A 57,671-nucleotide genomic window follows, 5' to 3' on the forward strand; every position below is an offset into this window, starting at 1 on the left:
TTTTAATCGCGCTACCCAATCATCCAAACGAGTGTAATCACTTTCGTGATTAGCCCCTACATAGCGCACAAAAGCTCTCGAATTAGTGAGTCGCATATGCATAATGTCGCGTCGCCCGGCACTATCCACAATAATGTTAGCGATATTATTGTTTTCTAAAAGTTGATATAAATCTTCTGCAACTGCTTTATCATTATACCAATCCGTGTGCCTAAGTTCAACCGCCAATGGGATTTCCTTGGGCCAGCCCTCAATAAAATTGGTCACACGATTAAAGTCCTTTGGAGCAAAATTATTGTGCATCTGTAAGAACAAACATCCGAGTTTTTCCTTAAGATTAACAACACTATAAAGATAATTATCAACGATAGGAGCAACATCATCATTCAATCGTTTCCAATGACTGATCTCTTGGTTCAATTTTGGAAAGAACTTAAAGTCAGCAGGTGTTTTGTCATACCATTTTACAAATTGTTCAGGTGGAAAAATTCTATAAAATGTCGCATTGAGTTCAATAGAATTAAACTGACGTGAATAGTATTCCAATTCGTCCTTGGTACCTCTTGGATAAAACCCTTTAAGATCGGCCCTATTCCATTTAGCGCAGCCCACGAATATATTTGTTATATCAGAAGGGTTCTTACGCAATGCTTTTATTGTATCAGGATGGTCTGGTGGTAAGGTAAAATCAATATTTTCTGGGTTGTCAACACTTCCAAATTTCATAATCAACTGTTATTTTTTCAAAATTACAGTTTCATTTGCTAAACTTGAATATAAAAAATAAAGAATTCTTGTAACAAATCATTAACTTACTAGTCCAATTGATATCAAAACACTAAAATCATTATGAAAACTTCACAAAAACTAATTGTTGCCCTTATTTTTTGTTTTACCATTAACCTCACGCAAGCACAGACCGCTGAAGAGATTGTTACCAATTATATAGAAAATATTGGAGGTCAAGACGCTTGGAGTTCAGTCGAAAACATGAAAGTTACTGGTACTGCAAATCAGCAAGGGGTGGACTATCCATTTGTAGCAACTTACATGAAAGATGGTCGCTATGTCGTTGATGTAGATTTACAAGGGAATTCATTCATTGTAGAAGCTTTTGATGGTGAAAACTCATGGCGCATGAACTTTCAAACTCAAAAAGCTGAAGCTGCTGATAGCGAAACGTCATCAAATACTAAAAATGGATGTAAAGATCAAATAGTCAGTCCTTTCTTTAATTATGCTGATAAAGGCTATAAAATAGAGTTTTTAGGTAAAGATACCTGGGAAGGTTCTGAAGTCTATAAGGTGAAGATTACCATGACTCCAGATTTAGTAGATGGAAAGGAAGAGGAAAATACGGAACTATATTATTTCGACATAGATAACTATGTGCCTATTGCCTCTGAATCAAAAGTTACTTCAGGACAAGCCAAAGGGGCCACTGCTCAGACCTTATATAGTGATTACCAAGAAGTGGATGGGAAATATATTTCATATACACAAACCAATAAGTTTAATGGTAATGTAGCTTTAGTGATGAATGTTCAATCCGTAGAATTTAATGCTGAAGTTGATGAAAGCATTTTCAAAATGCCTGAAGATTAATTTGGCTTAAATCAAAAATATAAAAGATTAATAAAGCCATTCATGCTCACTACGTATAGATAGATTTGAAGGTGGTGGTTTTAAATTCTGTAGAGAAAAGAAACGTTTCTAGGGGAATCCTGCAATTAGTGGAACGATGTATTGCAGATTCCTTGCAAATAGAATAGCAGGTGAAACCTGTCTTTAAACATGGATACAATGAGACAACTTATGAGACATTGTCTAATAATCTTTATAGCGATTGCATGGTTTATGGTGAACTATAAATATCGATTTTAATTTAAAATTAGACCTCATGATATTTGTTCATGAGGTTTTTTTCATCTAATCAACTAATATCAAAAAACAGTAAAAAATGAAAAAGCTATTTAACGCCTTAGTGTTGTTCTGGTGTGTTATACCAGTAATGTCAGCACAAGATAATACGATTAAAGCCGAAAGTTATTTTGGGGATTTAAGAGCGAGACATATAGGTCCTGCTCTAATGAGTGGTCGTATTAATGATATGGAAGCCCATCCTACAAATCCTAGGATAATTTACGCAGGTACTGCTGGTGGTGGTGTTTGGAAATCAAACGACGCTGGGACGACCTTTAACCCTATTTTTGATGAGTACTGTCAATCCATTGGAGCAGTTGAAATAGATCCTAATGACCCAGACAATACTATATATGTTGGTACAGGTGAAACCTGGCCAAGAAATAGCGTCTCAATTGGTGATGGTTTATATAAATCTACTGATGGCGGAACGACTTGGAACAAAATGGGGTTTGAGAAATCTGAGCGTATCGCCAACATTATTGTCAACCCTAAAAACTCTAAAGAGATTTACGTAGGTGTTTTAGGGGCACTTTGGTCAGATTCTGAAGAACGTGGCGTATATAAAACCACTGATGGTGGCGAGACTTGGAATAAGATACTTTATGTAGATGCCATGACTGGTTGTGCCGATATGACCATGGACCCTACTAACCCTAATATACTTTACGTATCGATGTGGGAATTTAGACGTACAGGATGGTCTTTTAATTCGGGCGGTGATAAAAGCGCTCTGTATAAGTCTACAGATGGTGGTACTACATGGAATAAAATACATAATGGTTTTCCAGATGGGAAATTAGGACGATTGGCTATAGCCATTGCGTCTTCAGATTCTAATATTCTGTATACGGTTATTGAGGCTGAAGAAGATAGTAAAAAAGGGCTATACAGAAGTGATGATGCTGGAGGCTCATGGAAGCAACTTAATAATGATTTTGGTATTACTGTACGCCCATTCTACTTTTCAAGAATTACTGTAGACCCTAGAAATCCTGATGTTGTAGTCAAAGGAGGTTTGTCTGGTTCTATCTCCCGTGATGGAGGTAAAACCTTTAAAAGCCTTGGGAATATGCATAGTGATATTCACGATGTAATTTTCGACATTAATAATTCTGATATCATGTATTCGGGTACAGATGGTGGAGTTTACAGAAGTTGGAATGGTGGTACTACTTTTGAAATTGTTGAAAACCTTCCCCTATCCCAGTTTTATTATATTAGTGTAGATGATGCAGAACCATATAATGTATATGGTGGTCTACAAGATAATGGGTCTTGGTATGGGCCGTCACAAGCAGGTGGTGGCGTAAAAGCTAAGGATTGGAATTCTATTGGTGGCGGTGATGGATTTAGAGTTTTAAAACATCCTACTAAGAATATCATTTATTCGGAAATGCAAGGTGCTGAAAACGTTTGGCGTTATGATGCTGATAAGAAACTTGTAAAAACCGTTCAACCATTACCTAGTGAAGATTATCCAAAACTCCGTTTTAATTGGAATGCTCCCATGGCCGTGAGTAAGCATCAGCCAGACCGTTTTTATATGGGAAGTCAATTCCTTCATAGGTCTGAGGACATGGGTAATACTTGGAAGGTTATTTCCCCTGATTTAACCACAAATGATCCTGCAAAACAAAATCAGGAAGATTCTGGCGGATTATCTATGGATAATTCGGGCGCTGAAAACCACACTACTATTTTTACAATAACTGAGTCACCTTTAGATGAAAACATCATTTGGGTAGGTACAGATGATGGTAATGTTCAAGTAACTACTGATGCTGGGAAGACCTGGGCCAATACAACACCTAATATCGAAGGTTTACCTGCTAATACTTGGGTATACCATATCGAAGCTAGTGTTCATGGTAAAGGAACTGCATATGCCGTTTTTGATGGTCATACAAAAGGCGACATGAAGCCATACGCCTACAAGACAACCGATTATGGTAAAACCTGGACTAATATTATTACTGATGATGTTGAAATTTTCGCAAGAAACATTCAGGAAGACTACGAAAATGAAAATTTATTATACCTAGGCACTGAGTTTGGCCTTTACATTACATTAGATGGTGGAAAAAGCTGGAGTAAATTCAAAAATAATATGCCTTCTGTGGCCATTCACTTTATAGACCTCCAGGCGCAAACCAATGATCTTGTCCTTGGAACACATGGTCGTGGAGTTATTATAATAGACGACATTTCTCCGCTTCGTGAAATCAATGCGGATGTCTTAAAGAAAAAACTACATTTCTTTGAAAGCGAGCCCTTCTCTATGAATGATAAAAGTGGTGCTTTTGGAAACGGATTTGGTGCAGAAACCCAATTTGTAGGTTCCAACGGGCCCTCGGGTGCATTGATAAAATATTTACTTCCTAAGCGTCACACCTTTGGTAAAATGACTATGGAAATTCAAGATATGGATGGTAATAAAATTGTGTCCTTGACACCAGGGAAAGCAAAAGGTATAAATATTGTTAATTGGAACTACACCATAAAAAACCCTAAAGTAGCAAAAGGAAAAACCTTTAGCTTTGGTGGGTTTACCTCACCAAGAGTGCCAGCCGGACAGTACAAAGCAGTTATAAAAAAGGGGAAAGATACGTTTGAACATGTGTTCGTAGTTCAAAATGATAAAGGTACTGGTTTGAGTGAGACCGATATTGCCTTGAAACATAAAACCACTATGAAAATGTATGATATGACGCAGGAGTTAGCGTATATGGTTTATGAATTAGATGCACTTTATGAAGTGACAAAAGATAAAAAGAAGAAGGTTGCGACTGCATTGGATAACCTTAAGAAAACATTGGTGATTACCACTGGTGATAATTATGTTGGTTCAGCAGAACCACAACTACGAGAGAAAATGGCAGACCTCTATTCAAAAATTGCAGGAAGTTATGATAAGCCATCAAATGCCGAATTGGAAACTCTTAAGGTTATAAGTAAACGATTTGAAAAAGCTAAAGCTGATTTTGCAAAATTGAAGAAGAAAGCTAAAGCTGATAATCTTGAGCTAAAGACCTTTGAAGAATTTATCAGTAAATAAGCATTTTCACAACAAGTTAAATATAAGCCAGCTTATAAAAGCTGGCTTTTTTGTTAATAACACCGTTAACAACATAATTTGGGGCTTAGCTTATACTTTAGGTTAATGATTACATTTAATTCCAAATTAATCCTAAATACTTAACCATGGCAACCCGTTCTGAGCATCTACTGGCTATTAGACCTATTATTACTTCTGCAAAAATTTATGATTCCATGAGTTCTGATGAATTGTTTCAGAACAAAACCCTTCGCCCTATCATAAAAATGCAACATGATTTATTAATTGCAGTTTTTAAAAACTACATCAAAAAACACAAGAATGTTTTTTATGAATTGAGTTTGTCTAAGCAATTGGCATATATAGATAATGCTATTCATAAAGATATGAAGTTTAGAAACTCAGTTAAAGGGATGATTATTGGCCAATTCACAATGGAAGAATATACAACGTATATTCAGAATTCATCAGCATTAAACAAGCGTATGATGAATATTGTAAAAGAACGCTTAATTGATAGTATTCAAGTGTTTACGAATCAAAATATTTTAGCAGCTATTTGATTGAAAAATTATTTTATGAAAATTTTAAGATTTTGAATAGAATTTTATTCTAATTTTGAAACGTTCATTTCAAATAAAATGCCAAGAGTAGAAATCTTTAATCGTGATGAAGTTCTTGAAAAGGTGGTGCAGCTTTTTCATAGTAAGGGCTATAATGCCACATCAATGCAGGATTTAGTCGATGCAACTGGATTAAATAGATCTAGCATTTACAATTCTTTTGGTAGTAAGATGGAACTTTATCAAGAAAGTTTACGAGTATATAAAAAACAAGCTAGTAAATATGTACAAAAGATTCTGGTTCACAATTCTGAACCCATAGAAACCATACGTAAAATTTTTGCAACATCACCAGAGGATAAAACTAACGGATGTTTTTTAGGAAATTGTACCGCTGAAATGGCCAATCAGGATCGCGAAATCAAAAATTTTCTACAAAACAATTTAAATGCGATGCAAGATCTTTTTGAAGAACTGGTATCAAAAGGACAGTCAACTGGGTCGATTAACAGCAACAAAAGTGCAAAAGCCTATGCTGCATACTTATTTACTGCTTTACAAGGATTACGTATCACTGGGATTTTATTGACTGAACAACAAGAATATGAAAGTATTGTGAATACAATACTCTCTGTATTAGATTAATATTTTTTTAACCAAATTTGGAACGAACGTTTCAAATAAAACAAAAACAAATGAGTAAATTAGAAAACAAAGTCGCTGTTATTACAGGAGCAAACAGCGGCATCGGATTAGCAACGGCTAAGCTATACCTTAAAGAAGGTGCTAAAGTAGTTTTATCAGGTCGTAGAAAAGAAGCTTTAGATGAAGTGGCTAAAGATTTAGATGGGGATTTTATCACTGTAGTAGCAGATGTATCTAAAGACGAAGACAATAAGAATCTTATTGAACAAGCTACAAATCATTATGGAAAGATAGATGTCCTATTCCTCAATGCCGGAATAGCACCTCCTACTCCAACGACTGATGTTACTGCAGAGCACTACAATGAAGTTTTTGACATCAATGTAAAAGGACCAATTTTGGCAACAAAAGAAGCATTACCTCATATTAATGATGGTGGCACTATTTTATTTACCAATTCTGTTGTACATCAAAAAGGTTTTGATGGTTTAGGGGTTTATTCTGCTAGTAAAGGTGCCTTACGAGCCTATGCAAGAGTATTGACTTCTGAATTGAAATCTAGAGGTATTAGAGTTAACTCTATAGCACCAGGTCCGATTGATACACCAATCTACGGTAAAATGGGTTTACCTCAAGAAGTTGTGGAGGAAATGGGTAAAGGTTTTGCCGCATCAGTACCTTTAGGGAGATTCGGCACATCGGAAGAAATTGCCAATGCGGCTTTATTCTTAGCTTCGGATGATGCTTCTTATATTAACGGTATAGAATTAGAGGTAGATGGTGGATTAAGTCAAATTTAATTTTCTACTATATCAAGATAAAAAAGCCGGACTATATGTTCGGTTTTTTAATTTTAAAGTAATGACTCACCATTAAGATTTGTTGTTAGGACATCGCTCATATAATCAAAATAAGGCCGTATGTTCTTAAAGGCATCATTGACATTATCAAGAAAATCATCTGCTAAAACTTCATCATCACTATATTTTTTAATAAAGATGTATTGTTTCTTGCGAATTAAATCTATAGCAGGATGTTCTTTATCAAAGCCTTTAGGAGCGGTCTTTAACTCATCACCTACAAAGTCGCCCCAAGTATCCTTAAAGGTTTTATCATTTAGTATGGCTCTCATTTCGCTATCATCCATTTCAAACTCTTTTCTTATGCGAAATAAATCTTCCTTATTGGGCTCCCAAAAACCGGTAGCAATAAACGATTCATTGTTAGGTTGAATATGCAAATAATACCCACCTCTTAACTCAGGCTTTTTCCTTGCATATGATCCGCCAAAATGTGTTTTGTAAGGCAGTTTGTTTTTTGAAAAGCGGACATCTCTGTAGATTCTAAAAATCTTTATTTTTTCAATTTGGTCATGAGCATCCATAAGCTCTCCTAAGTAATTATATGCACTTTTAACTTTAGTTTCTATAGCTTTAAACTCGGGTTTATGTTCATTAAACCAATCTCTATTATTATTTTTTGCTAGCTTTTTAAAAAAAGTAAGGGTTTCTTTTGGGATGGTATAACTCATGAGTAAATTATTTAATATAAATGTATTAAAATCATTTGCTTTTTTTGTTAAAATATGTTAATCCTAGGATTGTTAAAAATTCTGTTTAGAATAGTTACAAATAAACTTGTGTTTTGACGGAATTTTCAGTATAATGCGATACTTTTAAAACACACACTAATTTTATGGGTAGACCAGCAACAAGACCAACAAAGCTTAAAGATGGTTTCTATATTGAAATCAGAAACAAAGGTTCAAAATCAGGTGTTAAACTTTATAGTGGCACTAAACTACAGATGCATCGCGCTATTAAGATGTACGAGCGTTCTAAAGAAGTTCTAATCTTAGGTGAATCTGTTAATGGAAAGTTTGTTGATAAAGAACCTAAGCTACACGTTGTAGAATAACTATAGTACATAGTATATAAAAAGGGTGAAAATTTAGATTTTCACCCTTTTTTATTTGTCATGAACATTTCAAAAATTAACACTCTATAAAATTTTTTATAAATTGTTGTTATAAATCAACGGTTTATCGTTGTTAAAAACTAACTGAAATTAAATCAATTTTATTATGACAACACCAATTAACAAACCACCAATTTGGTTCTGGATTGTGAGTTTTATTGCACTTATCTGGAATAGTATGGGTATTCACGGCTACTTAAGCCAAGCTTACAAAACAAGCGCATATACAGATGCCTATACTACAGAACAAATCGACGTTATGAATAGCTTACCGGGTTGGTATACTGCTTTGTTCGCCATTGCTGTTTTTTCTGGAGTATTAGGAAGTTTGCTATTGCTGCTCAGAAAAAAGTTTGCAAAATTCCTTTTAATTTTGTCCTTTTTGGCTGCGACTATTCAAATGGTCTATTTTTTATTTGTTGCTGATTTAAAAGGTGTGGATTTTAGTGATAACAAAATAATGGCTTACATCATAATTGTATTTGCAGCATTTTTAGTTTGGTTTTCTAGGAAAGCTCACTCCAAAGGCTGGATCAGTTAAAAGCAAGTCAACCAATCATGAGAAAGGAATTAGTCAACTGCTAGTTCCTTTTTTTATTCAAAATCAAGGCGATGTAAAATTAAACCTGAAGCTGGAGCAATATAATCCATCACTTCTTTGTTGTCCGCCTTAAGGCTCCCTTCAATGTAGCCTAATGTTACCTCTCCTCTACCAAGTTTAATTAAACAACCAAACATTAAGCGTATTTGATTTCGCATAAAGCCTTTACCTTTAATCTTAAAAACATAGGATTGCTGAGGAAAGAAATTGGCTTGGTAGATTGTATTTTCAACTATTTCGCATGATTCAATCGTTCTCACATATTCACCATTGTCTGTAGCTCTATAACAATACGCCTTAAAATTATGAGTGCCTTCAAACAATTTTGCCCCTTGCTTCATAAGCCCGACATCTAAAGGCACAAGAATGGTAGCAAGGATAGATGCACAAAACGGATGATTCTTTTGCCCTTCAGAAAAGACATAGTGATATTCCTTTAACTTTGAATCCTGAATGACATTGAAGTCTTTGCTGACTTCCTTTATGGATAATGCTCTAATATCTTGTGGTAGGTTATAATTGAATAAATCTAAAAACTCATTAAAGTTGTCTATTGGTTCATTATAAACGAATAACTCAAAAGCGGCTTCATTAGCTGAAACCATAGCGTCTGTCCGACCTGCTCCTAAAGTTTTGAATTTTACGTCGCCTAGGATATACTTTAACGTTCTGTCAATCATTAAGTGAATCGTTTTTACATCGGGTTGCTTCTGCCAACCATGAAAACGATACCCTAAATATTGAATTTTTATGAGATAATAAAAGCGTTTTTCAAACATAAATTAATGGCGATTTTCTAAAACGTCAACAATATCTATAAGTTTGTAGCCTTTAGCTTGTAAAAGCATTAAATAATGAAATAATAAATCAGCACTTTCATTTAAAAATAGCTCATCGTTGTTATCCTTAGCCTCTATAACAACTTCGACCGCTTCTTCTCCTACTTTTTGAGCTAGTTTATTGATACCTTTAGCAAATAGCGAAGCAATATAAGACTTATCAGTATCTGCATTTTCAATTCTTGATGTTATGATATCTTCCAATTTGGTTAAAAAGCCAAAAGATTGGGTATTTTCTTCGTGCCAACAGGTATCTGTTCCTGTATGACAAGTTGGCCCATGAGGGTTAACATGTATCAGCAATGTATCTTTATCGCAATCATTTTTGATGCTGACCAATTCTAAATAGTTACCACTTGTTTCACCCTTTGTCCATAAGCGTTGTTTAGATCGGCTAAAAAATGTGACCTTTTGCGTTTCTAAAGTTTTTTGATACGCTTCTTCATTCATGTAACCAAGCATCAATACATTTTTAGTAGTTGCATCTTGGATAACGGCTGGCACTAAGCCATCGTTGTTTTTGTTGAAATCTATCTTCATTTCAAACTTTTTTGTCATTCCGCACTTGATGCGGAATCTTGTTAATCTATCTTTATAAATGAGATTCCTGCCTTACACCACCGCTAGAGCTATTGGCGGCACACGGTCGCAGGAATGACAACTAAATTCTAACAGGAATCCTCTGTTGTTTCAATTCTTGTTTTAAATCCATAATGGGTATTTCCCCAAAATGAAATACACTAGCCGCTAAGGCTGCATCTGCTTTTCCGTCCTTGAAAGTATCCACAAAGTGTTGTACAGTTCCCGCTCCACCTGATGCTATAATTGGTATATTTACCAATTCTGACAACCTTGCTAAAGCTTCATTGGCAAAACCTGATTTGGTACCATCATGATTCATAGAGGTGAATAATATTTCTCCCGCTCCACGTTCTTCAACTTCTCTTGCCCAATCAAATAGCTTCACATCTGTAGGAATGGTTCCTCCTGCTAAATGCACATACCATTCCCCTTCTATTTGCTTGGCATCTATGGCCACGACAATGCATTGACTTCCAAACTTATAGACTAACTCATTAATCAATTGTGGTCGTTTAACAGCTGATGAGTTAATTGAGACTTTATCAGCACCGCAATGCAATAAATCATCCACATCTTCTACAGTAGAAATGCCACCGCCAACCGTAAATGGGATATTGACCTGTTCTGCCACTTTCAAGACCATATCATGCATGGTACGCCTTTTTTCTTGTGTGGCACTAATATCGAGAAATACCAATTCGTCTGCGCCTAAATCCGCATATTGCTTGGCTAAAGCTACAGGATCGCCAGCGTCTCGTAAATCCACGAAGTTGACGCCTTTGACTGTACGACCGTCTTTAATATCCAAACAAGGTATAATTCGTTTTGTTAGCATGATTCGTAGTTTTCATTGCGAACAACGTGAAGCAATCTCAATTTTTTAATAGATTGCCGCGCTGTGCTTGCAATGACGGTTAATTATTCAATATAAAGTTCTCTATTTGTTTTAAACTTATCTTATTCTCATAAATAGCCTTACCAATGATAACACCTTCACATCCTAGGTCCTTTAATTGTGGTAATTCATCATACTTTGAAATACCACCTGAGGCTATCAACTTTATTCCCTTTATAGAATGAGATTTCTCGTCACTTCGTTCTGTCGAAATGACATTGCATTCTTTTAATATTTTCTGGTATAAACCAAAAGAAGGGCCTTGCAACATACCATCTTTTGAAATATCCGTACAAATCACATATTCAACACCCTTGCTTTGATATTGCTTTATAAAAGGAATCACTTCTAAATCACTTTCTTCTTGCCAACCAGAAATGGCTATTTTTTCATTATTACAATCGGCTCCAAGGATAATTTTATCAGAGCCATACTTTTCGAGCCAGTTTTCAAAAACTTCTGGCTGTTTTACTGCAATGCTACCGCCAGTAATTTGATGCGCTCCACACTCAAAAGCGATTCTTAAATCGTCATCAGACTTAAGTCCTCCTCCAAAATCTATTTTTAAGTTGGTTTTAGTTGCAATAGCCTCTAACACCTCATAATTGACGATGTGACTTGCTTTGGCTCCATCCAAATCAACGACATGCAAATATTGAATACCTGCATCTTCAAAAGCTGTAGCCACTTCAACAGGATTTTCGTTATAAACTTTCTTTGTGTCATAATCACCTTTGGTCAAACGTACACACTGTCCATTAATAATGTCTATTGCTGGTATAATCCTCATATTCATTTCCTGCGAAAGCAGGAATCTCTTTTTAGTTGTTAATATCTTCATTTAAGTCATTGACAAAATATTCCTTCCAAAAAAGTAAAACTTTCTGGATTTCGTCTAAAAAAGGTTTTATGGTACCATCCTCCATAACAATCTCTAAACTTGAAACATAGAAATCATTTCTATTAAAATCTTTTGGATCAAAATCACCTTCACGTAAATTCGCGTTTCTGATAGTCGCCTTTGGTCTATCTAAACTTTTGTGTTTTGAGGAGTTAGCTATATCATGCATTATTTTGAGTGACTCACATCTTGGATATAATGTTTCCCTAAAATCAGTTAAAGTCATTTCTTCTACTACATCTATATAATCAGATTTTACCCATTCAATGAGATGCCAAGAATTATTCGCCAAATTATTAGCCTTATATTCTGATACACTATCTCTTTCAAAATCTTCAAATTCGTTTAAAAGATCTTTTAATTTTTGAACGGAATTATTAGTAAATGATTTGGACATATCTATAATTCTAAAAAATTCTGTAGCAATTTCTCACCAACCTTACTACTTTTCTCTGGGTGAAACTGTACTCCAAAAAAATTATCGTTTTCTAAGGCTGAGGCATATTCAACTTCATAATCTGTGGTTGCTATGGCCTCTTCACAATTTACGGCGTAATAACTATGTACCAAATACATATAATCGCCTTCTTTGATATCTTTAAATAAATCTGATTTTAAATTACTTACAGTATTCCAACCCATTTGTGGTACTTTTACCGTATTAGAAAATCGTTTAACCTGAGTATCAAAAACACCTAGACCTTCTGTATTACCCTCCTCTGTATAATGACACATTAATTGCATTCCCAAGCAGATGCCCAAAACCGGCTGTTTTAACTCTGGAATGATTTTATCCAAGCCACTTTCTTTAAGCTTCTTCATCGCAGAACTGGCTTCTCCTACACCAGGAAAAATTACCTTATCTGCTTTGATTATTTCATTAGCATCATTGGTTAACACCGCATGATAACCTAAGCGTTGAAAGGCAAATTGAATACTTTTAATATTTCCTGCTCCGTAGTTTACTATTTTTAGATTCATTCTCTAATTTATAATCAGCATCTTTAAAGTCCCGTCAAGTGAACAATTTATTTAAATCTGAAAGTCATTTCGAACATATGTGAGAAATCTTTATGGCATTTAGCTTCGCTCAGTCGGAATGACATTAACAATCATAACATACCTTTTGTTGATGGTAAAATCATTTTCTCTATATCTCGCTTTACAGCCATTTTAATGGCTTTAGCAAACGCTTTAAAAACCGCTTCTATTTTATGGTGCTCATTAGTACCTTCAACTTTTATATTAAGATTACATTTTGCACCATCTGTAAATGACTTAAAAAAGTGATAAAACATTTCCGTTGGCATTTTGCCTATCATTTCGCGTTTAAATTCAGCATTCCAAACCAACCAGTTTCTACCTCCAAAGTCTATGGCGACTTGTGCTAAGCAGTCATCCATTGGCAGACAGAATCCGTAGCGCTCTATACCTAATTTATCGCCTAAAGTTTTGGCAAATACTTCGCCTAAAGCGATAGCCGTATCTTCAATAGTATGGTGCTCATCAACTTCTAAATCGCCATTCACCTTGATATTTAAATCCATCTGTCCATGACGCGCTATTTGGTCTAGCATATGGTCGAAAAATGCGATTCCTGTATCAATATCACTTTGTCCAGTACCATCCAAATTAAGGTCTATCTTAATCTTGGTTTCATTGGTGTTGCGTTCTATAAACCCAACACGTTCGCTAGCTTTTAGAAAGTGATAAATGGCTTCCCAATCATTAGTTTCTAGGGCAATAAAAGACTGTAATTCATCATTACTGATGGTAACTTCATCAGTTCCGAGATTGGTGTTATCATTTATGAAGATACCTTTAGCACCCAAATTTTTGGCCAATTCAATATCTGTAAGACGATCTCCAATAACATATGAATTCTTTAAATCGTAATCTTCGGAAAAATATTTTGTGAGTAAGCCAGTATTCGGTTTACGAGTTGGTGCTTTGTCCTTGGCAAAGGTTCGATCAATGAATTGCTCTTCAAATACAACTCCTTCTTGTTCAAATGTTTTGATAATAAAGTTATGTACTGGCCAAAATGTGTTTTCGGGATACACTTCTGTACCCAAGCCATCTTGATTGGTAACCATGACGATTTCAAAATTTAATTCTTGGGCAATTTTGCTCAAATATTGAAATACTTTTGGGTAGAACTCTAACTTTTCGAATGCATCTATTTGCTCATCAGCTGGTTCTCTGATGAGTGTACCGTCTCTATCTATAAATAATACAGGTTTTTTCATCATTTAACATTTACGTCAGTTCGAGTGATTTTCGATAGAAAATAGTATCGAGAACTCATTACTTCTCGATACAAATTTTGCGAGCAAAATTCACTCGATGTGACGGTTATAACTCATTTAATACTTTTATTAACTTTTCATTCTCAATATTAGTCCCAACCGTAAAACGCAGACAGTTCTCACATAATGGTTGTGTCGTTCTGTTTCTCACCACAATACCCTTGGCAATTAATTCTGAATAGCGCTTGTTGGCATCATCTACTTTCGCCAAAATGAAATTTGCATCTGAAGCATACAAACTTTCAACGAAAGAAATAGTTTCTAAGGCGTTTTGCAATAAACGTCTTTGCTCTAGGATAACCGACACCTCCTTCTCTACTTCATTAATTCTAGACAATCGCTCTAAAGCTTTTTCTTGTGTTAATTGATTGACATTATAAGGTGGCTTGATTTTATTCAATACAGAAATAATAAATTCCGAAGCATAACAAATGCCAAGTCTAATACCTGCCAAACCATAGGCCTTAGAAAGAGTTTGTGTGACAATTAAATTGGGAAATTCATCCAAGCGACTTACCCAGCTTTGTTGCTCAGAGAAATCAATATAAGCTTCATCTATTACAACGACTCCCTTAAACCCTCGTATTAATGTTTCAACCTTTTGTTTATTAAAACTATTTGCGGTAGGATTATTAGGAGAACAGAGAAATAGAAGCTTTGAATTGTCATTTTGCGTCTCTAGTATTTTCCCAACTTTAGGTTCAAAACCCTCATCTAAATACACTTGCTTTATTTCAGTATCGTTTAAATCAGCCAAAACCGAATACATACCATACGTTGGTGGCAACGTAATGACATTATCCCTTTTTGGTTCACAAAAGGCTCTAAAAATTAAGTCTAAAACTTCATCACTACCATTACCTAAAAGGATTTGTGATATTGAAACACCTTTTATTTCTGCCAATCGTTCTTTCACCTTTGACTGTTGTGGGTCTGGATAACGGTTCACATTGGTTTGAAATGGATTTTCATTGGCGTCAATGAAGATCATATCAGCAGAAGCATCCTTGTACTCATCCCTTGCCGATGAATAGGCTTTAATCGTTTTGATATTATCGCGCAACAAATTTTCTACATTCATAATTCCAAATCTTTTAGTCTTAATGAGACCGCATTTTTATGAGCTTGCAACCCTGCTGCTTCAGCCATTAATTCTATAGCAGGACCAATGTTCTTAATTCCTTTTTGGGATATTTTTTGAAAGGTCATACTCTTTTGAAAACTATCTAGGTTGACACCAGAATAGGCTTTAGAATATCCATTTGTTGGTAAGGTGTGATTGGTTCCTGAGGCATAGTCACCAGCACTTTCTGGTGTATAATCACCAATAAAAACAGAGCCAGCGTTAACTATATTTTCAACAAAATAATCGTTATCTATTGTATTGACAATAAAATGTTCTGGACCATATTCATCGATTAAGTCCAAAGCTACCTCAAAATTATCCACCAAAATAATCTTAGAATTCTCAATAGCATCTGAAGCTATCGTTTTTCTAGGAAGCGCTTCTAACTGTGTTTTTACTTGTTCACTAACCCTAAACGCAAAGTCTTTAGATGTAGTGACTAATATCACCTGACTGTCAGAACCATGCTCTGCTTGACTTAATAAATCAGAGGCAACATAAGCAGGATTGGCATAGTTATCAGCCATAACCAATAACTCACTTGGTCCAGCAGGCATATCGATAGCAACTCCATATTTAGTAGCAATTTGCTTTGCGACAGTTACATATTGATTACCTGGACCAAAAATCTTATAGACTTGTGGGATGCTATCAGTACCAAATGTTAACCCAGCAATCGCTTGTATACCACCAACTTTTAAAACTTTTGTAACTCCGCATAATTGAGCAGCATACAATATTTCGTTAGCAATTTTACCATGCTTATTTGGTGGCGAACATAACACAATCTCCTTACATTCAGCAATTTTTGCAGGTACAGCTAACATTAAAACTGTGGAAAATAAAGGTGCCGTTCCGCCAGGAATATAAAGCCCTACCTTTTGAATTGGACGTTTTTCTTGCCAGCACTCTACACCATCCATTGTACTTAATAGTACTCTTTTTGTTTTCTGAGCTTCGTGAAATTGCTCAATATTAGATTTTGCTAATTGTATCGCTTCTTTGAGTTCCTTTGAAACGTTTTTAACGGCATATTCAAATTCTTCATCTAATACTAATATTGATTCAAGCGTAACCTTATCAAAATTGGAAGTGTAGGCTTTTATAGCTTCATCACCTCGATTTCCGACATCCGAAAAAACCTGATTAACAATCGCTTCAATATCATCTACGGTTTTGGTAGGACGCTTTAGCAATTCAGTCCAATCTTTACTATTTGGATATTCTATCAACTTCATATTATAACTTCTAAAAAATTAGATACTGAAACAACACTTCAACAAGCTCAGTGTGACAGTTCAGCATTAGAGAACCATGTTCTCTATTGGACAAACTAATATCCCCTCGGCGCCATTAGCCTTAAGCTCATCAATAACATTCCAAAAATCATTTTTGTTAATTACAGAGTGTAACGAACTCCAGCCTTCTTTTGCCAATGGCAATATTGTTGGACTATTCATTCCTGGAAGAAGCTTACAAATTCTATCGAGCCTATCATTCGGCGCATTGAGCAGTACATATTTATTTTCACGACCTCTTAATACCGACTTTAATCTAAATTGTATTTTATCAATAATAGCTTGATTTTCTACTGATATTTTAGGTGACGTTGCCAAGACGGCCTCAGATTTTAAAAGCACTTCGATTTCTTTCAATCCATTTTTAAATAAGGTACTACCACTTGAGACAATATCACAAATGCCATCGGCCAATCCAATATTGGGAGCAATTTCAACAGAACCATTAATAATATGGAGATTTGCTGAAATTCCTGATTTATCTAAAAATTGATTGACCGTATTTGGATAAGATGTGGCAATACGCTTACCTTCTAAGTCTTTCAAACTCTTAGCACTAGAAGATTTGGGAACTGCAATGGATACACGGCATTTAGAGAATCCTAATTTCTCCACAATGGTAATATCTTGTCCTTTTTCAATTAAAACATTTTCGCCTATAATAGCGGCATCTACAACTCCGTCCTTTAAATATTGAGGAATGTCACCATTTCGAAGGTAAAATACTTCCATAGGGAAATTCCTGGCAGAAGCTTTTAGTTGGTCTTTACCATTATCAATGGAGATTCCTATCTGCTTCAAGATCTTTAGCGAATCTTCATTTAAACGTCCTGACTTTTGAACTGCAATTTTTAGCGTACTCATTATTAGCTTTGGTTAGTTGAGAATATTAAATGAGTTCCATAAAAAAAACCCATTTGATATTCTCAAACGGGTTTAATTTATATGTTGAAATCAATCAATACATTTTCACCTCGCTTGAGCGATTACCTGAAAATGATGATGTAATTGATTAATTGTCATTTGATTTTTGTTAAAACAAAGTTTTGTAAAATTATTTTACAATTCCAAGTGTTTGATCATTTTTTTATTGATTACCTAAAATTATAGGCATTCCGCTTTCCCCAGAACCGATAATTACGACTTTGCTATTTGGTGACTCGGCTAATTTATTTGTGGCTTCTATACCTTTATCTTGCAAAATCTTATCTGTTAATGAGGCACTTAAAATTCTATTGGCATCTGCTTTACCTTGGGCTTCAATTCGTTGACGTTCGGCCTCTTTCTGTGCAGTAACTAGCCTAAACTCGTACTCTAGAGATTCTTGTTCTTGTTTTAGTTTACGCTCAATAGCACCTTTAATTGTTGGAGGTAAGGTAACGTCGCGAATTAAAACGCTATTCAATTGAATGTATTGACTTTCAACAATTTTCTTAGTCTCTTCAAAAATTTCAGTTTGAATGGCATCTCTCTTACTGGAATACAATTGCTCTGGTGTATAGCGTCCTACAACACTACGTGCAGCAGAACGAATGGCTGGCTGTAATACCCTGCTTAAATAATTCTCGCCTTTTTCATTATGAAGTCTACCCAAATTTTTTTCGTCTGGTTCATACAGAACAGAAGCATCAAGTTTTATATCCAACCCGTTTGATGATAACACAGACATTTTTTCTGGAATTTCCTGTTGACGGGTTTCATAATCGATTACCCTATTCCATGGTGCAATAATGTGAAAGCCTGGACCTAAGGGTTCTTTCTCTGAATCAACACCATCCTTTAAAGTTTCATACAAAACTGCAGCATGACCAGCGTCTATGGTTACTGCTGACTTAAAAAGAATAATTAAAACAATAACTATTCCTACTAAAATTGGCAATCCTATTTTTGGTAATTTATCCATTTTATTTCTTTTAAATTAAACCGTTATATTTTCTGATAAACCACTCAGCGAATAAGCTCAACGCTATTAAACCAAGTAGATATTTCCAATCTATCAAAGGTACGATATTTTTAATGCTTTTTTGAATGGTTTGATATCGGGAATCTGCTAATAAATTGTTAATTAAATCTGGTGTGCTATCATGAAAATAGGCCTTGCCAAAACTATTATTGGCCAATGATTGAAGTTTCTCTATATCCGCATTTAAGAATTGTTGTTCTACATTGTATTCTAAAATCTCAAAGCTTCCAGATGCGGCAATGGATTCGGTATTATGCTTCACGGTAAAATCATAAGAGCCTGAAGCGATACCACTCAAGTCTACATTATAATGACCATTGTTTAATAAAAGTGGAACTTCCCTAGTACTATCATTTGCCTTGTTTTTGAGTATGATTGTTAAAGCTGCAGAATCATCAAATTCAAAATTTTTATTGAAATACTGCGCAGAAATAATGACGTCGTCATTACCATTATAAAATGATTTGTAGTCAATATCTATTCGATTTCGTTTTTTATTAGAGCTTAAATACTGAACAAGCTTCCCCATAAAATTGTCAAAATCATTAAAACTATCCGTATCCAAATACGACTGTGCACGCCATCTCCATAGGCCTTCTCCACTTAATAGAGCATGTTTAGTATTACCCACTTCTAAAGTTGAAAGCATAGATTGCCTCGTATCAATACCATTAACGACTTTGGTAAGAATAACATCATTTGGTACTAAAAACTCGAGATTTCCAAACTCTGATTCTAAAGGAGGATAATCCTCAAAGTCGAGGTTATCGATAATGAACGTACCGTAATTTCGATTTAAACTTGGTTGAAAATCTTCTGTTTGATTGGTTATAGCTTGTTTAAAAAACGTCTGTGAATTATTGAGCAAACTCCAATCGGTTGTAGCACCTGTAATGATGAACGTATTTAGTTTTTGTCTAAATACCTCGCTTAAGACAGAATTAAAGCTATTATTGGGTTGGTGTAATATAACTAGTTGAAAATCATTTATTTTAGATAAATAATCTTTTGGTTTTATTATTGAAACACTACGCTGTTCATTAGTTTCAATTGATTTCTTTAGTGCTCCTAAATCGGGATGTAAACGTTCAGATACTAAAGCGATATTTGTTTTTTGATCGATAACCTCTACCCCAAAATTTTTAGTGTTATTAACTGTATTTTTTTCACTTGAAAGTGGTACCAACTCTACTCGGTAGGTTTTTACTCCAACACTATTAGCCACTAAAGTGGTGGAAATAACTTCTGAGGTTTTTGAAGCGTCAAACTGAATGGCTTTTCTATAAACCACAGTATTTCCAGACCATATGTTAAGCTCAGTATTTACAGTCGCTGTGCCATTGTAATTGGTTATAATCTCAACTGGAAACCTATTCTTTAAATATACATAGCGATTGACATTGAGTTGCTTTATGCTTAGGTCTGCATAAACAGTAGAATCTCCAAGTATTATAGGGTATATCGGTTGTTTTACTGATTTTGAAATGTAGCTGTAGTCCGAACCATAGGTTTGATTACCATCTGTTAGCATTACTATTGGAGCTTTTGTGTTGGCATAAACTTCTCCAAGCTGTTTTAAGGCCTGTGATATATTAGATTGACCATCTTTAAAGTTCAAACTATCCAAATTATTAACTGATTTTCCAAAACCATATCTTTGAATATTGAAACGTTGGTTCAATTCAGAATTTGAGTTTAAAGCCTCTAAAACTGAATTTGCAGTGCTGTCTTGACCGAGATAAGCTACAGATTCTGAATTATCCACAGCGACTACCAGAGTTGGTTTTTCATCATAATAGGTTTTGGATTCAAACTTTGGATTAATGAGTAATAGCAATATTCCAAAAATGGCTATTATCCTTAAAACAATGAGGCTATATCGAAGGTTTGACTTTAGCTTTGATTTGTATATATACTGAAACAGCGCTAATAAAAGCGCTGCTATACCAGCAATAATAATATATACAATCGTTAGTGTTTGCATTAAAACTAAGTCAACATACCACCATCCACGTTCAATGTTTGCCCAGTCACATAGGCACTCATATCACTCGCTAAAAAGACACAGGAATTGGCAATATCCTCTGGTGTTCCGCCACGTTTTAAAGGAATAGCTGCTCTCCATCCTTTTACCGTATCTTCATCCAACTTTGCCGTCATTTCTGTTTCAATGAAGCCTGGTGCTATAACATTGCTTCTAATATTTCTAGAACCTAATTCTAAGGCTACTGACTTCGAAAATCCAATAATACCAGCTTTAGAAGCCGCATAGTTGGTTTGTCCGGCATTACCCTTAACGCCAACAACAGAACTCATATTTATTATAGATCCTTTACGTTGTTTTAGCATAGTGCGTTGTACCGCTTTGGTCATATTAAACACCGACTTTAAATTCACTTCAATTACCTTATCAAAGTCTTCTTCACCCATACGCATTAAAAGATTGTCTTTGGTAATTCCTGCATTATTTACAAGGATATCAATAGAACCAAATGCTTCCAATACGTCTTCTGCTAGTTTTTGGGCTTCTTCAAAACTTGCAGCATTACTTTGATAGCCTATAGCTTTGATCCCCAATTCACGTAACTCTTTTTCTAAAGCCTTAGCCGCATCAACTGAAGAACTATATGTAAAAGCTACATTTGCACCATGCTGTGCAAAAACTTCAGCTATACCTTTTCCTATACCACGACTGGCACCAGTAATTATGGCTGTTTTTCCTTCTAATAATTTCATAATGTGTGTGTTGGTTTAGTTAGATTAAAATTAATTGACTTCAATCAAATATAGCAATTACAAGTTGCATGAAATAAAAAAACCTCGCAACATTTTGTAAGGTTTTTAACAGTTTTATAAGTGTGTTCGTTTGCTATAATATGAATACTATGATTTTTTGATTGCTCTAAAATTACCGACTAAATAAATTGAGTTAATTTTGTGCTAAAATTTTATTAACCGCAACTGAGTTGCAATTATATTTGCATGTCTCTTGTATAATTAGAAGTATGATTCAAACTAAAGATCTTACATACGCGTATGATGACAGTGAACAATTTAGTTTTCCTGACATCAACATTAAGCCTGGTAAGCATGCCATTATTTTAGGACCTTCAGGAATAGGTAAAACGACTTTATTGTATTTATTAGCAGGTTTATTACAGCCAAATAAAGGTTCAGTATCTATTGAAGGAACTGAGCTAAACTCATTATCTAGAAGTGAGATTGATAGGTTTAGAGGCGAAAATATCGGACTTGTTTTTCAGCAATATCATTTTGTAAAATCTCTTAATGTCTCTGATAACTTGAGATTGCGCCAGAGTTTCCCTAAAAGTTCTTTAGATAAAACTAGACGATTAGAACTCGCCGAAAGATTAGGGCTTTCTGAGCATTTAAGCAAAAAAGTAACTAACTTGAGTCAAGGTCAACAACAGCGCTTATCAATAGCCTTGGGGTTGATTCATAAACCAAAAGTTATATTAGCTGACGAACCTACTTCAAATTTAGACGACAAGAATTGCGATAAAGTTATTGAGTTACTAAAAGAAGAAGCCAAAATCTGTAATAGTAGTTTAATAATTATAACTCATGATTATCGTGTGAAGTCTCATTTTGAAAATCAGATCATCTTATGAAAATAGCTTATCTCGCATATAAAAATATGGTGTCTAAACCGCTCAATTTATTATTGAGTCTAATGCTATTAATGTTGAGTGTGTCTTTGGTGACTTTCGTCTTGCAATTAAGCCAGCAAATAGATGAACAACTCAATAAAAATATTGCACCATTTGATATGGTAGTAGGTGCGAAAGGAAGCCCTTTACAATTGGTTTTGTCATCTGTACTTCACATAGATAATCCTACGGGAAACATTAAATTAAAGGAAACTGAGATTATTAGAAATCACCCTTTTGTAAAAACGGCTATCCCTATTTCTTACGGCGATAATTATAAAGGCTATCGGATTTTGGGTACAGAACCAGAATATTTGAATTACTACAATGCTGAATTGGCTGAAGGTGAAATGTATGATAAGTCTTTTGAAGTTGTAGTGGGATATAATGTATCCAAAACCCTAAAATTGAAAATTGGAGACAGCTTTGTTGGCTCACATGGATTGGTTGCATCAGAGGATGATGTCCATGACGAATTTCCTTATACAATTACAGGAGTTTTAAAGCAAACAGGAACTGTAGTTGACCAATTACTGGTCACTAAACAAGAAAGTGTTTGGGAGAGCCATAATCATGAAGGACATGACCACGAAGATGGTGAAGAGCACAACCATGGTGAAGGGGAACATGAACATCATGACCACGAAGACGGCGAAGAACATAACCATGATGAAGAGGGACATGAGCATCATGACCACGAAGAAGGTGAAGAGCATAACCATGATGAAGAGAGACATGAGCATCATGACCACGAAGACGGCGAAGAACACAACCATGATGAACGGGAACATGAACATCATAACCATCAAGATGGAGAAGAACACGATCATGGCGATGAGGGACATGAACATCATGACCACGACGATGGTGAAGAGCATGGCCATGATGAAGATAGAGAAATAACTTCATTATTAGTGAAATTTAAGAACCCTCTTGGGATGGTTCAGCTTCCTAGGTTTATTAATGAAAACTCTAATGTACAAGCTGCTTTACCAGGTTTTGAAATTCAGCGACTCATGAATTTATTTGGTTCTGGTGTAAAAACTATAAACGGTATAGCATTGGCTATTCTCTTGGTTTCTGCGCTGAGTATTTTTATTAGTCTTTTAAAAACCATACGCGAAAGACGAAAAGAACTAGCATTGTTAAGAACGTATGGGCTTAGAACAGGTCAGGTTCTATTACTAGTCCTTTTGGAAGGCATCTTTTTGGCTCTTATAGGTTTTGTGTTAGGATGGCTTCTAGGTCGTATAGGACTTTGGGGCGTATCTCAGTATTTACAAGATTCTAATGGGTATCAATTAAGAATAATTGGACCTGATATGTTTGAGCTATTGTTTTTTGGTATTATATTTGTTATAGCCATTATAGCCACTCTTTTGGCTTCAGTATCAATTTTTAAATTAAATGTGGCTAAAACCTTATCCGATGCTTAGCAAAAAACTAATATTATTTTTTTCATTTGCCATTTTTATAAGCTCAAATTCGACTGCGCAAGAAGAATTAACATGGGCAGATTTTGCGGATGTTGAATTTAAAAGAGAATATAATGCAATTTATGAGCTATACTTTTTGGTTCCTAAATTTGGCGAGACTATAAAGTCTTATGAAGGCAAAAAAATAAGTATTAAAGGTTACTTTTTGGACATTGCTGGGAATGGTGAGGTGCTTTTACTTTCTCAAAGACCTATGGCTATGTGCTTTTTTTGCGGTGGTGCTGGACCAGAAACAATAATTGAAGTTAATTTCAAGCAAAAACCATCTTTCAAAACCGATCAAATTGTTACTCTTACCGGCGTACTTCAATTAAATTCTGAAGACGTAGATCACTGTAACTATATCCTCAATGATACCACGGGGGAATTAGTAGACTAATTCAGTAAGTAAATTAGCCCAAAACTTCAGCGACTTTTTTTCCTATTTCAGCAGGGGAATCCACAACATGAATTCCGCATGCTCTCATGATTTTCTTTTTAGCTTGTGCCGTATCATCACTACCACCAACAATGGCACCAGCATGTCCCATTGTGCGTCCTGCAGGAGCCGTTTCCCCAGCAATAAAACCAATAATTGGCTTAGAGCTTCCACTCGCTTTATACCAATTAGCAGCGTCAGCTTCTAACTGACCACCTATTTCACCTATCATCACTACGGCTTCTGTCTCAGAATCATTTATCAGAAGTTCAACGGCTTCTTTTGTTGTAGTCCCAATAATAGGATCACCTCCAATACCAATGGCAGTAGTAATGCCTAAACCCTGTTTCACCACTTGGTCAGCTGCCTCATACGTCAATGTTCCTGATTTGGAAACAATACCAACTTTACCAGATTTAAAAACAAAACCTGGCATAATTCCAACTTTTGCTTCACCAGGAGTAATAACCCCAGGACAGTTAGGCCCTATCAAACGACAATTTCTGTCTTTTATATAAGCTGCTGTCTTAATCATATCGGCAACAGGAATCCCTTCTGTAATGGTTATGATGACTTTAATACCTGCATCAGCAGCTTCCATAATGGCGTCCGCGGCAAATGCTGGTGGCACAAAAATAATAGTCGTGTCTGCACCTACTTTTTCCACAGCTTCAGCAACGGTATTAAAAACTGGTTTTCCTAAGTGTGTTTGTCCACCTTTTCCGGGTGTTACACCACCGACAACATTTGTTCCATACTCAATCATTTGACCAGCATGAAATGTACCTTCGCTACCTGTAAAACCTTGAACAATGATTTTAGAATTCTTGTTAACTAAAACGCTCATGTGATAGTATTGTTTTTAAATTTTTATAAAATTTCAGTGCAAAAATAAGAGTTTTGAAACGTATAAACGAGCCCTTTTTTATATTTATTTTTTTGAATAAGATGCCATGCTCTCCAAGTCATTTTCATCAGCTTGTTGACTCATCTCATAACCTCTGTAAAGCTTACCATCTTTAATTTCCCAAATCGTTGAAAAATGACCTAAAATCGTTTCATTTTTTGAATCTTCTATAGTAGACCCAAATAACGTATGCCTTGTAACTATACTAGAATTAGACTCTAATAAATGGGTGAATTCAAACCTAAGATTATCGAATGCTCTTCTAGTTTCTGAGAAGAATTTTTCTAACTCATCATAATTTAACAGTTTAAAACCCTGACTGCTTGTCCAATGCAACTCACAATCTTTGTGAAAGAACTTTGGAACGATATTGGCATCATTGGCTAAATCAGAAGTATAAAATGATTTAACTATTTCTAATGGAGTCATTTATAAATCTTTTAATTTTTCAAGGATTTCAGGAATCTTTCTTATCGATGCTATCTCCTTGTATTTAGACCTAAAATCATCTGCAGGGATACCAAAATAGTGTTTCCCACCTTCTAAAGACTTACTGACTCCCGCTTTTGCAGATATGATTGTTTTTTCTCCTATAGTAATACCACTTGTAATACCTACTTGACCCCAAATAGTAACTTCGTCTTCAACAATGACACAACCTGCAATTCCAACCTGTGACGCTATAAGACACTTTTTACCAATGACGGTGTCGTGACCAATCTGCACTTGATTATCTATTTTAGTACCTTCTTTTATGGTAGTATCGCCTGTAACACCTTTATCAATGGTACAAGCTGCTCCAATATCGACGTTATCTTCAATAACGACACGTCCACCTGACAGCAATTGGTCGTAACCTTCTGGCCGCTTTTTATAATAAAAAGCACTTGCTCCTAAAACCGTACCTGCATGGATTGTGACATTATCGCCAATAACTGAATGATCATAAATACTCACGTTAGAATGTATCACACAATTTTTACCTATGGTGACATTATTGCCAATAAAGGAATTGGGTTGGATTATAGTTCCCTCCCCAATCTTAGCATCGTTAGCAATGGAAACGTTAGATGATTTAAAAGGTTTAAAATGCGTAGTTAATTTATTAAAATCCCTAAACGGATCATCAGAAATCAATAAGGCTTTACCCTCTGGGCAATCCACTTCTTTATTAATCAAAACAATAGTAGCTGCAGATTGAAGCGCTTTATCGTAATATTTCGGATGGTCTACAAAAACGATATCACCTGGCTCAACAACATGGATTTCATTCATGCCAAGAACTGGAAAATTATCAGCACCAACATAATCGGTATCGATTAATTTGGCGATTTGCTTTAATGTATGTGGCTTTGGAAACTTCATTTATTCCTTAATTCGCTCTTTGTAAGTCCCCTTTTCGGTTTCAATTTTAATTTTATCACCTTCATTAATAAATAAAGGTACATTTACTGTAGCACCAGTTTCTACGGTCGCTGGCTTAGTAGCATTAGTAGCAGTATTTCCTTTAACACCTGGCTCGGTGTGCGTTACTTCTAAAATAACACTTGCTGGCATATCTACCGAAAGCGGCATATTATCTTCTGTATTGATTAAAACTGTTACCACTTCACCCTCTTTCATTAATTCTGGACGGTCTAAGGCATTCTCTGTGAGTTGTATCTGCGTATAATCGGACTCATTCATAAAGTGATAGTACTCACCATCATTATATAGGTATTGAAACTTATGGGTTTCTACCCTTACATCATCAATTTTATGCCCAGCAGAAAAGGTATTATCAATTACTTTTCCTGTAGTAACACTTTTAAGTTTTGTTCTTACAAAAGCAGGACCCTTTCCTGGTTTTACGTGGAGGAACTCTATTATCTTGTATATGTCGTGATTATACTTGATACATAATCCGTTGCGTATATCCGATGTACTTGCCATTTTATTGTTTTATTTCTTAATTAATTTGATTTGAAATAGCCTTTCATAATGCCTCGATGCGAGTTCTTAATAAACTGAAGAATTTCATCACGCTCTGGTGTGGCTTGCATTTCTGCTTCAATGATTTCTGAAGCTTGAGTATTATTATAGTTTTTCTGATACAGAATTCTATATATATCTTGAATTTCACGAATCTTTTCAGTGGTAAAACCTCTTCGTCTTAATCCAACGGAATTAATTCCAACGTAAGATAAAGGTTCTCTAGCTGCCTTTACATATGGTGGTACATCCTTGCGGACTAAAGAACCTCCTGTAACAAAGGCATGGTTACCAATAGAACAAAACTGATGCACAGCTGTCATACCTGCTAAAACTACATAATCACCAACTGTAATATGTCCAGCTAGCGTACTGTTATTTGAAAATATACAATTATCACCAACAATACAGTCATGTGCGATATGGCAATACGCCATAATTAAACAATTGTTACCAATAACGGTTTTCATTTTGTCAGAAGTACCTCTGTTTATAGTTACACACTCTCTGATAGTTACATTATTGCCTATCTCCACAGTAGTCTCTTCGTCATCATATTTTAAGTCTTGAGGCACTGCAGAAATAACTGCGCCAGGGAAAATATTACAGTTTTTCCCAATTCGTGCACCTTCCATAATGGTGACATTACTTCCTATCCATGTACCCTCACCGATTTTCACATTATTATGAATCGTTGTGAATGGCTCTATTACCACATTTTTGGCAATCTTAGCGCCTGGGTGTACATATGCTAAAGGTTGGTTCATTTACTTTACTTTTGAGATTTGTGCCATTAATTCCGCCTCTGCGCATAACTTTCCATTGGCATAAGCATAGCCCTGCATATGACAAATACCTCTTCTTATTGGCGTGATCAATGTACACTTAAATATTAAGGTATCGCCAGGAACTACTTTTTGTTTGAATTTTACGTTGTCTATCTTCATGAAGAACGTCAGGTAGTTTTCTGGATCAGGAACAGTACTTAGCACAAGTATGCCTCCCGTTTGTGCCATAGCCTCAACAATTAAAACACCTGGCATAACTGGTGCCCCTGGAAAATGTCCTCTAAAAAACTCTTCGTTCATAGTGACATTTTTCATCCCAATCACATAATTATCAGTCAATTCATACACCTTATCTAAGAGTAAGAATGGTTGCCTGTGCGGTAACATATTCATGATTTGATTCACATCCATTAGTGGTGGTGAATTCAAATCTATCTGTGGTACATTATTCCGCCTTTCATTCTTAATGATTTTAGACATTTTCTTTGCAAACTGGGTGTTTACAAAATGTCCTGGCTTATTTGCTATGACTTTGCCTCTTATTCGCGTTCCAATTAATGCCAAATCGCCAACGACATCAAGCAATTTATGGCGTGCAGCCTCATTAGGATGATGCAACGTTAAATTATCTAAAATACCATTTGGCTTTACGGCTATATCATCTTTTTTAAAGGCCTTTCGCAATCGTTTCATAGTCGCTGGGGACAATTCTTTATCTACGTATACAATTGCATTATTAAGGTCACCTCCTTTAATTAGACCATGTTCAAGCAGCATTTCGATTTCATGCAAAAAACTAAAAGTTCTGGCATCGGCAATTTCGGTTTTGAATTCTGAAACCGAATTCATTGTGGCGTTTTGGGTTCCTAAAACTTTGGTTCCGAAATCCACCATAGTTGTCACCTTGTAGGATTCGGATGGCATGAGAATAATTTCACTACCTGTTGCCTCATCAGCATAAGAGACTACTTCCTTAACGACGTATTCTTCCCTAAAGGCATCTTGTTCTACAACACCTGCTTTCTCGAGAGCTTCAACAAAAAACTTTGAAGACCCATCCATAATAGGTGGTTCCGAAGCATTAAGTTCTATAATAGCATTGTCGATATCGAGACCAACCAAGGCGGCTAAAACATGCTCACAGGTCTGTATAGTGACTCCGTTTTTCTCTAGGCAGGTCCCTCTTTGCGTGTTGGTTACGTAATTAGCGTCTGCTTCAATCTTAGGATTACCCTCTAAATCAACACGTTCAAACAGAAATCCTGAATTTTCGGCTCCTGGTTTAAAAACCAAAGTTACATCAGATCCTGTATGAAGTCCTACACCTTTTAGCGCAACTTCTTTTTCAATGGTCTTTTGTTTTATTTCCGTTTTAACTATTGCCATCTACTTTCTTTTCTATTTCACTAATATTTTTAATAATCTTAGGTAAGTTTTTAAAGTACACATAAGACTTATTGTAATCGCCATAGGCTAATGCTGGAGATCCTTGTAGCACCTCATTGTCTTTTACATGCCTTCCTATACCAGATTGTGCCTGTATCCTTACATTGTTCCCTATGGTAATATGACCAACAATGCCTACTTGCCCACCTATTTGACAATTCTCACCAATTTTAGTAGAACCTGCGATACCAGCTTGGGCGGCAATGACCGTATTTTTACCTATCTCTACATTATGGGCTATCTGTATTTGGTTATCCAATTTTACACCTTTTCTTATAATCGTTGACCCAAGTGTTGCTCTATCTATCGTTGTTCCGGCTCCTATGTCTACAAAATCCTCAATAATGACATTTCCTATTTGTGGTACTTTAGAATATTCACCATTTTCATTTGGTTTAAAGCCAAATCCATCAGCACCAATGATTGCGCCAGAATTGATAACGCAGTTAGTTCCTATAACACAATCTGAATAAATCTTTCCACCAGAAAATACGACGGTATTATCGCCAATAACCACATTGTCACCAATATATGAATTGGGAAAAATCTTAACATTGTTACCTAAAGTTACATTATCACCTATATATGTAAAAGCGCCTATATATATATTGTCTCCAATTTTTGCTGATTTTGAAACATAGCTTGGCTGCTCAATACCTGACTTGTTGAGTTTTATTTGATTGTAATATTCAAGTAGTTTAGTAAATGCACCGTATGCATCTTCTACTTTTATTAAGGTTGTCTCAAGAGCTTCTTCGGGTTCAAAATCCGTATTGACAATAGTTATCGAAGCCTTAGTTGTATATATATAAGGTTTGTATTTTGGATTCGCCAAGAACGTTAGCGATCCTTTTGTTCCTTCTTCAATTTTTGCAAGTTTTGAAACTTGTGTATTTGGATCACCAACGACAGTACCTTCTAAAATACCTGCGATTTGTTCTGCTGTAAATTCCAATTAATTGATTTTAAAAAATGTTGGTTTCCGCAAAAATAGAAAAAATATGTATTACATTTTCTTTTTGGGATAACACATATAATACTTAGTTACTGGTTTACTCAAAGCTTTTAGATTTAAATGGTCAGAAGCTTTTACAATATCCTTTATTTTACCAGTTTTTGTTAAAATATTTATATGCTGCTTTTTATTTTGATAAGCCACGTTGGTAATTTTTCCATCAAACACAAAGTAATCCGCCTCTGCTTTTGAAATCGAATAGTTTTCCATGAGCACTTTAGCATGTACTGCCAAGTCCGAAGTCGTAATAGGTTTATTCTTCATTTTAATTTTTAGCAAATCTCTATTGATAATCATTTCGCAAAGATTACTAAGCACAAAATCCTCATGGTACTGCCATTCTTTCATAGCAGCTACAATATCATAGTCATCGAGTTTGGCAAACACCATAAGTGCGTCCGATTCAAAACTTTCGTTATTAATTTCTGAGTTTAAAAAATAAAACAACGGTTCACTGCAGTTTAGTTTAATGCCTTGTTGTACGAGGGCCTTGGCTCTCTTAAGTATTCTTGTTAACAATTGTTCGGCAACAACCCCTGTTTTATGCAAATAAACCTGCCAATACATAAACCGTCTGGCCACCAAAAATTTCTCAACACCATAGATGCCTTTTTCTTCAACTACAAGTTGATTATCCACAACATTGAGCATTGTAATTAAACGTTCACTGTTTATATTACCCTCAGCAACACCTGTGTAAAAGCTATCGCGCTTTAAGTAATCCGCTCTATCCATATCCAATTGACTAGAAATCAGCTGGCACATAAATTTACGAGGATATTTGCCTTTAAAGATTGAAATCGCCAACGTTAAACTTCCGTTAAACTCGTCGTTGAGTTTTTCCATAAAACGAAGGGAAATATCTTCGTGCGATACATCATTCACTATACTATGTTCCATGGCATGAGAGAAAGGCCCATGACCAATATCGTGTAATAAAATTGCTATTAGTAATCCATTTTCTTCGTCTTCAGAAATGCTAATGCCCTTAAAACGAAGTACATTAATTGCTTTTTGCATTAAGTACATACTTCCCAAGGCATGATGAAACCGCGTATGATGTGCTCCCGGATAAACCAAATATGACAAACCCATTTGACTTATACGACGTAATCTCTGAAAGTATTTATGCTGAATAAGATCAAAAACTAACGAATTCGGAATCGTAATAAATCCGTAAATTGGATCGTTAAATATTTTAAGTTTATTGCTAGACTTCAATTAGGAAAATTCATTAATTAGAAAACAAATATACATGAACAACATAAATATTCTCTGGGTAGATGACGAAATTGATTTATTAAAACCTCATATCCTATTCCTTAAGAAAAAACAATACGAGGTTACAACATGCCAAAGTGGTACAGAGGCCTTAGAGATTATTGACGATACCAATTTTGATATTGTTTTCTTAGACGAGAATATGCCAGGACTTACAGGTCTAGAAACGCTTAATGAGATTAAGGAGCGTCGCGCCAATCTGCCTATAGTTATGATTACTAAAAGTGAAGAGGAGTATATTATGGAAGAAGCTATTGGAAGCAAAATTGCGGATTACCTTATAAAACCTGTAAATCCCAACCAAATCTTATTGAGCTTAAAGAAGAATTTGGACCACTCGCGTTTAGTCTCTGAGAAAACGACATCTAACTATCAACAAGAATTTAGAAAGATTGCCATGGATCTGTCTATGGTAAACTCTTATGAAGAATGGATAGATCTATATCAAAAGCTCATTTACTGGGAACTACAACTTGAAGATATTGAAGATGTTGGCATGACAGACATCCTTGAATCCCAAAAAACGGAAGCCAATTTGCAATTTGGAAAATTTATTGAGAAAAATTACGAAGATTGGTTTCAACCCAATAGTGATGCTCCTGTGATGTCGCATACCTTATTTAAGGAAAAGGTTGTGCCAGAATTGAGTGATAAACAACCCACGCTTATGGTGGTTATTGATAATTTGCGATATGACCAATGGAAAGCTTTTGAACCTACTGTAAATAACTACTACAAGAAAGCTTTAGAGCTATCGTTTTTTAGTATTCTGCCTACAGCAACACAATATGCGAGAAATGCCATTTTTTCTGGTTTAATGCCAGCTGATATGGAAAAACTGTATCCACAATACTGGAAAAACGATACCGACGAAGGTGGCAAAAATTTGCATGAGGATGATTTTTTGAGAGAACAAATAAAACGTTTGGGCCTAAATCATATTACATACGAGTATCACAAGATTACTAACCTAAGGTCAGGTAAAAAATTGGTTGAGAACTTTAGAACATTAAAGGAAAATGATCTAACAGTCGTGGTCTACAATTTTGTAGATATGCTTTCTCATGCCAAAACCGAAATGGAAGTCGTTAAGGAATTAGCATCTAACGATAAAGCGTATCGCTCTTTGACACAAAGCTGGTTTAAAAATTCACCTTTACTCGAAATGATACAACTCTCGCAACAGCTAGGCTTTAAATTAATCTTAACTACGGATCACGGTACTATTAACGTCAAAGCACCGTCTAAGGTGATTGGCGATAGGGATACTAGTCTTAATTTGCGTTACAAAACAGGCCGTAGTTTAACGTATCAAGATAAAGATGTGATGGCCGTAAAAAATCCAAAGTCTGTCCATTTACCTGCTTTAACGATGAGTAGTTCGTTTATTTTTGCTAAAGGTGATTTGTTTTTAGCCTATCCCAATAATTTCAACCATTACGTGAGTTATTACAGAAACACCTATCAGCACGGTGGCGTATCTTTGGAAGAAATGATTATCCCTTTTGTAGTTTTGGATCCTAAATGATAGCAATACACTATTGCTACAATATTGAACTGTCACACTGAGCGCAGTCGAAGTGTTGTTTCAATAATCCTGCAATAACATTAAAATCTTTAAATCTTTGATTACAAAACCATCTGTTAAAAGCATAAAAATCCGATGAAATGCATTTTTTTCTAGGAATTTCCATTTTTTATTCCTAACATTGTAATCCATTTTACAATAGGTTACTGTGAATACCATTGAATTTACATACCACTTAAAGGATATTGATGCTACGGCTACGATGGTTTTGGAGCATTTAGATTCTAAGTCTAAGGCTATCTTATTTGATGGCCCTATGGGTGCTGGTAAGACCACCTTTATCAATGCCTTGTTAAAGGCTATGAAAAGTGATGATACAGCCACTAGCCCAACCTTTTCTATTGTAAATGAATATAAGATACCCAACGACAAGGTGTATCATTTTGACTTTTACCGCATTGAATCGTTGGATGACGCCTATAATTTTGGTATAGAAGACTACTTTAATAGTGAGCATTGGCTATTTATAGAATGGCCAGATTGTATTGAAGCCTTGCTTCCAGAAGATGCACAATCCATTACTATTGCTAGTATTAACAATACTGTTAGATCCCTCAAATTAACTGTAAATAATAAACTTTTAACCGAACATAACGCTATGACAGAACCGAAATTTTAAATAAAATTTCAATAACATTCTAAAGAAAGAGTACTAGTGTTACGGTTTTTCCGTAACCACAACCTCAAAATTCCTTGGATTTTAACACCGATTGATTTCTACAGGCTCTATACGTGCTTTAAATTTGTAGTATTAATTAATTAAATCCCTTGAAATTATGAAAGCAAAAAAATTAGTACTAGCAATTGCGATTTTCGGTGGAATGTTATTTACTGCACAAGCAACTAACATTATCGACTTAGATGGACAAACTACGACAGAAGTTAAAAAGAAGGCTAGAGATATTCCAAGCGGAGGATAAAAACTCCAAGAAAGTTCTTTTGATAGGGAGTTTAATTGCTACTTTGATAGCATTATCTCCTTATTTATTTTACTTATACGAAAGTGTTCCAGAAACTCAGATTTGGGACACTTTTTTGTTTACCTATGATAGTAAGGCTTGGGGGGATGCCAACTACGTAATGTGGGTACTTACTGGTAAACTCGTTCCCCTACTTTATTTATTTGTTTGGTTCTTTACTTGCCGTCATTGGTGGTATCATACTATTTTGGTACCTATTGTTATGTATATCTTCCAAATTACAGTTATGCTAAATGAGGATACTGAATATATGGATGAGTTTCAAATCATTTATTTAGTTCCAATTATGGCAGTTGTGGTACCATCGATCTATCTTATAAGGGCTAAGATGTTTAATAAGATTAACGATGCAAATAAAACCCTTGAAGAATTAGAAGAAGAATTTATGATTAAACCGACTACATTTTGGGGTAAGGTTAGGCAGTATTTTTAGCTCTACACTCTAAAGTTGGTCTTTTAAAGCGATTAACTTTTTTAAATATATCTCTTTATCTAGCTTAAACTTTTGAGACCTAAGTTCTTTTAATTTTACCTTAAGACTTTTATGACTTGTAATGTTTTTACTTGAAAGATCTGAAAGAAGATTCTCAATCTCTGTTTCAATATCTTTATGAACTTCTTTTGCGCCTAGATTACTATTAATCTTTTTTATCATAAGGTAAAATACTATAACAACTGGTGTTGCAATGATAATACCAAAAATACCTTCATACTTATCTATTACCTTATAGTCATCGTTAATTATTTGTAAAAGCTGTATTATAAAGACCAACAAAGGCAGTAACAAAATTATCTTCCACCAGTCTTTGGATGTTAAATACCAAATCACTAATATGACAATAAAAATGAGTTTTTGGGATAATGTCCACACAAAAGCTTGAATACTTTGATAATAGCTACTTGTAAAGGAATAATTAAAAATGGTTATCTCTCTTGTATCAGGAAATAACAAATAAGCATATGAAATCACAGGAATTAAAAGTATTGCTATTATAACTTTTATGTCGCTTTTAAGTTTTCTTTTAGTTGTTATCATCTTGTGTTTTCCTGTAATTTACAACTTATAACTTAAACATAATTATTCCTAGCAATAATAAACTTTTGTATAAAAAAGCGATAGGTTTTTATTTCGAATCTTTAAGACCAAGTTCGTCGAGAGCTTTAATGTACAATTCTTAATATCGAATCCTTACCATAGTAAAAAGTATCCATATTCTGATTACCTAAATTAAAATCATTATGATTAAACATATATTACATTATTACTTGCAAGTAAGAATATATGGAACTATTTTTTTTGTCCCATTTTTTAACTTTATCAATCTCTCGGGAAAAAAAGAAATTAATTTGCCATTTTCTACAATAAAATCTACGCGTAAAGCTGGCTTAGATTGGTAACTAAAGAAACCATGATAAACATTTTTTTTATCAGCATAATCAAGATTAATCTTTACATTCTTTTCAAGAGCTTCTTTGTATGATAAAACCATAAGTGTAAAATTATTATTGTACTTCAGTCTAAAAGAAATTAATGTTTGAGACATAATACTTAAAAAGTTTAAAGAATCTCTCTTGGTATCTTTACAATATTTAAAATAGTTTCCTAGTTTTTTAAACTTGAATACTTGAGACAAGTAAGACTTTAATGAATCCATTAACATGATAGTTTCTTTTTCAAAAGGTAGGTCTCTTTGACGCTCTTTGAGCTTCCCAATTCTTTCTGGGTCTCCACCTTGCTTTTTCTCAATGTTTATAACGCTATCTAATTCAATTCTTTTTAAATTATATTTTGTTGGACGATTTAGGCTTTCATTAATTTTAGATAAATAAGTCTCATGTACCTTTTTATCAAAATCTGAATTATGAATTATATCTTTTAAAAAATCTTTAATTAGATTTTTATCATCAATTACCCTGTTTTGACTAAAACTTAAATAATATATCATCAAAAAAACAATTGTATAAATTATCTTAATCATCTTAAAACCATTTTATTGATTAAAAACCATATAAGCTTATATTAATTTTAATTTCTCCTTCTGTTGCCTTTTTATATGGATTAAAAATTAGCTTCATAAAGCCTTCTCCATAGTAGTCAGTATATATCTGTCCATGTTCATAACTGTTCTACATTATCACCAAGATTAATTTCTAGTGGTGGATTAATTGGGCTATGTTGACTATTTCTATACGTGTTTTCAAAATCCCATCATGATAACCATTATTGTCGTTATCTATCCTAAAAAGGTGGCAGAATCCTAAGAAATACTAATAATTCTTCTGCTTTAATCCCCAAAAGTTTAAGATACCATTAGCAACTTCTTTATGCACTTCTGTGGTATTTAATTTCCAATGTACTTTAAACAAAATACTTGGGTCATTTGTAGAAGAAACTCTAAAGCTATAAAGGCTCTTATATTTATATACCCAATCCACTTTTTTATTGTAAATGCTCTACAAGAAACTTTAGTTTAGTACTTTACCTTTAGTATACTTATACAATATGGTAGGCCATATATTTTTTTATTAATTATACTTTTTCAAACAATAAACGTTTTCCCATATCCGGATCTCCAATAAATTTCCAAATAACTAAACCAGTATCCTTTTTATTGAATAACATTAATATCATTGATTTGGTTTTCTCATATATTAAGTAATCTAATTTTAGTTCCCAGTATTTCTTATTAAATGATTGTTTTAATATCCAGTTTCCGTCAATAGTAGTCAATTTAGTATATTTTTGAACACCAAAATTATCATAAAAAGGCATATTCTTTAGCAGAAAACTATTGTCTTGATTAATATTTAATACAATGTCGAAATCATTATTATTACTATATGTTTTACTAACATAATCATAGCTAAAACTGTCCAATTCCCATGTTCCGTACAGTTCAGAATTATCAGGTTTTTCTTCTATTCTTTTTAATGAAGATTCATCTATCGTTTTTGGAAACTGACATGAATTTAAAATTATAGACATTAATAAAATGAATTTGATTTTTTTCATGATTAAGTATTTAATTTATAATTTCTTGCCAATTCCAAATTTGATTAATATTTCCACCAAGATTAATAGAATTAGAATCATTCCTTGAAGTGTTTTCAAATATTCCATCGTGAGTTCCGTCTCCATCATTATCAATTCTAAACCTTGTTGCAGAATCCCATCCTGAAGTATTAGTAATTGTGTAATCCAAAGTATATGTACCATTTTGGTTCTGAATAATTTGAATCGTAGTAATATATGACCCCAAAAATGCCGTTACCAAATTACCATTGGTCAAGGTATCATAAAACTCATTTTGCCCATAACTCCATGGGTTTTTCAACAGGTGTTGTTATATCATTACTGGCTATTCTATCCAAGGCCATTTGTCTAGCTTGACTCACCCCTTCCTGTTGTTTTAACAGCTCCGTAGTGACATCGTCTCCATCAAAATAGATGGCATCAAAAATATCATTCCCTTGAGGTGGAAATAAACCATTACAAGTACCAATATACTCTGAACCTATTTAAGACTCAAAGTTTGTCTTTGGACTTCATTGTTTCTTTCAAATAAGTGATTTTTAAATCCAAATATTGGACAATTTTTTTATATAACTTTACTAAAATAAATATGATAAAAAGTAATACTATAAATAAAAGTATTTGCCATATTATTAACCCAATATTTGGTTCTAAACTGTTTTGCATTGTTTTAATTATTTGAGGTTCCACTTATACTAATGCCTTCTCCTGTTTGAGTGTTAAACATTATTGTCAAAACATAACTATCAGAATATGATAAGTCAAAACCTTCTATGCTTATTCCAATATTGAAATGACCATGGATTATGACAGTAATTATGTTTCCATCAATCGAATGTTCATAAGAATCTTGTTCCCAATTTAAGAAAGGTGTTATTCCAGTCTCGAAAGACGTAACTTCTAATAATTCAAATTCACTCAAATTTTCTGTCGCAACATCATCTAATGAAGATTTAGCATGAACATTTAAATAAACCGGGAGATAAGCAAACTTAATCTTAAACTTAGTAATCTTCGTCCCATCTTGCAAATCTTCAAGACTTATGTCTTCTACTTCTAAAGAATCTATAAAGCTTTCTAAAAAATTCTCAAATTCAATTAATGAGTCAAAATTCAAATAATTTTGAGAACTTAAATCGTTGTTAAATTGAAAAGAATAATTGGGATTATTATTTAAAAACCCAATCAAATTAATTACAAAATCAATAGCCTCAGCCGATATGGGATTACCACTGCTACTTACAGGGTTATCATTGACTTCGCCATTACCGTCGTTATCTATGGTTATTGGACCTCCCTGATTGTTAATCCTATTGGCATTTAAGAATGCAGCAATAGCATCCAGAATTTCTTGGTCGGCAGTATTCATCACCCAACTGGCCTGTGCCGATAAGGGATGCAGATCCAAGGACACAGCAATACCCACGGGCGTTGCAGGGGTAAAATTGTCATCGTACCAATATGGGGTATTCCAATTACTGCCACCACCACTACTTGGGTTGGATGGTGTTTCAACCAAAGGGTCGAGTAGCCCATCGCTATCATACCAACTATTGGCAAAATCACCTATATTGGTCGCATTGCCGCCCAGGCTGGCGGTTACCACCACTTCATCCAGCATAATACTGTTGAAAAAATCAACTAAAAAGTCCAAGTCCCCTAACCAGTCCAACAAACATCCAATGGTACTAAAATCACAAGGTGTACCGCCATTTTTGCCAACCAGGTTGCCCTGTGTATCGGTACCACTAACCTCAACCCTTTGCCCGTGCAGGTATTTACCGGCATACTCCAACTGTCCCTCCAAGTTATAGGCCATGATATAGCCCGAGAAGTTTTCGCCATTGTACACATCGGCATATATGAGACAGAACACTTTGGAATCTACCACGCCATTATGCTCAACAGAGCCTATAAAAATCTTGGAGGCTACGGTCTGTAGACCTTGTACGGGAGTGTGCAGTATATGTAACGGCTCTAGTACCCCTGGCTGGGATGTTGTGATGTCCTTAAACTTTTTGGTCGTAGACTTTTCCCAGTCCGCATTAATGTCTTGCAGGTTTTTAGCGTTTACATCATCCGTTGGTTGAAATTGTATGTTACTATTGGTATTGAAAAAGGATTTGGCTTCCGTAATGCTTGGCACAGAAAAATCTTCTTGTGACTCAATTAAGGGGTCGTCAGCTTTTTCGCAAGCAATAAAAAAGAATGGGATTCCAAAAATTAGAATCCATATCTTGGTCATTCGGTTAAGTGTTTTTGTCATTCTGTCTTTCCGATTTTAAGTTAATACAATTAGTTTTACTAACAAAGTCTAAAAATTACAAAGTCCTACAAAGTCTATTTTTATTATGAAAAAAGGGATTAAAATCCTACTCTTTAGTAGGATTAATTCAACTTGCAAATTTGAATCCGTCTTTCCGACTTTTTAAATATACTATCGTGATAACCATTATTGTCGTTATCTATTCTAAAACGAATGGCAGAATCCCAAGACAAAATGTTAATAATTCTTTCGTTTTAATCCCTAGGAATTTAAAATACTATCCACCATTTTTCACTTACTTTGGTTGTATTTAATTACCAAAACACATTAAATAAAAGACTTTTATTGTTTGAAGAAACAGAGCTATAACTATCCAGGCTTCTAAATTGATATACCTACTCGCCTATTTATTTGCAATTATTTTTATTTTTAAAAAAATTGTAACAATAAAAAATAAAAACTGTAAACCAAATGGTCTGTATTATAAATTGCCTGTCAAATTTTACTTGCTCATTAACATAATCGTTTATAAACCCATATCCGATAACAATTATGCCTAATATGCACCAACTAAGTACGAAAAGGTTATATGGAATTTTAATCTGCATTGTTTTAAAAATTTAAATTATTTAAAAATTATGATTCTTTTTACAGAAAAAGCTTAATGTTGACTCTCAACCGATGTGGTCATACAGATTGTAAAATCAATAACCATAAGTGCTAAGCCAATACCGCCTAAAACTCTACCTCCAATTTTTTTAACAGCCTTTTTAATTAATTTTTTAACAAGCCCTTTGTCAATTACTTCAGCTGTTAATGCTGCTACCAAAGCTATACCGGCTGCAATACCAGTTGTTTCAAGAAAACAATCGCGCACACCATCATAATAACTTGTTGCATTAGCACTTTGGCCAAATAGAAAACTTAAATCATTGTTTAAAGAAACACTCTGGTTCCCTGTTCTAGTAACTTCCATTACTATTGGTATTAAAGTATAATCCTCCTCTCCATCTAACATTTCATAAATATCTGCATTATTAAAACCCTTGCTATAAAAATAGTTTTTAGCTTCTTGTATAGAGGGTTGTAAGGCATCTATTATAGGTTTTTGCTGAACATTAAAAGTGGCCATTGGATTATCATTTACTTCTACTGCCTCAGTTGACACTAAACCATGCTGATTTGATACTTCTACTATATCGTGTAAATTATTTATAGAAATCAAAAAATCTGTATTGTCAAATACCTGATTGTCATTGTTCAATAGATAAATAGTTTTATAGTCTTCACTCAATTGCAAAGTCTTTGCTACCGAGTTTAAGCTATTGTTGACATTTATATTTCCCGTCATAACAAAAGTATTTTGAATCGCATTATTAAATTCAGCATTATTGTTGTCTGATATATCAACTTTATCAGATGAGCACGCATTAAAAGTAAAAACTGCTAAAAATAATGTTAGTTTAATAACAAAAATCGCAACCATACCTTTTGCAACTTTCATCGTTATATTATTTATTTTCTCTAAAAATTTCATTTAAACTTAAATTTTGTGTCTATTCTTATTTAAAAAACAGATTAGTTAATAACATATTTACTAACAAAGCCTAAAAATTACAAAGTCCTACAAAGTCTATTTTTATTATAAAAAGGGGATTAAAATCCTACTCTTCAGTAGGATTAATTCAACTAGCAAATTTGGATCCGTCTTTCCGACTTTTTAAATATGGGTTTTATTAAAAAACCAGATCTGGTTTGGATTAACCCTTACGTGCTTATAAAGCTAAGCGACTTTGTAATTACTCAATTTTGACAAGCACAGTGCCGATATAGAAAATATTCTATATAAATGCTATTTTTAAATTAAAAATTTATATTTGTAATATAACCCTAACAACCTATTCATAGGTGTATTTCCTAAAGCCCTTATGAGTAAAGCTATTAATCGTATTATTAAATTAGTGGAAACGCTCAATATCAGCGCTAGGCAGTTTGATATGTCTATTGGTACCGCTAACGGTTATACGTTGCGTATGCAAAAAAACAATGCCTCAGTTGGGAGTGATGTCATAGAACGTATTATAAAAACCTATCCTGAAGTTAATTTGGTGTGGCTTATTACTGGTAAAGGAGATATGTTTATCACTACGCCTAGCAAACCCAAAATTAGATCTAAAGAAGAAATAGAGGCCTATATCAGCGAACGGCTAGAACAAAAACTCTCTGAAGAAAAAAAGGCACTTTTAGACGAAATTTTAAAGGAAATTGATGAATTAGAGAATAATGAATAATAATGAGTCAAAATTTATTCGTAACTTCAAGTTAGATAAATATACTAGTGCTTGCTAGTGTTTTATTATCTTGCAACTACTAAGACAATGCACTAACTTAATGAGTAAATCTTTATCACCGTTTACCAAAGCCCAATTATTACCACAAGAAGAAACTTTAGAAATACTTAAGCAGAAAGGGGAACTTTTTATTGGTATTCCTAAGGAAACCCACTTTCAAGAACGGCGGGTTTGCTTAACACCAGATGCAGTTTCTGCACTTACAGCTAATGGTCATCGGGTTTTATTTGAGTCTGGTGCTGGCGAGGGTGCCAATTTTAAAGATAATGACTATAGTGAAGCAGGTGCAGAAGTCTCTAAAGATACCGCCAAGGTTTACTCCTGCCCTATCATACTTAAGGTAGAACCTCCTTCTTTGGATGAGATAGCGCTTATTAATCCACAAACCATATTAATTTCTGCCCTTCAGATAAAAACACAAAGTAAGCCTTATTTTGAAGCCTTGGCAAAAAAGCGTGTTACGGCTCTAGCATTTGAATACATTAAAGATGAAGATGGTGCCTACCCAGCGGTTAGGTCACTTAGTGAGATTGCTGGTACTGCATCTATTTTAATTGCTTCAGAGTTATTGTCTAATGTTAATGGTGGTAATGGTTTAATGATGGGAAATATTAACGGTGTGCCACCCACTGAAGTTCTTATCTTAGGCGCTGGAACCGTTGGCGAGTTTGCTGCACGTTCGGCTATTGGTCTTGGTGCTAACGTGAAAGTGTTTGATAGCTCTATTACAAAACTGAGATGTATTCAGAATAATCTTGGCCGCACTGTATATACCTCAACAATGCAGCCTAAAAACTTGTTAAAAGCATTAAAACGTTGTGATGTAGCCATTGGTGCCGTTAGAGGCACTAATCGTTCTCCAATAGTAGTTACCGAAACCATGGTAGAACATATGAAAGTGGGCTCAGTGATTATCGATGTGAGTATAGATATGGGAGGCTGTTTTGAAACAAGTGAAGTTACTACCCACGATCACCCTACCTTTGATTATAAAGGTGTAACGCACTATTGTGTTCCTAACATTCCTGCAAGATACTCTAGAACCGCTTCTGTATCAATCAGTAACATTTTCACTCCTTACCTATTAGAAATCGGTGAGCATGGTGGACTTGAAAATGCCCTACGATTTGATAGAGGATTAAAAAATGGGTTGTATTTTTACCACGGCATCCTTACCAACAAATCCGTAGCCGAATGGTTTGGCTTAGATTACAACGATGCCAACTTACTTATTTTTTAATTTGTTTTTCATATGAAATTCACACAACGGTTGGCTTACTACCTTAGTGGTTTTGCCATAGGGCTTATAATATTAATGTTTTTTTTAAATGGCAAGAACGCCTCTTGCGATTATGGCCCAAATGCAAGAACCGTTAAGAACATTAGCGCTAAACCCATTGCCTATTCAAATCCTGCCAGAGATTTTGTTAACAAGAATTCAATAGATTCAATGACCGTTGTTAACTTAATTAAGTTTGGCAGCGTTGATTTTTCAAAAAGTAATACGAAATTGGATTCCTGTAAAATTTATCACGTTAATAACAGCTACCAGAAGTGGGATATAGAACTTGTTATTGAGAATTGCGACTCTATTTCTAAAATTCTAAAAATCAATTATTTAAATAACTAGTGCAAGCGCTATTACTTAAAAATGCATTTCAATTGAAGATTTACAGATTTGTATTAGTTTTGTCTTTGGTTATGTAGGTGTGATTTCGTCGTTAAAACATGTCGTTAGTATATAAATTTAGTGGATTCCGATTTGTTCTCACACCTTTGTAAACCGTAAATGAACTTGACCCAAGTCAAATAAACTTAAAACTATGAAGATAAATAAGATATGCTGTATTGGAGCTGGTTATGTAGGTGGTCCGACAATGGCAGTCATCGCAAAAAAAAATCCTAACATTCAAGTTACCATTGTTGACATTAATGAAGAGCGCATTGCAGCTTGGAATGATGAAGATGTTTCTAAATTACCAATATACGAACCTGGTCTAGCCGAAATCGTAACCGAAACCAGAAGTAAAAATCTATTCTTTTCTACTGAAATAGACAAAGCCATTAAAGAGTCTGAAATGATTTTTATTTCTGTGAATACCCCTACAAAAACTTATGGCAAGGGCAAGGGTATGGCTGCAGACCTTAAATATGTAGAGTTGTGTGCAAGAAATATCGCAGAAGTTGCTACAACAGATAAAATCGTTGTAGAGAAATCGACATTACCTGTTAGAACAGCTCAGGCCATAAAGAGCATTCTCCACAACACAGGTAATGGTGTCAATTACAGTATTTTATCTAATCCTGAGTTTTTAGCTGAAGGTACTGCAATTCAAGACTTATTAAAGCCAGATCGTGTTTTAATCGGTGGTGAGTCTGAAGATGCCATAGAAAGTTTAGCTAACATCTATGGGAGTTGGGTTCCACAAGATAGAATATTAAGAACCAACGTTTGGTCTTCCGAACTCTCAAAATTAACCGCAAATGCGTTTTTAGCACAACGTATTTCTTCTATAAATTCAATTTCTGAACTTTGTGAGAAAACTGAAGCTGATGTAACTGAAGTTGCCAGAGCCATTGGTATGGATTCTAGAATTGGTCCTAAATTTTTAAATGCTTCTATTGGCTTTGGTGGATCTTGTTTTCAAAAAGATATACTCAATCTAGTTTACATCGCAAGAAGCTATGGATTAAATGCTGTAGCAGATTATTGGGAGCAAGTGATTATTTTAAATGACCACCAGAAAAGACGCTTTTCTGATAATCTGATCAGTACTTTATACAATACTGTTTCTGGTAAGAAAATAGCGATGTTAGGTTGGGCCTTTAAAAAGGACACTAATGATACCAGAGAATCAGCAGCAATATATGTAGCTGACCATTTGTTAAGCGAGCAAGCGCATATTGCAGTATATGACCCTAAGGTTCCATCTAAAAAGGTGTATTCAGACCTTAACTACCTTGAAACACGTTCTGGAGAAGAAAATAAAAATCTTGTATCCACATATAACGACCCTTATGAAGCTGTAAAGGATGCGCATGCCATAGCAATAATGACAGAATGGGATGAATTTAAGACCTACAACTGGAAAAAGATTTTTACTAGCATGAAAAAACCCGCCTTTATTTTTGATGGCCGAAATATTCTGGACATGACTGAAATGTCTGAAATTGGTTTTGAATATTCTTCAATTGGTCAATAAGAACCTAACATTATGTGCGGAATATACCTTACTAATATTGCTTACAAAAAAGATGAGGTAAAATCTAAGCTTCAATCTATCTCTTACAGAGGTCCTGATTTTACTGGTATCGAGAAAATTAGAAATCTTACATTGGGACATCTTAGATTGTCGATTCTCGATTTAGACCCACGTTCTAATCAACCGATGCATTTTGAAAACTTTGTAATCGTATTCAATGGTGAAATCTATAATTATATCCTTATAAAAAAAGAACTACAGGATTTGGGCTATACTTTTAATACTGAAAGTGACACCGAAGTCCTCTTAATCGGTTTTAAGCACTGGAAGGAAAAGGTATTGGAGAAGATAAATGGCATGTTCGCGTTTTCAATTTACGACCGCGAAACCAATACCATTTTTTCTGCCAGAGATCGCCTTGGTGTTAAACCTTTTTACTATTACTGGCAAGACGGACAGTTTGAAATATGCAGCCAAATAAAACCAATGCTATTTGGTAAGACTGTTAATGAAGAAGCCATTTCAATGTTTTTGGATTGCATGTTCATTCCAAGTCCATATACTGTAGTCAACAACGTCTATAAATTACCTCCAGGAAACTATATGGTCATTGACCTAAATACTCAAAATTACAGCATTCATGAATATTGGAACTTAAAACCAATAAAAATAAAGGACATTCCATATGAACAAGCCAAAGCGGAGCTCCATGATCTATTGAGGGATGCCGTAAAGATAAGGCTTCAGTCCGATGTCCCTATAGGCTCTTTTTTATCTGGTGGCATAGATTCTGCTTTAGTGTCTAGTATAGCTTCGGAGGTGGCCGACTCCAAAATAAATACGTTTTCCATCGGATTTGACAATCCTGACTATGATGAAAGTAAAATTGCCCAAGAGTTTGCCTCAATAATTGGTACAAACCATGATACCACAATCTGTAAACCCAGTGAGTTCCTAGAACTTGTTCCAAAACTCGTTAAAGTCTATGACGAGCCATTTGCAGATAGCTCTGCCTTGCCTTCGCTACTTCTAAATAAAGTGGCTAAAGAACACGTTACGGTAGCTCTTTCTGGTGATGGTGGAGATGAAAGCTTTATTGGCTATAATCATTTTGATTCGCTGATAAAGCATAAAAGAATAATTGATTTACCATTTTGGTTTAGGAAATTAGTCGCAAATTCAGGTATTTTGAAGCTATTTAATATGAATACATATCGCATTACAAATGCTTTGAATACTAATAGTCGCTATGATTTTATCGAAAATATTTTTTCTCGAAAAGGACTCCTTTTGAAGGAAAAACGTCAGGATTACATGAAATATTTTCAAGGCTTTAAAACTTGGTCTAATAATTTTCTACAACAAGCCGCAGACTTAAACATAAAACTCTGGCTTGAAAATGACAGTAATGTTAAGGTTGACAGGGCTAGTATGGCTTATTCCGTTGAGGTAAGAAGTCCATTTTTAGATTATCGTGTTGTAGAATACGCTCGTACTTTACCGATGCACTTCAAATACGAAAAAGGAAGGCAAAAGAAAATACTTAGAGACATATTAAAAACGTATATTCCCGAGGACGTATTTGACCAACCAAAAAAAGGTTTTGCCGTACCAATTGGTGAATGGATGCGACATGAGCTTAAAGAAGAATTCTTTAAATCCTTAAATGATGATTTTTTGAATTCTGTTCCAAACTTGGATGTAAAAAAATTCAAAACTTTATTGAACGAGCACATGAATCACAAACAAGACCATACAGCTAACGTATGGAAACTGTACGTCTTAAGTAAGTGGTACGATGAGTTTTATTCAATTAATAAGACTGCTGAGATTTGAATTAATTACCTGACTATTAATTTTTTAGAAATTTCTTGTGTCACATCCTCTAATTTTATAAAATATATTCCAGGGTGAAGTCGACTTACATCTATGCGTCTTGTTGTTGACATATTAAGATTATCGTTAGAAATTATTTCAGAATGAATTAATTTACCTGTCACATCGTATAAATATATTCTTGAAAGTGCCGTTGAACCTGCTAGTTTTACATTCACAAAATCTGTACTTGGATTAGGATATATACTAAAATCAAAGTCTTGCGGGTCACCATTACCAGGATTTACAGGATTATTAATATCCTCTTCACAATTAGTATCAACATAAACTGTTACTGAGTCTTCATCAAAATCCAATGGATTGAAAACAGTTACCGTATACTCAGTCGTTTCAGTTGGGGAAACCTGTATAGTTTGAGTAGTTTCACCATTACTCCACACATATTCATCTCCACCTGTAGCCGTAAGCGTCACTGTTTCACCTATACAAATCTCTACATCTTCACCAGCATTGGCTACAACTTCTGGTATAACATTAACCGTAACCTGTTTTTCGTCATAACAGTCATTAATATATCCTCTAACTTCATATATAGTTGTTTGAGATGGACTAACAGCAATATTAGGTTGTGTCGCACCATTATTCCATTGGTATGAATTTGCGCCAGTAGCCGAGAGTGTTACAAAGTCACCACTCATAATATCAATACTATCACCATTTAATATTACGACATTTGGATTTGGGTCGACAAAGACAGTAACATCATCTGTGTCTTGTTGTGTTCCTTGAGTAACAGTTACAGTATAGGTACTAGTAGCAATTGGGCTAACAACTATGCTCTGAGTAGTTTCTCCTGTATTCCATAGATAACTATCCCCTGGTGTAGATGTTAGGACAATTTCATAATCGTCATCTTGGCATATAAACTCGTCTTCTCCAGCTGATACGACGAGTAATTCTTCAACTGTTACGGTAATTTCTTCGGTACGCGAACATCCATTGGTGTGTAAAGAAGTTACACTATAGGTTGTAGTTACTAACGGTGATACCGTAATGAATGGTGTGGTTTCCCCTGTACTCCAAAGATAGTTATCACTACCTGTTACATTCAATGTCGTTGAATTACCCTCTACAATTACAACATCATCACTAACAGAAATATTTGGTGCTTCGTTCACAAAAACCGTAACACTATCTGTACTCGAACAATCATTTGAAATGACTTCAACCGTGTATGTAGTTTCTGCAGTAGGGCTTATTTCAATAGATTGGCTGGTTTCTCCTGTATTCCACAGATATATATCACCTCCATTAGCTGTTAATGTTACTGTATCTCCCTCGCATATGGTCTGGTCTTCACCTGCATCAGCAACTGGAATTGCATTTACTATTACTGTTACACTGTCTTCATCGAAGTTACCATCATTATCAGAAACAGTTACAGTGTAAATCGTAGTCTCTGTAGGGCTAACTTCAATTGAAGCCGTGGTTTCTCCATTGTCCCATAAAAAGTTTGGGCCGCCTGAAGCAGTCAAGGTTACTGTTTCACCTATGCAAATCTGTTGGTCATTACCAGCGCTCGCTACGAGCGCTTCTGCAAAAACCGTTATCTGAGACGATGATTGAACATCTGCATCAACATTACTTGTGAATGTTATTAATACATCCCCAGGCATAATTCCGGTTACAAGACCATTTGAATCCACCTCTGCAATTGAAGTATCAGAACTAGACCAAGAACCCATTTGATTCGTTGTATTTGATGGTGTAAATGATGCGGTCAACTGAATTGTTTGATTAACTTCTATCATTTCAATCTGTGGTGTAACCGTAACACTTTGAGGCAAAACTTCTTCGATATTGGCATTATCAACTCCATTCAAGTATTCTTCTAATAATGTATATCCTGATGGTTGTATTTGATTATGTATATCTACGTTTCCCGTAATACCTCGACTAACTAAATAGGCTTCTGGTATATGTGAGTTTGATTGATAAAAGTTGGCAACTCTTGAATTATTAGGAATTGGAGCCCAACCCACATTTGAATATCTTGTTATAAAACCACCAACATTAAAATATGTGCCTAAAGGAAAGGGGGTTGTTGTATCTTGTTCTGTTCCAAAACTATCATTTATGACCATGTTAATAGTTTCAGAATCTTTTTGGTCTTGCCATACTGTGTACGTTCCATCAGCATTTAGGTATTTATTTGCTCCACCACCTAAATCTGCCGTAATATCATCATAGGCTTGTTGAGGTGTCTTTATAGTAAAAGGCTCACCCACCAAAGTATGTTGTGTATTTGTAAATTTAGAAGGTGCTATTTGTGTTTGAACATCAGGATAAACTTGCCACATATATTCTTGGTCAGTCGTTGATGGACTTGTAACAATGTAGTTACCTGAAGCATAAATAGAATTGTCTGCAATACCTGTATATGCAGTCATATTATCCCAACGCAAATCTGATGAAGCACCTTTACCATTTGCGCTTGGTTTTAAATAGTTATTAATTGAGTTAATTCTAGTATTATTAGTGGTTACCGATATAGTTCTATAATTGTTATTATAGACAACATTGTTAACGACATCATGCCTTGAATTTGCACCACCGCTACAATTAGGATGCCTGTGTGATATATTTGCCCATAGATTATCTACTAAGGTAAAATTACCTGTTTGTAAACTAGCACCATCCCCTATTATTGCACCTGTTTTACTATCTTGAAAAAAACAATTTTGAACAGTAATGTCACTTGTCCCTCTACCTGTACCATTAAAACTATTTATGTCTATACATTCATCTGAGCCGTTACTAAAAGTAACATGGTCTAAAATAAAATTAGAGCAATCTTGTGTAGCAAAAACGTCCATGTTAGCAGTTGCAGTTGATTTCCTAAATCTAACATATCTTATAATAAAATTATTTGTACCTCTTATAGTAAACCTATCGGTTAAAATTGTTATGCCACCTTCTGGGGCGGTTTGTCCCGCTATAGTAAAATTGTCGTAAGGCACACCACCAGCCCAGCCAAAACCACCGTAACCTGTGGCATCTATTTCACCCGAAACGTCGAAAACAATAGTTCTAGGTCCAGTTGTTTCGAAAAGTGCATGTCTCAAACTACCCGGTCCAGCATCCCAAGCTAAGGTCGTAATGTGCAGAACTTGTCCGCCTCTTCCACCAGTAGCATAAGCACCGGCACCTTTAGCTGACGGAAATGCCAAATCTTGACTAAAAGAAACATTACAAAAAATTAAAATTGTGGTTATTATTAGATAACAATATTGATGTAGTCTAAAAACTTTAGAGGTCATAAGGGTTGAATAATTAAGTAAATATTGGGGCTCAATTTTCTTCAAATATTAAGTTTTTTTTTATAAAAAACATATTTATTCGATTAAATGCATTATTTTTGTAAGAAATTTATACTTTTTTAAGGTTATTTTAGATTTATGAATTTCAATAGGCATTCATATATTGGATAAACAATTATATAAATCTTACATATCTACGAATGAAATAAACTTTTGGATTATGATAAAAATCATATTTATCAACAATAAAATGTTAAAAAAAGAATGCCTAATAAAAGTGTTTAATCTTAAAATTTATCAACCTTTTCTTCTTCGTTCTCATTTAATCAAATCATCAAAAAAAGCCTATTTTAAGTGCAAACAACTAAGTATTTACAAATTAAAGAGGTTGACATAACAAATTTACTCTTGCGAATCTTGTTTTATTTACAATTTTCAATCTTTAGTAGTAGCTATTGCCATAGTTAAAAACATATCTTACCATAGATCAAATCAGAATATAAAACATTTTAGGATTTGTTGCAACATGTTCTTAGAACTATCTTTAATAAAGTATAATTTGTCTTATAAAATTGCATTATGTAGATTTTTTTTAATTCGATGCTGATTTATACTTAAAATTGATAGGCAGTATATAACTTTGTACGAAGCAATAACCAAAAAAATTTGCATTGAAAATATTAAGAAAAATTGCATTATTTATTATAGTAATATTTATATTAATGCTATGGAGTGGTATTGTACGTAATGTTGCTTTAGGGCAGCGTTCATTTGGCCCTTTAACAGATCCCATAAAATCTTTCTCAGAATTACCTTCTAATATGAAGGCGGCATATCATCATTATTTGGTTGCACCCGAGTATTACTTAAAAACTAAGGAAGAAGATCAACAAAATATAAATAATTTAACCTATGATTTATTTGGAACTTATGCTTACAGAAGCGGAAATGAATTCAAAATAGAACTGAAAAATTTCAAAACCGATGAAATATTAAAAATTTGGAGGCTTCCTACAGACTATCTATCTAAACATCACGAGGTTGGTCAAAACGATCGTCTTTTTCCTGCAAAACTACTGGAAGACAGAAACATCATTGTAGCCTGCGATGAAAAACCAGGACTAATTCGTTTAGATTCCCTATCTAATGTGGTTTGGCATAATAAAGATTTTATCGTTCATCATGGTATGAACTTCGATAATGAAGGTAATATTTGGACTCCGGCCGTAAAACACAAAGATGGTATCATTGTACCAAATACCTTGTCTGTGGACGGCACTAAAATCGACTACCGTGATGATATGGTACTAAGTGTTGACGCTAGAACAGGTAAAACACTCTATAGCAAATCGTTGACGAGTATTTTCAAAGAAAATAATCTAATGGAATTACTAAATAAAGGAAGTCTTGTTTCTGATCCATTTCACTTAAATGATGTTCAACCTGTTGTTTCTGACAACTCAAAATACTATAACAAGGGCGATGTGTTTTTAAGTTTTAGGCATCTATCCGCAATATTACAATTTAGACCATCTACTGGTAAAGTGATCAAGGTTATTGAAGGGCCTTTTACCTATCAACACGATGTAGACATTGTAAACGATAGTATAATTGCATTATTTAATAATAACACAGTAGCTTTAGATCTGAAATTCAATAAATTTGAATTTAAACCAAATAATGACGTTATTCAACGAAAAATAACACATTCAAATGTGCTTATTTATAAATTTGAAACTGATTCATTTGAAGCCCTTTACGAAAAAGAATTCGAAAAAAACGAAATCTATACAGAAGCAGAAGGCTTATATGAATTATTGCCCAATGGCGATTTGTTCGTGGAAGAACAAGGACCCGGAGTTTTATGGGTGTTAAATAATAATGGCGTTGTCCTAAAAACCACTTTAAAAAGTGATATTGAAGGTTATCATTATCTTCCGAATTGGACATCGATTTATACAGACATAAACTTTTAAAATCTACTATTATGCTTAGTTATATCGGACCTGGATTAGGACTTGGAACTTTACTTATCATCATTTTTATTCTACTCTTGGTAATTTTTGCCTTTGGTGTGGTGTTATGGATTCCTATTAAGCGTTTTTTCCGTAATCTATTTAAGAAAGGATAATGCTCTATTTTGTTATCGCAGGTGTAGCAGGTATTATTTTAGCCACACTTATTATAGTACTCAGAAAAGTATTTTTTGAGATGCTAGAAGCCTCTGTTGCGCTTGCAAATGAAGTTTTATCTAAAGAAGATGAGCGTACTAAACAAAGTAAATTAATAGCTGCTCTAAAACGAATGCTCATTTCTTTGGGTAAAACCGTAGGAGCATTTGCCCTTATTTTTGGTGGTACAATTCTTCCTATGGCTGCTTACGGATTTTTTAAAGACATTTCTTTTGAAAATATTGACTCTAGCTCAACTTGGTTTTGGGTAAGTCTTTCCATAGGTAGTATTCTCCCTTTTGTTTTTAAGAAAAAGAAGAAAGTTGAAAACTATTCTGAAGCATCCATGCTTTTGCACAAATTGATTCTTAATAATTATAATCTGTCCAAGTTCCTGTTGTCATTCGACAAGAAATTTAAGCGGGGAGAAAAGATTAATGATAAATCAGACTTCTTAATTGTGTCTGGTTTGGCAAGAGCAGGAACAACCAGTTTAACGGATCAACTCTTTAAAGCCGGTCAATTCAACTCATTAGATTATTCTAATATGCCATTTCTATTGGCACCTAACCTCTGGAAAAAGCTTTATAATCCTAAAAAAGCAAAACTTAAGGAGCGTAAACATGGTGATAAAATGATGTTTGGGCTTAATACCATTGAAGCTTTAGAAGAATACTTTTTTAAGGCATTTTTAAATGACAGCTTTATTCAAGAATCTACATTGACTATTCACGAAATTGATGAAGAGGTATATCATAAATATATTGAATATCAATCTCTGATTAGAACTAATAATGACAATTTATACTTATCGAAAAATAACAATCTTATTCTAAGATATCCTTCCTTAAGAGCATTAAATAAGGATTTCAAAGCTATATTCTTGTTCCGTAAACCCGAGGATCATGCCTATTCCCTATTGAATCAGCATTTGAGATTTTCAGAATTTCAACACGATGACGATTTTATTAAAACCTATATGGATTGGTTAGGTCATCACGAGTTTGGTGGAAATCATAAAGTATTTAGTTTTGAAGAAGACCCAAAGAAAATTGAACACAGTAAAGATTCATTAAACTATTGGCTGGCAGTTTGGCTTAACTATTATAACTATCTGACCACATTAGATGATTCCGAATTCATTCTTTTAGAATATGAAGATTATTTACAAAGGCCTCAAGCGGTTTTAGAATATCTTGGAAATGAAATGCAGATGAGTTTTGATTATTCTAATGTGAAGCCATTTAATAATAAAAAAACAATCGATGTTTCGAATTGTGATATCGACCTATTAAGTGCAACACAGGACGTATATAATGCATTAAAAGAGCGTAAGGTAAGAGTTTAGGATAACTAAGTACTTTGTTATTGACACTAATAAAATCTACCGAAGTGACATGGTGTATTTAGTAAATTTTTACATTACTTAAAATTTTTGCAATTGTAAGCCTTGTTTGGCATTAAATGTCAAAAGGTTAATACTCAATGAAAACTTTACTTAAAATACTTAATGAAAAACTTCATAACCCTGTGTTAAGAAGCATGTTCATTGTTGGTGTAATAACCATGTTAGTTAAGGCACTCGCCTTTTATAAAGAAACCATTGTTGCTGGGGCTTTTGGATTAAATGAAGTTATCGATACCTTTATTATTGCTTCACTGATTCCTACATTTGTTAATAGTGTTTTTATAAGCTCATTGACTAATTTATTTATCCCTAACTATATCATTGAACTTAAAAACGAAGGCAATAAAGCCAGTTTTCAAAGTATTGTATTTATAATGGTATTTTTGATATCATTAATCTCCGCTGTGGTAATCCTAATTTCGATAGATGGTATTCTAGATATAATTTATCCCAATCAGCCTGAAGAAAATTATCAACTTGTAAAAGACCAGCTTTATGTAATACTGCCGTGTTTGTTTTTGTGGGGTGTTTCAATTGTTGTTAGTGGTTTACTTGAAATTGAAAATCGCTTCCTTATTTCAACAGCAGTTGGACTTATTCCATTAGCAACTATGATACTGTTTCTTTTTTACCTTATTGACACATTAGGTGAGATGGTTTTAGCCTACGGTACCTTAGCAGGGACCATATTGGCTTTTATATATTTATTGTTTTTTGCACTAAAGTATAAACAGATCTCATTGGGTAAACCGGAGTTCAACAGAAATTCTAGACAAATGCTAAAACAGCTTCCACCTAAGGTGTCTTCTGGCTTTTTATCTGTTATGAATAATTTTATTGATCAATTCTTTGCCGGACAGCTTGTTGTGGGTTCTTTGGCAGCCCTGAATTATGGAAATAGAATACCAGCGTTTTTTGTAGCAATTGTAATTATGTCATTGGGTAACGTTCTACTCCCCCATTTTTCTAGATTAGTAAATGACGATTTAAAAGGGGCATATCAATATTTGTTTAAGATTTTGAAGTGGATGTTTCTCGCCGTTTTAGTATTCAGTATTATTGCCGGAATTTTTTCTGAACTAATTATTGAATTGTGGCTCGAACGCGATCAATTTACGAGTGAAGATACCGCTAAGGTCGCCCTAATACAACAGATTTTATTAATTCATGTGCCATTTTATCTTTGTACATTGGTATTAGGTAAGTTTTTGACAAGCCTTAACCTAAATACTTTTATGGCGTGGATATCGTTTTTCAATCTTTTAATAAACATCATATTAAATGTTATTTTAATTAAATATTATGGGGTGTATGGATTGGCTTTAAGTACCACTTTAGTTCTAATTATCAGTAGTTGTTTTTATTTTGGATATACCTACAGAAACTATAAAAAAATACAAACATGAAAATTGACTTTGTAATATCATCACTAACAGGAGGCGGTGCAGAACGTGTACTCTCTATTTTAGCCAATAGTTTTGCAAAACGAAGCAATTATCAAATTACGATTATTACCTTATTAAATGATACCTGCGCTTACGATATAGATAAATCTATTACTAGAGTGACCTTAACTAAGAACAAAAAGCTAATTGGGCATACCCTAGGATCCATTATCAACCTAACACAATACTATAAATCTAAAAGCAACAGGCCAGATTTTATCATCTCTTTTATGACCTTAAATAGCCTAATCGCACTTTTGCCCGCAAAGTTATATAATATAAAGGTGATGGCACAAGAACATACACATCATGAGTGGGATATGGAAGGACGTGGATTTATTTCACGTTTCACGAAAAAATATATTTACAGATGGGCTTCAATCGTTACTGTTTTAACAAGTTATGACCTCAATTTTTATAAATCCCGAGGTATAAACGTAATGGTGTTACCCAACCCTTGTGGTTTTAAAGCTTTGACTAAAGCACCCGTAAAAAATCAAAAGGTTATTTTAGCCATTGGAGACTTAGAACGTTATGACGTTAAAGGTTTCGACAACTTATTAATGCTTATTGCTCCTGTTTTACACCAGCATAAAGATTGGATTTTAAAAATTGCAGGATCGGGCGATACAGGTTTAGCGATATTGAAAAAACTAGCCACAGAAAATGATATTAGTGATAAAGTTGAGTTTACTGGGTTTGTAAACGATATCCCAGCATTAATGAGTAAGTCGTCCATTTTTGTATTAAGCTCTAGAACTGAAGGCTTGCCTATGGGGCTTATAGAAGCCATGTCCCAAGGAATGGCATGTATTGCCTACGATTGCGTTACGGGACCTTCAGATATCATTACCCATGAGGTTGATGGTTTACTCATTCCAAATCAAGACCACTCCGAGATGCAAAAAGGAATAGAAACGCTCATCAACCATGAAGAACTTCGAGCTGGATTAGGAACCAACGCATTAAAAGCAAGTAAGAAATATGAAATTTCTGAGATTATAAATGTATATGAAGAACTCTTTAAAGTACTAGATTAGTCAGTATGCAACGCATAATAACATATTGTTGTTTTTTTGTTCCCTTCTTTTTTAGCTGTTTCCAAATTCAGCTAATTGTGCGTTGGTATATGTCCGAAGGACTTTCAGTTCAGTTGGCCTATTTGAATTTTGGTCTTGTTATGGTAGGCGCTGTATTGTTTAGAAAATATATGGGAGCCACCTCTAAAACCTGTCTGCTTTGGTTTATATATTATATAATGTATTACGCTTTTGGCATACTCGCTATGGGAATTAATGGTTTCCAAACCTCCCTTATTCCTACCTTTATACCTATTATATATTTTATTGGATATTTTGTTTTATTAAGTAATAAACAACTATTCAAGGAGTTTGTATATTTTGCTACCGTTTGCTTTGTATTAACAGCAATAGTTACTTTGACTTTATATTTGTTTAATTTCAATCTAATTGAACAAGATACCCAAGAATGGGCCATTGATCGTGCCGATGGTGTTTATGGAGATGCAAATAATGCCGCACTGGCGAGTTTAGTAGCATTTCTGTTATTTGATCGTGTTTTTAGACCTAAGAATCTCCTTTTAAGGGTGGTAAAAATAGGAATTCAATTAATAATCTTTTATTCGCTTTTTGTCACCTTCTCAACAACGGGGTTGTTCGCTTTTACAGTCACTTTTATGCTGACTAATTATAAATTATTTAGGGGCTTAAGACTTGCATTATTTGTCCTTTTCGTAATCTTATTCTACCAAGGTCTATTCATTTTGAGCTCAGAAGTAACCAACTTAGGTTTAACAAAGGCACAACAGGATAAAATTATGAATATTACCAACTTACTGACCTTTAATTTTGACAAAGTCGACAATTCTGGTCGTGGGGATTTATTGCACAATATCTTATATTATATCAATGAAAACCCAATTCTTGGAAATGGCATTAACTTTTCCAATGAACACCGTGGTCATAACACCTTTGTAGGAAATTGGGTCGATGGAGGTTTGTTGACCTTTTTGTTCTTCTTATTCTTGATTCTCACCTATTATTTTAATGCTCTTAAACTTAGTATTAACCTGAGGTTTTTTGTCATATCTGTTATGTTTATCATGTCCATATTTATGATAAGCTTACAATCCGTAATTAATCAGCCTTACCTTTTGGTAATATTTGTGTTTATGGCATATTTATTTCATTACAACAAAACAGAACCCGAGCATCTTAGTTTTTTAGATAAAGACTAAAAAAGGACTGATTAAATTGTTTTTTTTATTGTACAAATAAAAATTTGCAATGAATGACGCTAATTAAAGGTGATTACTTACATTTTATGGATTAAATTTGATTTATTAAAAATCTAATTCCATTTTTGTCGGGTATAAT

Annotated in this window: 56 protein-coding genes; 25 read left to right on the plus strand and 31 right to left on the minus strand. The window is 34.3% G+C overall.

From position 1 onward, the window contains the following. On the minus strand, window positions 1-726 hold a 726-nt coding region (locus Q0992_RS03125), incomplete at its 3' end, for a DUF72 domain-containing protein (protein ID WP_299520280.1). A gap of 123 nt (window positions 727-849) precedes the next feature. On the opposite strand from Q0992_RS03125, the gene Q0992_RS03130 reads away from it, so the two are divergent. The 5 genes from Q0992_RS03130 (at window position 850) to Q0992_RS03150 (ending at window position 6,989) form a co-directional block, all read left to right on the plus strand. Next, window positions 850-1,605, plus strand: a complete 756-nt coding sequence (locus tag Q0992_RS03130; RefSeq protein ID WP_299520284.1) for an outer membrane lipoprotein-sorting protein — start codon at window positions 850-852, stop codon at window positions 1,603-1,605. A 355-nt stretch (window positions 1,606-1,960) separates the two neighbouring features. Beyond that, window positions 1,961-4,981, plus strand: coding sequence for a hypothetical protein (locus Q0992_RS03135; protein ID WP_299520287.1), 3,021 nt, complete (start codon window positions 1,961-1,963; stop codon window positions 4,979-4,981). 146 nt (window positions 4,982-5,127) lie between these two features. Further along, window positions 5,128-5,544, plus strand: coding sequence for a glyoxalase (locus Q0992_RS03140; RefSeq protein WP_299520290.1), 417 nt, complete (start codon window positions 5,128-5,130; stop codon window positions 5,542-5,544). Window positions 5,545-5,622: 78 nt separating this feature from the next. Further along, entirely contained in the window at window positions 5,623-6,189 is a 567-nt protein-coding gene (locus Q0992_RS03145; RefSeq protein WP_299520293.1) for a TetR/AcrR family transcriptional regulator, read from the plus strand. 50 nt (window positions 6,190-6,239) lie between these two features. Continuing rightward, on the plus strand, window positions 6,240-6,989 hold the full coding sequence (locus Q0992_RS03150; protein ID WP_299520296.1) for an SDR family NAD(P)-dependent oxidoreductase: 750 nt from the start codon (window positions 6,240-6,242) through the stop codon (window positions 6,987-6,989). A gap of 53 nt (window positions 6,990-7,042) precedes the next feature. On the opposite strand, the gene Q0992_RS03155 is transcribed toward Q0992_RS03150, so the two are convergent. After that, window positions 7,043-7,720 (minus strand): DUF2461 domain-containing protein, encoded by a 678-nt coding sequence (locus Q0992_RS03155; protein ID WP_299520298.1) that lies wholly within the window; start codon window positions 7,718-7,720, stop codon window positions 7,043-7,045. 164 nt (window positions 7,721-7,884) lie between these two features. Here Q0992_RS03155 and Q0992_RS03160 point away from each other — a divergent pair, with 164 nt between their 5' ends. Together Q0992_RS03160 and Q0992_RS03165 are read left to right on the plus strand one after the other, a co-directional pair. Beyond that, window positions 7,885-8,106: a hypothetical protein gene (locus Q0992_RS03160; protein ID WP_296351685.1), complete on the plus strand. Its 222-nt coding sequence runs from the start codon at window positions 7,885-7,887 to the stop codon at window positions 8,104-8,106. A 166-nt stretch (window positions 8,107-8,272) separates the two neighbouring features. Further along, window positions 8,273-8,707, plus strand: coding sequence for a hypothetical protein (locus Q0992_RS03165; RefSeq protein ID WP_299520302.1), 435 nt, complete (start codon window positions 8,273-8,275; stop codon window positions 8,705-8,707). Window positions 8,708-8,760: 53 nt separating this feature from the next. Here the strand turns inward: Q0992_RS03165 and Q0992_RS03170 are convergent, their stop codons facing one another. The 13 genes from Q0992_RS03170 to fabG form a co-directional block, all read right to left on the minus strand. After that, on the minus strand, window positions 8,761-9,546 hold the full coding sequence (locus Q0992_RS03170; RefSeq protein WP_299520305.1) for a tRNA pseudouridine(38-40) synthase TruA: 786 nt from the start codon (window positions 9,544-9,546) through the stop codon (window positions 8,761-8,763). 3 nt (window positions 9,547-9,549) lie between these two features. Further along, window positions 9,550-10,146, minus strand: a complete 597-nt coding sequence (gene hisIE, locus Q0992_RS03175; RefSeq protein ID WP_299520307.1) for a bifunctional phosphoribosyl-AMP cyclohydrolase/phosphoribosyl-ATP diphosphatase HisIE — start codon at window positions 10,144-10,146, stop codon at window positions 9,550-9,552. Between the two features lie 121 nt (window positions 10,147-10,267). Further along, window positions 10,268-11,023 carry an imidazole glycerol phosphate synthase subunit HisF gene (gene hisF, locus Q0992_RS03180; protein ID WP_299520309.1) on the minus strand — a complete coding sequence of 252 codons (756 nt, stop codon included), beginning with the start codon at window positions 11,021-11,023 and terminating at the stop codon, window positions 10,268-10,270. Between the two features lie 79 nt (window positions 11,024-11,102). Next, window positions 11,103-11,873 carry a 1-(5-phosphoribosyl)-5-[(5-phosphoribosylamino)methylideneamino]imidazole-4-carboxamide isomerase gene (gene hisA, locus Q0992_RS03185; protein WP_299520410.1) on the minus strand — a complete coding sequence of 257 codons (771 nt, stop codon included), beginning with the start codon at window positions 11,871-11,873 and terminating at the stop codon, window positions 11,103-11,105. A 31-nt stretch (window positions 11,874-11,904) separates the two neighbouring features. After that, entirely contained in the window at window positions 11,905-12,381 is a 477-nt protein-coding gene (locus tag Q0992_RS03190) for a hypothetical protein (protein ID WP_299520311.1), read from the minus strand. Window positions 12,382-12,383: 2 nt separating this feature from the next. Beyond that, window positions 12,384-12,965 (minus strand): imidazole glycerol phosphate synthase subunit HisH, encoded by a 582-nt coding sequence (gene hisH / locus Q0992_RS03195; protein ID WP_299520313.1) that lies wholly within the window; start codon window positions 12,963-12,965, stop codon window positions 12,384-12,386. Window positions 12,966-13,096: 131 nt separating this feature from the next. Further along, window positions 13,097-14,233 (minus strand): bifunctional histidinol-phosphatase/imidazoleglycerol-phosphate dehydratase HisB, encoded by a 1,137-nt coding sequence (hisB, locus tag Q0992_RS03200; protein ID WP_299520315.1) that lies wholly within the window; start codon window positions 14,231-14,233, stop codon window positions 13,097-13,099. A 106-nt stretch (window positions 14,234-14,339) separates the two neighbouring features. Continuing rightward, window positions 14,340-15,374: a histidinol-phosphate transaminase gene (gene hisC, locus Q0992_RS03205; protein WP_299520317.1), complete on the minus strand. Its 1,035-nt coding sequence runs from the start codon at window positions 15,372-15,374 to the stop codon at window positions 14,340-14,342. Further along, entirely contained in the window at window positions 15,371-16,657 is a 1,287-nt protein-coding gene (gene hisD, locus Q0992_RS03210) for a histidinol dehydrogenase (RefSeq protein ID WP_299520319.1), read from the minus strand. Before hisD ends, hisC begins: the two co-directional genes overlap by 4 nt. Before the next feature lie 66 nt (window positions 16,658-16,723). Further along, a complete protein-coding gene (hisG, locus tag Q0992_RS03215) occupies window positions 16,724-17,581 on the minus strand; it encodes an ATP phosphoribosyltransferase (RefSeq protein WP_299520321.1) in 858 nt (285 codons plus the stop codon). Between the two features lie 223 nt (window positions 17,582-17,804). Beyond that, complete coding sequence (locus Q0992_RS03220; protein WP_299520323.1) at window positions 17,805-18,620, minus strand: prohibitin family protein; 816 nt, start codon at window positions 18,618-18,620, stop codon at window positions 17,805-17,807. A 10-nt stretch (window positions 18,621-18,630) separates the two neighbouring features. Then, a complete protein-coding gene (locus Q0992_RS03225) occupies window positions 18,631-20,664 on the minus strand; it encodes a VWA domain-containing protein (protein WP_299520325.1) in 2,034 nt (677 codons plus the stop codon). 5 nt (window positions 20,665-20,669) lie between these two features. Beyond that, the gene (gene fabG, locus Q0992_RS03230) at window positions 20,670-21,416 is read right to left on the minus strand and encodes a 3-oxoacyl-[acyl-carrier-protein] reductase (RefSeq protein WP_299520327.1); all 747 of its coding nucleotides are present in this window, start codon (window positions 21,414-21,416) and stop codon (window positions 20,670-20,672) included. A gap of 269 nt (window positions 21,417-21,685) precedes the next feature. Between fabG and Q0992_RS03235 the strand changes: the two genes are divergently transcribed. The 3 genes from Q0992_RS03235 to Q0992_RS03245 are packed head-to-tail and all read left to right on the plus strand — an operon-like array spanning window position 21,686 to window position 24,226. Beyond that, window positions 21,686-22,312 carry an ABC transporter ATP-binding protein gene (locus Q0992_RS03235; RefSeq protein WP_299520329.1) on the plus strand — a complete coding sequence of 209 codons (627 nt, stop codon included), beginning with the start codon at window positions 21,686-21,688 and terminating at the stop codon, window positions 22,310-22,312. Next, window positions 22,309-23,787, plus strand: a complete 1,479-nt coding sequence (locus Q0992_RS03240; RefSeq protein WP_299520331.1) for an FtsX-like permease family protein — start codon at window positions 22,309-22,311, stop codon at window positions 23,785-23,787. The genes Q0992_RS03235 and Q0992_RS03240 overlap by 4 nt, the downstream gene beginning before the upstream one ends. Next, the gene (locus tag Q0992_RS03245; protein WP_299520333.1) at window positions 23,780-24,226 is read left to right on the plus strand and encodes a hypothetical protein; all 447 of its coding nucleotides are present in this window, start codon (window positions 23,780-23,782) and stop codon (window positions 24,224-24,226) included. Before Q0992_RS03240 ends, Q0992_RS03245 begins: the two co-directional genes overlap by 8 nt. A gap of 13 nt (window positions 24,227-24,239) precedes the next feature. On the opposite strand, the gene sucD is transcribed toward Q0992_RS03245, so the two are convergent. The 8 genes from sucD to Q0992_RS03285 all read right to left on the minus strand — a co-directional run bounded on the left by sucD (window position 24,240) and on the right by Q0992_RS03285 (window position 31,613). Further along, on the minus strand, window positions 24,240-25,112 hold the full coding sequence (gene sucD / locus Q0992_RS03250; protein WP_299520335.1) for a succinate--CoA ligase subunit alpha: 873 nt from the start codon (window positions 25,110-25,112) through the stop codon (window positions 24,240-24,242). Window positions 25,113-25,196: 84 nt separating this feature from the next. Next, complete coding sequence (locus tag Q0992_RS03255) at window positions 25,197-25,601, minus strand: nuclear transport factor 2 family protein (protein ID WP_299520337.1); 405 nt, start codon at window positions 25,599-25,601, stop codon at window positions 25,197-25,199. Beyond that, entirely contained in the window at window positions 25,602-26,537 is a 936-nt protein-coding gene (locus Q0992_RS03260) for a UDP-3-O-(3-hydroxymyristoyl)glucosamine N-acyltransferase (RefSeq protein ID WP_299520339.1), read from the minus strand. Continuing rightward, the gene (efp, locus tag Q0992_RS03265; protein ID WP_299520341.1) at window positions 26,538-27,104 is read right to left on the minus strand and encodes an elongation factor P; all 567 of its coding nucleotides are present in this window, start codon (window positions 27,102-27,104) and stop codon (window positions 26,538-26,540) included. Between the two features lie 20 nt (window positions 27,105-27,124). Further along, complete coding sequence (gene lpxA, locus Q0992_RS03270) at window positions 27,125-27,910, minus strand: acyl-ACP--UDP-N-acetylglucosamine O-acyltransferase (protein ID WP_299520343.1); 786 nt, start codon at window positions 27,908-27,910, stop codon at window positions 27,125-27,127. Next, window positions 27,911-29,317 (minus strand): bifunctional UDP-3-O-[3-hydroxymyristoyl] N-acetylglucosamine deacetylase/3-hydroxyacyl-ACP dehydratase, encoded by a 1,407-nt coding sequence (locus tag Q0992_RS03275; RefSeq protein WP_299520345.1) that lies wholly within the window; start codon window positions 29,315-29,317, stop codon window positions 27,911-27,913. Then, entirely contained in the window at window positions 29,304-30,332 is a 1,029-nt protein-coding gene (gene lpxD / locus Q0992_RS03280) for a UDP-3-O-(3-hydroxymyristoyl)glucosamine N-acyltransferase (RefSeq protein WP_299520347.1), read from the minus strand. The genes Q0992_RS03275 and lpxD overlap by 14 nt, the downstream gene beginning before the upstream one ends. A gap of 51 nt (window positions 30,333-30,383) precedes the next feature. Further along, the gene (locus tag Q0992_RS03285; protein ID WP_299520349.1) at window positions 30,384-31,613 is read right to left on the minus strand and encodes an HD domain-containing protein; all 1,230 of its coding nucleotides are present in this window, start codon (window positions 31,611-31,613) and stop codon (window positions 30,384-30,386) included. A 34-nt stretch (window positions 31,614-31,647) separates the two neighbouring features. Here Q0992_RS03285 and Q0992_RS03290 point away from each other — a divergent pair, with 34 nt between their 5' ends. From Q0992_RS03290 to Q0992_RS03305, 4 genes are all read left to right on the plus strand, one after another. Further along, window positions 31,648-33,201: a bifunctional response regulator/alkaline phosphatase family protein gene (locus Q0992_RS03290; protein ID WP_299520351.1), complete on the plus strand. Its 1,554-nt coding sequence runs from the start codon at window positions 31,648-31,650 to the stop codon at window positions 33,199-33,201. Window positions 33,202-33,409: 208 nt separating this feature from the next. Beyond that, window positions 33,410-33,880: a tRNA (adenosine(37)-N6)-threonylcarbamoyltransferase complex ATPase subunit type 1 TsaE gene (gene tsaE / locus Q0992_RS03295; RefSeq protein ID WP_299520353.1), complete on the plus strand. Its 471-nt coding sequence runs from the start codon at window positions 33,410-33,412 to the stop codon at window positions 33,878-33,880. A 157-nt stretch (window positions 33,881-34,037) separates the two neighbouring features. Continuing rightward, complete coding sequence (locus tag Q0992_RS03300; protein ID WP_299520355.1) at window positions 34,038-34,181, plus strand: hypothetical protein; 144 nt, start codon at window positions 34,038-34,040, stop codon at window positions 34,179-34,181. A gap of 43 nt (window positions 34,182-34,224) precedes the next feature. Then, window positions 34,225-34,674: a hypothetical protein gene (locus tag Q0992_RS03305; protein ID WP_299520357.1), complete on the plus strand. Its 450-nt coding sequence runs from the start codon at window positions 34,225-34,227 to the stop codon at window positions 34,672-34,674. Window positions 34,675-34,683: 9 nt separating this feature from the next. Here Q0992_RS03305 and Q0992_RS03310 read toward each other — a convergent pair whose 3' ends face one another. From Q0992_RS03310 to Q0992_RS03340, 7 genes are all read right to left on the minus strand, one after another. After that, window positions 34,684-35,277 carry a hypothetical protein gene (locus Q0992_RS03310; protein ID WP_299520359.1) on the minus strand — a complete coding sequence of 198 codons (594 nt, stop codon included), beginning with the start codon at window positions 35,275-35,277 and terminating at the stop codon, window positions 34,684-34,686. A 226-nt stretch (window positions 35,278-35,503) separates the two neighbouring features. Further along, window positions 35,504-36,220: a hypothetical protein gene (locus Q0992_RS03315; RefSeq protein ID WP_299520361.1), complete on the minus strand. Its 717-nt coding sequence runs from the start codon at window positions 36,218-36,220 to the stop codon at window positions 35,504-35,506. A gap of 289 nt (window positions 36,221-36,509) precedes the next feature. Beyond that, on the minus strand, window positions 36,510-36,677 hold the full coding sequence (locus Q0992_RS03320) for a hypothetical protein (protein WP_299520363.1): 168 nt from the start codon (window positions 36,675-36,677) through the stop codon (window positions 36,510-36,512). 94 nt (window positions 36,678-36,771) lie between these two features. After that, a complete protein-coding gene (locus Q0992_RS03325; protein WP_299520365.1) occupies window positions 36,772-37,254 on the minus strand; it encodes a hypothetical protein in 483 nt (160 codons plus the stop codon). Window positions 37,255-37,264: 10 nt separating this feature from the next. Then, complete coding sequence (locus Q0992_RS03330; protein WP_299520367.1) at window positions 37,265-37,576, minus strand: hypothetical protein; 312 nt, start codon at window positions 37,574-37,576, stop codon at window positions 37,265-37,267. 369 nt (window positions 37,577-37,945) lie between these two features. Next, window positions 37,946-39,541 (minus strand): hypothetical protein, encoded by a 1,596-nt coding sequence (locus Q0992_RS03335; RefSeq protein WP_299520369.1) that lies wholly within the window; start codon window positions 39,539-39,541, stop codon window positions 37,946-37,948. Between the two features lie 661 nt (window positions 39,542-40,202). Beyond that, a complete protein-coding gene (locus tag Q0992_RS03340) occupies window positions 40,203-41,078 on the minus strand; it encodes a hypothetical protein (protein WP_299520371.1) in 876 nt (291 codons plus the stop codon). A 391-nt stretch (window positions 41,079-41,469) separates the two neighbouring features. Between Q0992_RS03340 and Q0992_RS03345 the strand changes: the two genes are divergently transcribed. From Q0992_RS03345 to asnB, 5 genes are all read left to right on the plus strand, one after another. After that, a complete protein-coding gene (locus Q0992_RS03345) occupies window positions 41,470-41,832 on the plus strand; it encodes a hypothetical protein (protein WP_299520373.1) in 363 nt (120 codons plus the stop codon). 100 nt (window positions 41,833-41,932) lie between these two features. Continuing rightward, window positions 41,933-43,132: an alanine dehydrogenase gene (locus tag Q0992_RS03350; RefSeq protein ID WP_299520375.1), complete on the plus strand. Its 1,200-nt coding sequence runs from the start codon at window positions 41,933-41,935 to the stop codon at window positions 43,130-43,132. A gap of 12 nt (window positions 43,133-43,144) precedes the next feature. Then, window positions 43,145-43,522 carry a hypothetical protein gene (locus Q0992_RS03355; protein ID WP_299520377.1) on the plus strand — a complete coding sequence of 126 codons (378 nt, stop codon included), beginning with the start codon at window positions 43,145-43,147 and terminating at the stop codon, window positions 43,520-43,522. 193 nt (window positions 43,523-43,715) lie between these two features. After that, window positions 43,716-45,095, plus strand: coding sequence for a nucleotide sugar dehydrogenase (locus tag Q0992_RS03360; RefSeq protein ID WP_299520379.1), 1,380 nt, complete (start codon window positions 43,716-43,718; stop codon window positions 45,093-45,095). Between the two features lie 12 nt (window positions 45,096-45,107). Then, window positions 45,108-46,931: an asparagine synthase (glutamine-hydrolyzing) gene (asnB, locus tag Q0992_RS03365; protein ID WP_299520381.1), complete on the plus strand. Its 1,824-nt coding sequence runs from the start codon at window positions 45,108-45,110 to the stop codon at window positions 46,929-46,931. Window positions 46,932-46,936: 5 nt separating this feature from the next. On the opposite strand, the gene Q0992_RS03370 is transcribed toward asnB, so the two are convergent. Then, window positions 46,937-50,161 (minus strand): T9SS type A sorting domain-containing protein, encoded by a 3,225-nt coding sequence (locus tag Q0992_RS03370; RefSeq protein WP_299520383.1) that lies wholly within the window; start codon window positions 50,159-50,161, stop codon window positions 46,937-46,939. Window positions 50,162-50,922: 761 nt separating this feature from the next. On the opposite strand from Q0992_RS03370, the gene Q0992_RS03375 reads away from it, so the two are divergent. The 6 genes from Q0992_RS03375 to Q0992_RS03400 all read left to right on the plus strand — a co-directional run bounded on the left by Q0992_RS03375 (window position 50,923) and on the right by Q0992_RS03400 (window position 57,532). Next, complete coding sequence (locus Q0992_RS03375; protein ID WP_299520385.1) at window positions 50,923-52,227, plus strand: arylsulfotransferase family protein; 1,305 nt, start codon at window positions 50,923-50,925, stop codon at window positions 52,225-52,227. 11 nt (window positions 52,228-52,238) lie between these two features. After that, on the plus strand, window positions 52,239-52,382 hold the full coding sequence (locus Q0992_RS03380; protein WP_299520386.1) for a hypothetical protein: 144 nt from the start codon (window positions 52,239-52,241) through the stop codon (window positions 52,380-52,382). Further along, a complete protein-coding gene (locus tag Q0992_RS03385) occupies window positions 52,382-53,770 on the plus strand; it encodes a sulfotransferase domain-containing protein (RefSeq protein WP_299520388.1) in 1,389 nt (462 codons plus the stop codon). Before Q0992_RS03380 ends, Q0992_RS03385 begins: the two co-directional genes overlap by 1 nt. Window positions 53,771-53,907: 137 nt before the next feature. After that, a complete protein-coding gene (murJ, locus tag Q0992_RS03390; RefSeq protein ID WP_299520390.1) occupies window positions 53,908-55,236 on the plus strand; it encodes a murein biosynthesis integral membrane protein MurJ in 1,329 nt (442 codons plus the stop codon). Next, window positions 55,233-56,315: a glycosyltransferase family 4 protein gene (locus Q0992_RS03395; RefSeq protein ID WP_299520392.1), complete on the plus strand. Its 1,083-nt coding sequence runs from the start codon at window positions 55,233-55,235 to the stop codon at window positions 56,313-56,315. Before murJ ends, Q0992_RS03395 begins: the two co-directional genes overlap by 4 nt. A gap of 77 nt (window positions 56,316-56,392) precedes the next feature. Continuing rightward, window positions 56,393-57,532: an O-antigen ligase family protein gene (locus Q0992_RS03400; RefSeq protein WP_299520394.1), complete on the plus strand. Its 1,140-nt coding sequence runs from the start codon at window positions 56,393-56,395 to the stop codon at window positions 57,530-57,532. Window positions 57,533-57,671 lie beyond the last annotated feature (139 nt).

Source organism: Winogradskyella sp., assembly GCF_028289625.1.
Lineage (GTDB): Bacteria > Bacteroidota > Bacteroidia > Flavobacteriales > Flavobacteriaceae > Winogradskyella.

Excerpts from the sequence above, each read along its gene's own strand:
- Q0992_RS03260 (WP_299520339.1), bottom strand. The coding sequence starts at position 26,537 with ATGAAGTTTCCAAAGCCACATACATTAAAGCAAATCGCCAAATTAATC.
- Q0992_RS03220 (WP_299520323.1), bottom strand. The coding sequence starts at position 18,620 with ATGGATAAATTACCAAAAATAGGATTGCCAATTTTAGTAGGAATAGTT.
- Q0992_RS03130 (WP_299520284.1), top strand. The coding sequence starts at position 850 with ATGAAAACTTCACAAAAACTAATTGTTGCCCTTATTTTTTGTTTTACC.
- Q0992_RS03240 (WP_299520331.1), top strand. The coding sequence starts at position 22,309 with ATGAAAATAGCTTATCTCGCATATAAAAATATGGTGTCTAAACCGCTC.
- Q0992_RS03155 (WP_299520298.1), bottom strand. The coding sequence starts at position 7,720 with ATGAGTTATACCATCCCAAAAGAAACCCTTACTTTTTTTAAAAAGCTA.
- Q0992_RS03340 (WP_299520371.1), bottom strand. The coding sequence starts at position 41,078 with ATGAAATTTTTAGAGAAAATAAATAATATAACGATGAAAGTTGCAAAA.
- hisG (WP_299520321.1), bottom strand. The coding sequence starts at position 17,581 with ATGAGTACGCTAAAAATTGCAGTTCAAAAGTCAGGACGTTTAAATGAA.
- Q0992_RS03315 (WP_299520361.1), bottom strand. The coding sequence starts at position 36,220 with ATGATTAAGATAATTTATACAATTGTTTTTTTGATGATATATTATTTA.
- hisA (WP_299520410.1), bottom strand. The coding sequence starts at position 11,873 with ATGAGGATTATACCAGCAATAGACATTATTAATGGACAGTGTGTACGT.
- Q0992_RS03190 (WP_299520311.1), bottom strand. The coding sequence starts at position 12,381 with ATGTCCAAATCATTTACTAATAATTCCGTTCAAAAATTAAAAGATCTT.
- Q0992_RS03275 (WP_299520345.1), bottom strand. The coding sequence starts at position 29,317 with ATGGCAATAGTTAAAACGGAAATAAAACAAAAGACCATTGAAAAAGAA.
- Q0992_RS03395 (WP_299520392.1), top strand. The coding sequence starts at position 55,233 with ATGAAAATTGACTTTGTAATATCATCACTAACAGGAGGCGGTGCAGAA.
- hisC (WP_299520317.1), bottom strand. The coding sequence starts at position 15,374 with ATGAATGTAGAAAATTTGTTGCGCGATAATATCAAAACGATTAAAGCC.
- Q0992_RS03150 (WP_299520296.1), top strand. The coding sequence starts at position 6,240 with ATGAGTAAATTAGAAAACAAAGTCGCTGTTATTACAGGAGCAAACAGC.
- asnB (WP_299520381.1), top strand. The coding sequence starts at position 45,108 with ATGTGCGGAATATACCTTACTAATATTGCTTACAAAAAAGATGAGGTA.
- Q0992_RS03135 (WP_299520287.1), top strand. The coding sequence starts at position 1,961 with ATGAAAAAGCTATTTAACGCCTTAGTGTTGTTCTGGTGTGTTATACCA.
- hisD (WP_299520319.1), bottom strand. The coding sequence starts at position 16,657 with ATGAAGTTGATAGAATATCCAAATAGTAAAGATTGGACTGAATTGCTA.
- Q0992_RS03380 (WP_299520386.1), top strand. The coding sequence starts at position 52,239 with ATGCTTAGTTATATCGGACCTGGATTAGGACTTGGAACTTTACTTATC.
- sucD (WP_299520335.1), bottom strand. The coding sequence starts at position 25,112 with ATGAGCGTTTTAGTTAACAAGAATTCTAAAATCATTGTTCAAGGTTTT.
- Q0992_RS03235 (WP_299520329.1), top strand. The coding sequence starts at position 21,686 with ATGATTCAAACTAAAGATCTTACATACGCGTATGATGACAGTGAACAA.
- Q0992_RS03160 (WP_296351685.1), top strand. The coding sequence starts at position 7,885 with ATGGGTAGACCAGCAACAAGACCAACAAAGCTTAAAGATGGTTTCTAT.
- Q0992_RS03140 (WP_299520290.1), top strand. The coding sequence starts at position 5,128 with ATGGCAACCCGTTCTGAGCATCTACTGGCTATTAGACCTATTATTACT.
- Q0992_RS03225 (WP_299520325.1), bottom strand. The coding sequence starts at position 20,664 with ATGCAAACACTAACGATTGTATATATTATTATTGCTGGTATAGCAGCG.
- Q0992_RS03255 (WP_299520337.1), bottom strand. The coding sequence starts at position 25,601 with ATGACTCCATTAGAAATAGTTAAATCATTTTATACTTCTGATTTAGCC.
- Q0992_RS03290 (WP_299520351.1), top strand. The coding sequence starts at position 31,648 with ATGAACAACATAAATATTCTCTGGGTAGATGACGAAATTGATTTATTA.
- Q0992_RS03300 (WP_299520355.1), top strand. The coding sequence starts at position 34,038 with ATGAAAGCAAAAAAATTAGTACTAGCAATTGCGATTTTCGGTGGAATG.
- lpxA (WP_299520343.1), bottom strand. The coding sequence starts at position 27,910 with ATGAACCAACCTTTAGCATATGTACACCCAGGCGCTAAGATTGCCAAA.
- hisB (WP_299520315.1), bottom strand. The coding sequence starts at position 14,233 with ATGAAAAAACCTGTATTATTTATAGATAGAGACGGTACACTCATCAGA.
- Q0992_RS03350 (WP_299520375.1), top strand. The coding sequence starts at position 41,933 with ATGAGTAAATCTTTATCACCGTTTACCAAAGCCCAATTATTACCACAA.
- Q0992_RS03345 (WP_299520373.1), top strand. The coding sequence starts at position 41,470 with ATGAGTAAAGCTATTAATCGTATTATTAAATTAGTGGAAACGCTCAAT.
- Q0992_RS03335 (WP_299520369.1), bottom strand. The coding sequence starts at position 39,541 with ATGACAAAAACACTTAACCGAATGACCAAGATATGGATTCTAATTTTT.
- hisH (WP_299520313.1), bottom strand. The coding sequence starts at position 12,965 with ATGAATCTAAAAATAGTAAACTACGGAGCAGGAAATATTAAAAGTATT.
- hisF (WP_299520309.1), bottom strand. The coding sequence starts at position 11,023 with ATGCTAACAAAACGAATTATACCTTGTTTGGATATTAAAGACGGTCGT.
- Q0992_RS03165 (WP_299520302.1), top strand. The coding sequence starts at position 8,273 with ATGACAACACCAATTAACAAACCACCAATTTGGTTCTGGATTGTGAGT.
- Q0992_RS03385 (WP_299520388.1), top strand. The coding sequence starts at position 52,382 with ATGCTCTATTTTGTTATCGCAGGTGTAGCAGGTATTATTTTAGCCACA.
- hisIE (WP_299520307.1), bottom strand. The coding sequence starts at position 10,146 with ATGAAGATAGATTTCAACAAAAACAACGATGGCTTAGTGCCAGCCGTT.
- Q0992_RS03145 (WP_299520293.1), top strand. The coding sequence starts at position 5,623 with ATGCCAAGAGTAGAAATCTTTAATCGTGATGAAGTTCTTGAAAAGGTG.
- Q0992_RS03355 (WP_299520377.1), top strand. The coding sequence starts at position 43,145 with ATGAAATTCACACAACGGTTGGCTTACTACCTTAGTGGTTTTGCCATA.
- Q0992_RS03325 (WP_299520365.1), bottom strand. The coding sequence starts at position 37,254 with ATGAAAAAAATCAAATTCATTTTATTAATGTCTATAATTTTAAATTCA.
- efp (WP_299520341.1), bottom strand. The coding sequence starts at position 27,104 with ATGGCAAGTACATCGGATATACGCAACGGATTATGTATCAAGTATAAT.
- murJ (WP_299520390.1), top strand. The coding sequence starts at position 53,908 with ATGAAAACTTTACTTAAAATACTTAATGAAAAACTTCATAACCCTGTG.
- fabG (WP_299520327.1), bottom strand. The coding sequence starts at position 21,416 with ATGAAATTATTAGAAGGAAAAACAGCCATAATTACTGGTGCCAGTCGT.
- Q0992_RS03245 (WP_299520333.1), top strand. The coding sequence starts at position 23,780 with ATGCTTAGCAAAAAACTAATATTATTTTTTTCATTTGCCATTTTTATA.
- Q0992_RS03360 (WP_299520379.1), top strand. The coding sequence starts at position 43,716 with ATGAAGATAAATAAGATATGCTGTATTGGAGCTGGTTATGTAGGTGGT.
- Q0992_RS03310 (WP_299520359.1), bottom strand. The coding sequence starts at position 35,277 with ATGATAACAACTAAAAGAAAACTTAAAAGCGACATAAAAGTTATAATA.
- Q0992_RS03170 (WP_299520305.1), bottom strand. The coding sequence starts at position 9,546 with ATGTTTGAAAAACGCTTTTATTATCTCATAAAAATTCAATATTTAGGG.